This is a genomic window from Terrabacter tumescens (assembly GCF_014646815.1).
Classification (GTDB): domain Bacteria; phylum Actinomycetota; class Actinomycetes; order Actinomycetales; family Dermatophilaceae; genus Terrabacter; species Terrabacter tumescens.
Map to the genome: position 1 here is coordinate 736,477 of NZ_BMNZ01000001.1, position 56,392 is coordinate 792,868.

54 protein-coding genes and 1 tRNA gene (2 of these 55 running past the window's edge) are annotated in these 56,392 nt (G+C 72.0%); 25 read left to right on the forward strand and 30 right to left on the reverse strand.

Features of this window, described 5'->3' with window-relative positions; translation table 11 throughout:
- Window positions 1-494, reverse strand: partial view of a proteasome subunit beta gene (prcB, locus tag IEY30_RS03480; protein ID WP_030146058.1) — the 5' portion only. The gene continues 340 nt to the left of window position 1, outside the view; only the first 494 of its 834 coding nucleotides appear in the window; its start codon is at window positions 492-494; the stop codon falls past the left edge of the window.
- Window positions 491-697 carry a ubiquitin-like protein Pup gene (locus IEY30_RS03485; RefSeq protein WP_030146057.1) on the reverse strand — a complete coding sequence of 69 codons (207 nt, stop codon included), beginning with the start codon at window positions 695-697 and terminating at the stop codon, window positions 491-493. Before IEY30_RS03485 ends, prcB begins: the two co-directional genes overlap by 4 nt.
- A gap of 230 nt (window positions 698-927) precedes the next feature.
- Here IEY30_RS03485 and IEY30_RS03490 point away from each other — a divergent pair, with 230 nt between their 5' ends.
- Window positions 928-1,692, forward strand: a complete 765-nt coding sequence (locus IEY30_RS03490; RefSeq protein ID WP_156035032.1) for a hypothetical protein — start codon at window positions 928-930, stop codon at window positions 1,690-1,692.
- Between the two features lie 5 nt (window positions 1,693-1,697).
- Entirely contained in the window at window positions 1,698-2,861 is a 1,164-nt protein-coding gene (locus IEY30_RS03495) for a hypothetical protein (RefSeq protein ID WP_052358069.1), read from the forward strand.
- Window positions 2,862-2,871: 10 nt separating this feature from the next.
- Here IEY30_RS03495 and dop read toward each other — a convergent pair whose 3' ends face one another.
- Together dop and IEY30_RS03505 are read right to left on the reverse strand one after the other, a co-directional pair.
- Window positions 2,872-4,392: a depupylase/deamidase Dop gene (dop, locus tag IEY30_RS03500; protein WP_030146054.1), complete on the reverse strand. Its 1,521-nt coding sequence runs from the start codon at window positions 4,390-4,392 to the stop codon at window positions 2,872-2,874.
- A 79-nt stretch (window positions 4,393-4,471) separates the two neighbouring features.
- Window positions 4,472-7,141: a lysylphosphatidylglycerol synthase transmembrane domain-containing protein gene (locus tag IEY30_RS03505; RefSeq protein ID WP_030146053.1), complete on the reverse strand. Its 2,670-nt coding sequence runs from the start codon at window positions 7,139-7,141 to the stop codon at window positions 4,472-4,474.
- 173 nt (window positions 7,142-7,314) lie between these two features.
- Between IEY30_RS03505 and IEY30_RS03510 the strand changes: the two genes are divergently transcribed.
- The 3 genes from IEY30_RS03510 to IEY30_RS03520 are packed head-to-tail and all read left to right on the forward strand — an operon-like array spanning window position 7,315 to window position 9,747.
- Window positions 7,315-8,325 (forward strand): alpha/beta hydrolase, encoded by a 1,011-nt coding sequence (locus IEY30_RS03510; RefSeq protein WP_052358068.1) that lies wholly within the window; start codon window positions 7,315-7,317, stop codon window positions 8,323-8,325.
- Between the two features lie 40 nt (window positions 8,326-8,365).
- Window positions 8,366-9,355 (forward strand): ribose-phosphate diphosphokinase, encoded by a 990-nt coding sequence (locus tag IEY30_RS03515; protein WP_030146051.1) that lies wholly within the window; start codon window positions 8,366-8,368, stop codon window positions 9,353-9,355.
- The gene (locus IEY30_RS03520) at window positions 9,352-9,747 is read left to right on the forward strand and encodes a DUF3054 domain-containing protein (protein WP_052358065.1); all 396 of its coding nucleotides are present in this window, start codon (window positions 9,352-9,354) and stop codon (window positions 9,745-9,747) included. The genes IEY30_RS03515 and IEY30_RS03520 overlap by 4 nt, the downstream gene beginning before the upstream one ends.
- Window positions 9,748-9,888: 141 nt before the next feature.
- Here the strand turns inward: IEY30_RS03520 and arc are convergent, their stop codons facing one another.
- From arc to IEY30_RS03540, 4 genes are all read right to left on the reverse strand, one after another.
- Window positions 9,889-11,685, reverse strand: coding sequence for a proteasome ATPase (gene arc, locus IEY30_RS03525; RefSeq protein ID WP_030146049.1), 1,797 nt, complete (start codon window positions 11,683-11,685; stop codon window positions 9,889-9,891).
- A gap of 56 nt (window positions 11,686-11,741) precedes the next feature.
- Window positions 11,742-12,854 carry a tRNA (adenine-N1)-methyltransferase gene (locus IEY30_RS03530; RefSeq protein WP_030146048.1) on the reverse strand — a complete coding sequence of 371 codons (1,113 nt, stop codon included), beginning with the start codon at window positions 12,852-12,854 and terminating at the stop codon, window positions 11,742-11,744.
- A gap of 11 nt (window positions 12,855-12,865) precedes the next feature.
- Entirely contained in the window at window positions 12,866-13,381 is a 516-nt protein-coding gene (locus IEY30_RS03535; RefSeq protein WP_081920233.1) for a single-stranded DNA-binding protein, read from the reverse strand.
- Between the two features lie 237 nt (window positions 13,382-13,618).
- Window positions 13,619-14,764 carry a site-2 protease family protein gene (locus IEY30_RS03540; RefSeq protein WP_030146046.1) on the reverse strand — a complete coding sequence of 382 codons (1,146 nt, stop codon included), beginning with the start codon at window positions 14,762-14,764 and terminating at the stop codon, window positions 13,619-13,621.
- A 105-nt stretch (window positions 14,765-14,869) separates the two neighbouring features.
- On the opposite strand from IEY30_RS03540, the gene IEY30_RS03545 reads away from it, so the two are divergent.
- Complete coding sequence (locus IEY30_RS03545; protein WP_043415523.1) at window positions 14,870-15,709, forward strand: RecB family exonuclease; 840 nt, start codon at window positions 14,870-14,872, stop codon at window positions 15,707-15,709.
- Between the two features lie 92 nt (window positions 15,710-15,801).
- On the opposite strand, the gene IEY30_RS03550 is transcribed toward IEY30_RS03545, so the two are convergent.
- Together IEY30_RS03550 and IEY30_RS03555 are read right to left on the reverse strand one after the other, a co-directional pair.
- Complete coding sequence (locus IEY30_RS03550) at window positions 15,802-17,181, reverse strand: aspartate aminotransferase family protein (RefSeq protein ID WP_229674815.1); 1,380 nt, start codon at window positions 17,179-17,181, stop codon at window positions 15,802-15,804.
- A gap of 12 nt (window positions 17,182-17,193) precedes the next feature.
- Window positions 17,194-18,693, reverse strand: a complete 1,500-nt coding sequence (locus tag IEY30_RS03555) for a CoA-acylating methylmalonate-semialdehyde dehydrogenase (RefSeq protein ID WP_030146043.1) — start codon at window positions 18,691-18,693, stop codon at window positions 17,194-17,196.
- Window positions 18,694-18,753: 60 nt separating this feature from the next.
- On the opposite strand from IEY30_RS03555, the gene IEY30_RS03560 reads away from it, so the two are divergent.
- Window positions 18,754-20,106 carry an aminotransferase-like domain-containing protein gene (locus IEY30_RS03560; protein WP_030146042.1) on the forward strand — a complete coding sequence of 451 codons (1,353 nt, stop codon included), beginning with the start codon at window positions 18,754-18,756 and terminating at the stop codon, window positions 20,104-20,106.
- Between the two features lie 18 nt (window positions 20,107-20,124).
- Here IEY30_RS03560 and IEY30_RS03565 read toward each other — a convergent pair whose 3' ends face one another.
- Window positions 20,125-21,561, reverse strand: a complete 1,437-nt coding sequence (locus IEY30_RS03565) for a carboxylesterase/lipase family protein (RefSeq protein ID WP_043415520.1) — start codon at window positions 21,559-21,561, stop codon at window positions 20,125-20,127.
- A 79-nt stretch (window positions 21,562-21,640) separates the two neighbouring features.
- The gene (locus IEY30_RS03570; RefSeq protein ID WP_030146040.1) at window positions 21,641-22,012 is read right to left on the reverse strand and encodes a DUF5997 family protein; all 372 of its coding nucleotides are present in this window, start codon (window positions 22,010-22,012) and stop codon (window positions 21,641-21,643) included.
- A gap of 124 nt (window positions 22,013-22,136) precedes the next feature.
- Between IEY30_RS03570 and IEY30_RS03575 the strand changes: the two genes are divergently transcribed.
- Together IEY30_RS03575 and IEY30_RS03580 are read left to right on the forward strand one after the other, a co-directional pair.
- Entirely contained in the window at window positions 22,137-22,955 is an 819-nt protein-coding gene (locus IEY30_RS03575; RefSeq protein ID WP_229674816.1) for a LysR family transcriptional regulator substrate-binding protein, read from the forward strand.
- Window positions 22,956-23,029: 74 nt separating this feature from the next.
- Complete coding sequence (locus IEY30_RS03580; protein ID WP_156035031.1) at window positions 23,030-23,545, forward strand: hypothetical protein; 516 nt, start codon at window positions 23,030-23,032, stop codon at window positions 23,543-23,545.
- On the opposite strand, the gene IEY30_RS03585 is transcribed toward IEY30_RS03580, so the two are convergent.
- On the reverse strand, window positions 23,508-24,215 hold the full coding sequence (locus IEY30_RS03585; RefSeq protein WP_081920231.1) for an HAD family hydrolase: 708 nt from the start codon (window positions 24,213-24,215) through the stop codon (window positions 23,508-23,510). The two genes, IEY30_RS03580 and IEY30_RS03585, sit on opposite strands and share 38 nt — an antisense overlap.
- A gap of 4 nt (window positions 24,216-24,219) precedes the next feature.
- Window positions 24,220-28,002, reverse strand: coding sequence for a methionine synthase (metH, locus tag IEY30_RS03590; protein WP_030146036.1), 3,783 nt, complete (start codon window positions 28,000-28,002; stop codon window positions 24,220-24,222).
- Window positions 28,003-28,251: 249 nt separating this feature from the next.
- Here metH and IEY30_RS03595 point away from each other — a divergent pair, with 249 nt between their 5' ends.
- A complete protein-coding gene (locus IEY30_RS03595; RefSeq protein ID WP_043415717.1) occupies window positions 28,252-29,106 on the forward strand; it encodes a PAC2 family protein in 855 nt (284 codons plus the stop codon).
- 123 nt (window positions 29,107-29,229) lie between these two features.
- Here the strand turns inward: IEY30_RS03595 and mshC are convergent, their stop codons facing one another.
- From mshC to IEY30_RS03615, 4 genes are all read right to left on the reverse strand, one after another.
- Window positions 29,230-30,486 (reverse strand): cysteine--1-D-myo-inosityl 2-amino-2-deoxy-alpha-D-glucopyranoside ligase, encoded by a 1,257-nt coding sequence (gene mshC / locus IEY30_RS03600; RefSeq protein WP_030146034.1) that lies wholly within the window; start codon window positions 30,484-30,486, stop codon window positions 29,230-29,232.
- 63 nt (window positions 30,487-30,549) lie between these two features.
- Window positions 30,550-31,359 carry an SCO1664 family protein gene (locus tag IEY30_RS03605; RefSeq protein WP_030146033.1) on the reverse strand — a complete coding sequence of 270 codons (810 nt, stop codon included), beginning with the start codon at window positions 31,357-31,359 and terminating at the stop codon, window positions 30,550-30,552.
- A complete protein-coding gene (locus IEY30_RS03610) occupies window positions 31,343-31,888 on the reverse strand; it encodes a DUF3090 domain-containing protein (protein WP_030146032.1) in 546 nt (181 codons plus the stop codon). The genes IEY30_RS03605 and IEY30_RS03610 overlap by 17 nt, the downstream gene beginning before the upstream one ends.
- Window positions 31,889-31,898: 10 nt before the next feature.
- Entirely contained in the window at window positions 31,899-32,630 is a 732-nt protein-coding gene (locus IEY30_RS03615; RefSeq protein ID WP_043415714.1) for an MSMEG_4193 family putative phosphomutase, read from the reverse strand.
- Window positions 32,631-32,720: 90 nt separating this feature from the next.
- On the opposite strand from IEY30_RS03615, the gene corA reads away from it, so the two are divergent.
- Window positions 32,721-33,722 (forward strand): magnesium/cobalt transporter CorA, encoded by a 1,002-nt coding sequence (gene corA / locus IEY30_RS03620; RefSeq protein ID WP_030146030.1) that lies wholly within the window; start codon window positions 32,721-32,723, stop codon window positions 33,720-33,722.
- A gap of 102 nt (window positions 33,723-33,824) precedes the next feature.
- On the opposite strand, the gene IEY30_RS03625 is transcribed toward corA, so the two are convergent.
- Complete coding sequence (locus tag IEY30_RS03625; RefSeq protein WP_030146029.1) at window positions 33,825-34,685, reverse strand: undecaprenyl-diphosphate phosphatase; 861 nt, start codon at window positions 34,683-34,685, stop codon at window positions 33,825-33,827.
- A gap of 141 nt (window positions 34,686-34,826) precedes the next feature.
- On the reverse strand, window positions 34,827-35,951 hold the full coding sequence (locus tag IEY30_RS03630) for an LLM class F420-dependent oxidoreductase (RefSeq protein ID WP_229674817.1): 1,125 nt from the start codon (window positions 35,949-35,951) through the stop codon (window positions 34,827-34,829).
- 75 nt (window positions 35,952-36,026) lie between these two features.
- Here IEY30_RS03630 and IEY30_RS03635 point away from each other — a divergent pair, with 75 nt between their 5' ends.
- Complete coding sequence (locus tag IEY30_RS03635; RefSeq protein WP_030146027.1) at window positions 36,027-36,962, forward strand: aldo/keto reductase; 936 nt, start codon at window positions 36,027-36,029, stop codon at window positions 36,960-36,962.
- Between the two features lie 55 nt (window positions 36,963-37,017).
- Here IEY30_RS03635 and IEY30_RS03640 read toward each other — a convergent pair whose 3' ends face one another.
- Both IEY30_RS03640 and IEY30_RS03645 read right to left on the reverse strand, forming a co-directional pair.
- Entirely contained in the window at window positions 37,018-37,521 is a 504-nt protein-coding gene (locus IEY30_RS03640; RefSeq protein WP_052358239.1) for a hypothetical protein, read from the reverse strand.
- A gap of 181 nt (window positions 37,522-37,702) precedes the next feature.
- The gene (locus tag IEY30_RS03645; protein ID WP_030146025.1) at window positions 37,703-38,497 is read right to left on the reverse strand and encodes an SCO4651 family lipoprotein; all 795 of its coding nucleotides are present in this window, start codon (window positions 38,495-38,497) and stop codon (window positions 37,703-37,705) included.
- Between the two features lie 189 nt (window positions 38,498-38,686).
- Here IEY30_RS03645 and IEY30_RS03650 point away from each other — a divergent pair, with 189 nt between their 5' ends.
- Window positions 38,687-38,872: a DUF5703 family protein gene (locus tag IEY30_RS03650; protein WP_030146024.1), complete on the forward strand. Its 186-nt coding sequence runs from the start codon at window positions 38,687-38,689 to the stop codon at window positions 38,870-38,872.
- 39 nt (window positions 38,873-38,911) lie between these two features.
- Here the strand turns inward: IEY30_RS03650 and IEY30_RS03655 are convergent, their stop codons facing one another.
- Window positions 38,912-40,294: a M20/M25/M40 family metallo-hydrolase gene (locus IEY30_RS03655; protein ID WP_030146023.1), complete on the reverse strand. Its 1,383-nt coding sequence runs from the start codon at window positions 40,292-40,294 to the stop codon at window positions 38,912-38,914.
- A gap of 121 nt (window positions 40,295-40,415) precedes the next feature.
- On the opposite strand from IEY30_RS03655, the gene IEY30_RS03660 reads away from it, so the two are divergent.
- The 6 genes from IEY30_RS03660 to IEY30_RS03685 all read left to right on the forward strand — a co-directional run bounded on the left by IEY30_RS03660 (window position 40,416) and on the right by IEY30_RS03685 (window position 44,810).
- Window positions 40,416-40,502: transfer RNA gene (locus IEY30_RS03660), tRNA-Leu, on the forward strand.
- Window positions 40,503-40,595: 93 nt separating this feature from the next.
- On the forward strand, window positions 40,596-41,198 hold the full coding sequence (locus IEY30_RS03665) for a MarR family winged helix-turn-helix transcriptional regulator (RefSeq protein WP_229674818.1): 603 nt from the start codon (window positions 40,596-40,598) through the stop codon (window positions 41,196-41,198).
- 54 nt (window positions 41,199-41,252) lie between these two features.
- On the forward strand, window positions 41,253-42,335 hold the full coding sequence (locus IEY30_RS03670; RefSeq protein WP_156035030.1) for an ABC transporter permease: 1,083 nt from the start codon (window positions 41,253-41,255) through the stop codon (window positions 42,333-42,335).
- 48 nt (window positions 42,336-42,383) lie between these two features.
- Entirely contained in the window at window positions 42,384-43,652 is a 1,269-nt protein-coding gene (locus IEY30_RS03675) for an MFS transporter (protein WP_030146020.1), read from the forward strand.
- Between the two features lie 4 nt (window positions 43,653-43,656).
- Entirely contained in the window at window positions 43,657-44,427 is a 771-nt protein-coding gene (locus IEY30_RS03680; protein ID WP_030146019.1) for a HipA family kinase, read from the forward strand.
- Window positions 44,424-44,810, forward strand: coding sequence for a DUF3037 domain-containing protein (locus IEY30_RS03685; protein ID WP_030146018.1), 387 nt, complete (start codon window positions 44,424-44,426; stop codon window positions 44,808-44,810). The genes IEY30_RS03680 and IEY30_RS03685 overlap by 4 nt, the downstream gene beginning before the upstream one ends.
- Before the next feature lie 7 nt (window positions 44,811-44,817).
- Here the strand turns inward: IEY30_RS03685 and IEY30_RS03690 are convergent, their stop codons facing one another.
- From IEY30_RS03690 to IEY30_RS03710, 5 genes are all read right to left on the reverse strand, one after another.
- On the reverse strand, window positions 44,818-45,630 hold the full coding sequence (locus tag IEY30_RS03690) for a TrmH family RNA methyltransferase (RefSeq protein WP_030146017.1): 813 nt from the start codon (window positions 45,628-45,630) through the stop codon (window positions 44,818-44,820).
- 101 nt (window positions 45,631-45,731) lie between these two features.
- Window positions 45,732-46,502, reverse strand: a complete 771-nt coding sequence (locus tag IEY30_RS03695) for a sulfite exporter TauE/SafE family protein (RefSeq protein WP_030146016.1) — start codon at window positions 46,500-46,502, stop codon at window positions 45,732-45,734.
- 45 nt (window positions 46,503-46,547) lie between these two features.
- Window positions 46,548-47,729, reverse strand: a complete 1,182-nt coding sequence (locus IEY30_RS03700) for an SPFH domain-containing protein (protein ID WP_081920227.1) — start codon at window positions 47,727-47,729, stop codon at window positions 46,548-46,550.
- Window positions 47,730-47,886: 157 nt separating this feature from the next.
- The gene (locus IEY30_RS03705) at window positions 47,887-48,336 is read right to left on the reverse strand and encodes an NfeD family protein (RefSeq protein WP_308423747.1); all 450 of its coding nucleotides are present in this window, start codon (window positions 48,334-48,336) and stop codon (window positions 47,887-47,889) included.
- A gap of 131 nt (window positions 48,337-48,467) precedes the next feature.
- Window positions 48,468-49,253: an ABC transporter ATP-binding protein gene (locus IEY30_RS03710; protein ID WP_030146013.1), complete on the reverse strand. Its 786-nt coding sequence runs from the start codon at window positions 49,251-49,253 to the stop codon at window positions 48,468-48,470.
- 60 nt (window positions 49,254-49,313) lie between these two features.
- Here IEY30_RS03710 and IEY30_RS03715 point away from each other — a divergent pair, with 60 nt between their 5' ends.
- Window positions 49,314-50,078, forward strand: coding sequence for an Rv1486c family protein (locus IEY30_RS03715; protein WP_030146012.1), 765 nt, complete (start codon window positions 49,314-49,316; stop codon window positions 50,076-50,078).
- Window position 50,079: 1 nt separating this feature from the next.
- Here the strand turns inward: IEY30_RS03715 and IEY30_RS03720 are convergent, their stop codons facing one another.
- Entirely contained in the window at window positions 50,080-50,508 is a 429-nt protein-coding gene (locus IEY30_RS03720; RefSeq protein ID WP_043415702.1) for a hypothetical protein, read from the reverse strand.
- Between the two features lie 55 nt (window positions 50,509-50,563).
- Here IEY30_RS03720 and IEY30_RS03725 point away from each other — a divergent pair, with 55 nt between their 5' ends.
- Entirely contained in the window at window positions 50,564-51,295 is a 732-nt protein-coding gene (locus IEY30_RS03725; protein WP_030146010.1) for a PIG-L deacetylase family protein, read from the forward strand.
- A gap of 16 nt (window positions 51,296-51,311) precedes the next feature.
- On the opposite strand, the gene glgA is transcribed toward IEY30_RS03725, so the two are convergent.
- Window positions 51,312-52,514 carry a glycogen synthase gene (glgA, locus tag IEY30_RS03730; protein ID WP_030146009.1) on the reverse strand — a complete coding sequence of 401 codons (1,203 nt, stop codon included), beginning with the start codon at window positions 52,512-52,514 and terminating at the stop codon, window positions 51,312-51,314.
- Between the two features lie 102 nt (window positions 52,515-52,616).
- On the opposite strand from glgA, the gene glgC reads away from it, so the two are divergent.
- The 4 genes from glgC to serB all read left to right on the forward strand — a co-directional run.
- The gene (gene glgC, locus IEY30_RS03735) at window positions 52,617-53,873 is read left to right on the forward strand and encodes a glucose-1-phosphate adenylyltransferase (RefSeq protein WP_030146008.1); all 1,257 of its coding nucleotides are present in this window, start codon (window positions 52,617-52,619) and stop codon (window positions 53,871-53,873) included.
- Window positions 53,870-54,754: an LLM class F420-dependent oxidoreductase gene (locus IEY30_RS03740; protein ID WP_229674819.1), complete on the forward strand. Its 885-nt coding sequence runs from the start codon at window positions 53,870-53,872 to the stop codon at window positions 54,752-54,754. Before glgC ends, IEY30_RS03740 begins: the two co-directional genes overlap by 4 nt.
- Window positions 54,755-54,769: 15 nt before the next feature.
- Entirely contained in the window at window positions 54,770-55,501 is a 732-nt protein-coding gene (locus IEY30_RS03745; RefSeq protein ID WP_030146006.1) for a ZIP family metal transporter, read from the forward strand.
- A 92-nt stretch (window positions 55,502-55,593) separates the two neighbouring features.
- Window positions 55,594-56,392, forward strand: the 5' portion of a protein-coding gene (gene serB, locus IEY30_RS03750) for a phosphoserine phosphatase SerB (RefSeq protein ID WP_052358060.1). 449 nt of this gene lie beyond the right edge of the window; only the first 799 of its 1,248 coding nucleotides appear in the window; it begins with the start codon at window positions 55,594-55,596; its stop codon lies off the right edge, out of view.

The window sequence follows — 56,392 nt, forward strand, 5'->3', positions numbered from 1 at the left end:
GCCGAGTCGAGGTCGAACCCGGCATACGTCGGGACGACCGTCAGCCCCTGCATGGCCAGCGCGAGGTTGCCGCGGATCATCGAGGCGAGGCGGTTGGCCTTGCCCTCGAGCGACATGATCGCGCCCTCGATCTTCTCGTAGTGCTCGAGCTCGACCTGGTAGAGCCGGACGAGCTCGATGGCGATGCCCGCGGTGCCGGCGATGCCGACGACGCTGTAGTCGTCGGCCGCGAAGACCTTCTCCATGTCGCGGTTGGCGATGACGTTGCCCATGGTGGCGCGACGGTCACCGGCCATGACGACGCCGCCCTCGAAGAGCAGCGAGACGATGGTGGTGCCGTGCGGTGCCTCGATGGTGGCCCCGGACGGCAGGCGGCGTCCGGCAGGCAGCAGCTCGGGACGGTAGGCCGTCAGGAACTCGGTGAACGACGACGACCCGGCAGTGAGGAAGGCGTCGTCGAGCCGGCGCGGGCGTCCCGTGGACGACTGGGTCACTGGCCGCCCTTCTGCACGAAGCCCCGGACGAACTCCTCGGCGTTGGACTCGAGGACGCCGTCGATCTCGTCGAGGACGCTGTCGATGTCGTCGGACAGGCCCTCCTTGACGGCGGCCCCGGCGGGCGCGGTCGGGGGTGCCTCCGGTGTCTCCGGCGGCTCCTCGTCACGACGCTGCGGCTTGGCGTGCTCCTGACCCGGCATGGCTACCTCCCAGACGTGTTGGACCTCGTGACCCGACCCTAACCCGTTCGGCCCCCGCCGTCCGAGCACCCGCTGCGGACGGACGCCCCGACGACGCGCCGGGACACAGCGGGACAAGCCGGACACCTTGCGTGCCAAGCGTTCCCACGCCTGCGCCTCGCTGTTACGTTGTGCGCGGTCGCCGTCGAGGACGGCGACTCGACAACTGCATCTACTCGGGGGAGTAACCGATGAACGCTGCACAGCAGAAGGCGACCGCGCCTTCTCGCGGTCAGTCACGACGCGCCGTCGTGAAGGGGGCCGCGTGGGCCGTGCCGGTCCTCGCGATGGGGGCACCGGCCGCCCACGCCGGCATCAGCCGGTGCACCGTGAGCGGCTCGATCCAGATGGGTCCCAACGTCTTCACCGACGTCGACGCCGTCTGCCGGGCCAACGCCCAGAGCCCGGACCTCGGCGTGCCCCGCATCCGGACGGGCTACGGGCGCGCCTGGCTGCCCGTCTACATCGAGATCTGCAACTGCACCGTCGACTCGGCGTGGTACCGCTTCCGCGAGGTCGACACCTTGGACAACTTCCAGATCGAGGTCGCGGGGCGCCACAACGACCAGAACGGCTCGGGTGCGGGCTTCCGTCCCGCTTTCAAGCTCAGCCCGGTCGGCGAGTCCGGGGGCTGCCAGCGCTTCCCTCTGACCTACCGGACGTCGCAGAGCCGGCCCTACTCGAGCAGCCTCAGCGGGATCCCGGGCAACGCTGTCGGCGTGACGATGACCGTGACGCTGCAGCGCAACGCGAGCACCAGCGGGAGCGCGCCGTCCCAGAGTGACCCGGGCTGGACCACGGTGTCGACGTTCACGGTGTCCGGCTCGGTGTGGCGCACCGTGCGGGCCGGCACGTCCGGCAGCGCCGACCCGGTCGACTTCGGCTCGTGCGCCGTGCGGTCGGGCGCAGCGGCGGCGGTCGTGAAGACGGAGTCACGCGTGGCCGGGCTCGATTGAGAGCGGTGACCGAGCGGGCCGTCGACCTCCCGTCCGACGGCCTGCTCTGCCTCCGCGTCCTCGGCGAGGTCGTCGGTGTGCGGTTCGCCGGACCTGAGCCACGCGAGCAGGTCCGGGCGGCGTGGTCCCGGTGCGTCGTCCCGACACCTCGGGGCCGTGTGCGCACGATCCGCTCGGAGCAGTCCGACCTGCCCCTGACCCGCCCGCTCTCGCACCGGCTGGCCTACGACCTCACCGACCTCGGCATCGACCTGCTGTCGGGTCGCGCGGTGCTGCTCCACGCCGCCGGGCTGAGCAGGCCCGACGGGTCCGTCGTGGCGCTCGTCGCCGCGTCGGGCACGGGCAAGACGACGGCCGCGGCGAGGCTCGCGCGGGGCGGTTTCGGCTACGTGACCGACGAGACGGTGGCCGTCCTCGAAGACGGCACGGTGCCGCCCTTCCCCAAACCCCTGTCGCTCGTCGTCGATCCCGACGTCGAGGACGACAAGGTGCACGTGGGGCCGGACCAGCTGGGTCTCGCGCCGTGCCCGGAGCGGCTGCACCTCGCTGCGGTGGTCCTCCTCGAGCGCGACCCGGGCCTGTCCGGGCCGCCGTGGCTCGAGCGCCTCCACCCGCTCGAGGCCGTCACGCAGCTCGTCGGGCACACGAGCGCCTTGACCCGTCTGCCTCGCCCGCTCGTGAGCCTCGCGGCGCTCGCCGCGGACGGCGCCGGGGTGCACCGGGCGCACTACTCCGAGGCGGAGGACCTCGAGCCGCTCCTCCACGCGTTGCTCGACGCACCCTCCGCCCCGACTCCCCCGGTGCCCCCCGTCGTCCTCCCCGTCGACCTCCCCGTCGACCTCACGGATCGCTCTCGTATGCCGTCAGGGAGGGACCCGGCCGAACGGCTGGGGTACGTGCGCGCCCCGGTCGCGGACGGCATACGCACTCGGGACGGAGCCGTCCTGCTCGTCGGGACCGACCCGGTCCGGCTCAGCCCGCTGGGACTGACGCTGTGGGACGCCGTCGAGCCCGTGCATGACCCCGCAGCAGGGCCGGTCAGCCTTGCCGACGTCGACGACCTCGTGGAGGCTGCCGAGCGCGAGCACGGTCCGCACCCGCAGGCACGCGAGCTCGTCGGGGCGGCGCTCGATGCGCTCGTCGCGGCGGGAGTGCTCGTGCGGACCTAGCGTGGGTCGCTCACTCGGGCGTGGCCAGCCCGCGGAGCAGCTCTCCGACGTCGGCGCTCTGCTCGAGCAGGGCGCCGACCTGGGCCCGGGTGCCGCGCTCGGGCTCGAGGATGGGCACGCGCTGCAGGCTCGCCCGGCTCGGGACGTCGAAGACGACGGAGTCCCAGCTTGCGGAGAAGACCTGCGAGGTGAACCGGCGCACGCACTCACCGCGGAACCAGGCGCGGGTGTCCTCGGGCGGCGTGGCCTGCGCGGCCTTGACCTCCTCGGGCGAGACGAGGTCGCGCAGCATGCCGCGGTCGCGCAGGCGGTGCACGAGGCCCTTCTCGGGGCGCACGTCGGCCCACTGGATGTCGATGGCGGCGAGGCGGTGGTCGTCCCAGGCGAGACCGTCGCGGGCGCGGTAGCCCTCGAGGAGCTTCAGCTTGGCGACCCAGTCGAGCAACGGCGCGCACGACATGACGTCGCGGCCGAGGCCGGTCAGGACCTCCTCCCAGAGGCCCATGACCTCGGCGGTGGCCTCGGGCTCGGGGTCCTCGCCACGCGCGTCGAGCCACGCCCGGGCCGCCTCGAGGTACATCCACTGCACGTCGAGCGCCGTGACGGTCCGGCCGTCGACGAGCTCGACGGTCGCGGCGAGCGTCGGGTCGTGGGAGATCGTCTGCAGCGCGGCCACCGGACGTCGGATCGACCAGTCCTCGGTGAGGTGACCGTCCTCGATCATGCCGAGGACGAGCGAGGTCGTGCCCGTCTTGAGCAGCGTCGCGACGTCGAGGTGGTTGGCGTCACCGATGATGACGTGCAGGCGCCGGTAGCGGTCGGCAACGGCGTGGGGCTCGTCGCGGGTGTTGATGATCGGGCGCTTGAGCGTGGTCTCGAGCCCGACCTCGGTCTCGAAGAAGTCGGCGCGCTGGCTGAGCTGGTAGCCCGCTCCCCTGCTGTCGACGCCCAGCCCGACGCGCCCGGCGCCGCAGACGACCTGGCGCGTCACGAAGAACGGGATGAGGCCGCGCACGATGTCCGGGAAGGGCGTGCGCCGGGGCATGAGGTAGTTCTCGTGGGTGCCGTAGGACTGGCCCTTGCCGTCGGCGTTGTTCTTGTAGAGGTTGACCGGCGGCTGCCCGGGACGGGCGGCGAGCAGGCGCACCGACTCGAGCGCGATGGCGTCGCCGGCGCGGTCCCAGATGACGGCGTCGCGCGGCAGGGTCACCTCGGGTGAGCTGTACTCCGGGTGGGCGTGGTCGACGTAGTAGCGCGCCCCGTTGGTGAGCACGACGTTGGCGAGGGTGGGGTCCTCGACGTCGGTGAGCTGGCTCGGGTCGGCGGTCTGCCGGTCGAGCTGCCACCCCCGCGCGTCGCGCAGCGGGTCCTCGAAGGCGTAGTCCCAGCTCGACTGGTTGGAGCGGATGCCCTGCGCCGCGGCATACACGCTGACGACCTGGCCCGAGAGGAACATCGGGTTGGCCATGGGGTCGCCGGGCACCGAGATGCCGTACTCGGTCTCGAGACCCATGATCCGCCGCACCGTCATGGCCCGACGATAACCGCCGGCACCGCCCGTGCCGCGGGCGGTCCGTCGACGACCGTGGACGTATGCCGTGTGGCCGGGCTCAGATGGCCCCGACCTTCTGCAGCCGGCCCAGCGAGAACCAGCCGAACGGGATCGGCAGCCAGTAGGTCGCGAGGCGGTAGAGCAGGACCGAGGAGACGGCGGTGCCACTGTCGACGCCGATGGCGATCAGGCCCGCCGACATGGCCGCCTCGATGCCGCCGAGGCCACCAGGCGTCGGCACCGCCGACCCGATGATGGCGCCGGCGAAGTAGACGACCGCGACCGCTGCCACGGGCGCGTCGGCGCCGAAGGCGCGGGTGGCGCACACGAGGGCCGCGACGAACGAGACGTCGAGCAGGAGCGCGCCACCGAGCAGCTGGCTGAGCTTCTTCGGGTGCTGCAGCACGGCGAGGACCTGGGGCACCGCGGACTTGATCTGCGGCAGCACGCGGTCGGTGATGAGCGCGCGGACCCGTGGGATGGCGAGCAGTGCGAGCAGCGCGATGAGGACGGCGAGGATGACCGCGACGAGCACCGGGGACGGGCTGAACGACACGGCGGGGCCGGTGCCGGCGAGCACGCCGGAGATGACGAGCAGCACGAAGTACGAGCAGAACTGGGCGACCTGGGCCACCCCCACGCTGGCACCCGCGACCGTCGGGGACAGCCCCGAGGTCTGGAGGTAGCGGGTGTTGAGCGCGATGTTGCCGACGGCGGCGGGTGCGACGAGCCCACTGAAGGCGACGGCGAGCTGCGTCATGTACGTCCGGACGAAGCGCAGGTGGATCTGCACCGCGCCGGCGAGGGCGATCGAGGCCCCGGCGAAGGTGAGTCCCGCGAAGGCCAGGAGGACCACGGCCCAGCGCCAGTCGGCGGTGCTGATCACCTGGCTGAGGTTCACCTGGGCCAGCTGGCTCAGCACGACGTAGCCGGCGATGCCACCCATGACGAGGGTCGCAACGGCCTTGAGGGAGATGCGCCGCAGCTGCACCGGCTCGACGGCCTCGGCCTGGGGGCGCAGGGCGACGAGACGCTCACGCAGCTCGCCCATGACCGACTTGGACCCCTTGAGCGCGGCGCGGGCGTCGGGGCTGAGGGCGACCGGCTGCAGCACGGGCACCGCCCGCAGCACGGCGTCCTCGCCGAGGACGGCGACGGCCGACTCCACGGTGCGCTCGGGCCCGACGGTGAGCGCCACGGTCGTGAGCAGCTGGGCGAGGTCGATGCGCAGGCTGATGTCGTCGGCGGCGACGTCGCCGCTGCCGAGCCGCGAGAGGGCGACCCCGCCCTGGTCGTCGAGCAGGATCGTCGACGGACCGAGCTGACGGTGCACGAGGCGGCGGCGGTGGAGCGTGGCCGCGAGCCGCCAGATCGCGGCGAGCCGGGCGTCGTCCAGCCGGGAGTCCGGCTCACCGCCTGTCCCGTCCTCTGCTCCGCCGTCGGGCCAGGCGAGGTCGCTGAGGGGCGTGCCATGCGGCTCGTCGTAGGCGATGACGGCCGAGAACGGTCCGACCTCGGAGACCGCGACCGGCTTGGGGGCACGGATGCCGGCGTCGCGCAGCGCCAGCCCCATGAGCGTGCGGTGCTCGACCTCGGACTTCAGCGTCAGGGCGGGCGGCCGGGTGAAACCGCTGCGGAGGCGCAGCACGCGCAGCAGGCGCCGACCGGACGCGAGACCGAAGGTGTCGCGGTCGATGACGTGCACGTCGAGGGGACCGTGGGGCGTGGAGCCGACGTAGCGGCGGTCGCCGGCGTCGTTGGCGTCGATCAGCTCGAGCCTGGTGAGCGGCACGCCCCCCGAGACGAGGACGGCGGCCACCTCGGTGCCCGGGGGGCGGGTGGACGTCACGCCGAACACGAGCCGCGCGGCGAGCCCGACGATCCAGCCGACGAGGAGCGAGCACGCGAGCGCCGCGAGCGTCATGGCGCCGGAGAGCAGGGTGGTCACGAGCGTCGCGATGACGACCGTGGTCGCGATGGGCGAGATCCACTTGCGGCCGGAGATGTCTGCGACCGTGAGGAGGGCGAGCATCGAGACGATGACGATGTCGAGCGGACCGGTCTGTCCCGTGGCCGTCGGACGCGTCAGCACGTCGGTGACGAAGCCCCCGTTGCCGGACTGCACGAGGACCGCCAGGACGATCACGAGGATCCCGGCGACGACCGCCGCACCCAGCGCCTGGATCAGCTGCATGGGACGGCGACGCACGAGCAGGTCGGCGCCGACCCCGATCGGCAGGAGCAGCACGCCGATGCCGCTCATCCAGCCCAGCAGGGTCAGCAGGAGCCGGGGCAGTCCGCTCGTGGCGTCGGTGAGGTCCTGCTCGACCGCGCCGCGGGTACCGGCCGCCAGGTCGGAGACGACCAGCCCGAGCACGAGGAGCACGACGGCAACGGCCAGGCGCGCGCCGTCGACGGGCCGCCGGACCCGTTCGGGGATCGGGGGCTCCACGACCTCGACGTCGGGGGCCGTCCTGGGGGCTCCCTCGGTGGCTCCCTCGGTGGCTCCCGAGGGCGCCTCCTGGGGGACCTCCGCCGGCGCCCCCTGAGGGGCTTCGACGTGGACCCCGTCGGGACCGGTGTCCGGCTGCCCGGCCCCCTCGGGCCGGGTCCCGGCCTCTTCCGCCGTCTGGTGCATGCTCTCCCCCGTGGTGTCGTCAGACTGCTCGGCACGGCTGAGGTCGGCCCCGTCCAGCGGGGCCCGAGTCCTCTCCGAGTCGCCGGGCATGGGTCAATCCTGCCCGAGCCGAGGACCGATTCGCCGCAGCGTCGCCGTGCAGACCCCGTGCAGGCCCCGTGCGGAACCCGTGCTGGACCCGTGCGGAACCCGTGCTGCAATGCGGGTCGACCCCCCGGGCGCCCGGTGCGCGAGACCCCGGCATCCGGTGCGAGACTGACGCGGTGACGGTCAGCGACTCCTGGGACATGCCCCTGCGCACCAAGCTCCTCGCCCGCGCCCTGAGCCGCTCGCGGAGCTCGGAGCGGATGCAGACCGCAGACGAGATCGCCCGCAGCAGAGCGTGGTTCGCCCCGACGAGGCTGCCGTACACCTGGGTCACCGGGGCCGTCCCCGACGGGGTCGCGATCGGTGCGACGAGCTTCCGGGCGCGTGACGGGCACGAGGTCGCGGTCCGCACCTACCGTCCACCAGGCACCGAGGGCGAGGTCCTCCCGGCGATGCTGTGGTTCCACGGTGGCGGGTGGGTGCTGGGCAACACGCGCGGCTACGACCCCCTGTGCGCCTGGGTCGCCGATCGGGCACGGGTGGCCGTGCTCAACGTCGACTACCGTCTGGCGCCCGAGCACCGCGCGCCCCGAGCCGCGCACGACTGCGTCGACGCCGCTCGCTGGGCGGCGTCGGCCGGCACCACGGAGGGGTCCCTCTCCGGCATCTGGCCGACGGGCCTCGGGCTCGCGGGCGACTCGGCCGGCGGCAACCTCGCTGCCGTGACCGCCCAGGTGCTGCGTGCGGAGGGTGGCGCCGACATCGCCTACGAGGCGCTCGTCTACCCCGCCGTCGACGCGACGATGAGCTCGCCGTCCGTGGCCCAGCACGCCCAGGCGCCGATCCTGACCCGCAGCGACATGGACATGTTCCTCGGGCACTACCTCGGCAGCGAGGACGACGCCCTCGACCCGCTCGACCCGCTCGTCTCGCCGCTGCACGCGAAGGACCTGGCCGGTCTGCCGCCGACACTCGTCCAGACGGCCGACCTCGACCCGCTCCGCGACGAGGGGGCCGCCTACGCCGAGGCGCTGCGCGCGGCAGGGGTCGACGTCCGGCACACGAACTACCCCCGGGTCCCGCACGGCTTCATGAGCTTCCCCGGCGCGACGCGCGTCGGTGGCGCCGCCCGCTCCGAGCTCGTCGAATGGGTCGCACGCCACGCGCGACCCGAGGTGGTCGGATAGTCTGCGAACGCACGCGAGTCTCGTGAGGGATGGTCTCGAAGTGAACGACGTCGTCGTCTTCAGCGGCTCGGCGCACCCCGCCCTGGCCGACCGGATCTGCTCCCACCTGGGGGTGACCCGCTCCCCCGTCGACATCAAGCGGTTCAGCAACGACTGCCTCCAGGCGCAGCTGCTCGCGAACTGCCGACAACGCGACGTCTACATCGTGCAGCCGCTCGTGCCGCCCACGCAGGAGCACCTCATGGAGCTGCTCCTCATGATCGACGCGGCCCGCGGCGCCTCGGCGGCCCAGATCACCGCCGTCATGCCGCACTACGCCTATGCCCGGTCCGACAAGAAGGACGCCTCGCGCATCTCCCTCGGCGGGCGCCTCGTGGCCGACATGATCTCGACGGCCGGCTGCCACCGGGTGCTGACGATGGCCCTGCATGCGCCGCAGGTGCACGGCTTCTTCTCGACCCCCGTCGACCACCTCACGGCCATCGGCGTGCTCGCCGACCACTTCCGCGACAACGACCTGTCCGGCTCGATCGTCGTCAGCCCCGACCTCGGCAACGCCAAGGTCGCGACCCAGTTCGCACGCCTGCTCGGCCTGCCCGTGGCAGCCGGCTCCAAGCAGCGGGTGGCCGACGACCGGGTCGTCATCGACTCGATCGTCGGTGACGTGTCGGGCCGGCGGGCCATCATCCTCGACGACGAGATCGCGACCGGCGGCTCGATGCTCGAGCTCATGGACCGGCTCAAGGACGCCGGGGCGACCGAGGCCGCGATCGTCTGCACGCACGGGCTCTTCGCCGGCAAGGCCGTCGAGCGGCTGCGCGACCACCCGTTCGTCACCGAGGTCGTCACGACTGACACGGTGCCGGCACCCGACGGCTGGCCCGAGCTCAAGGTGCGGTCGGTGTCGGCCCTGTTCGCCGAGGCGATCAGCCGCATCCACCACGGCCGCTCGGTGAGCTCGCTCTTCGAGGGCGTCGACCCGACCCACGCGCCGCCGCAGGCCAAGCTGCCCTTCGACACGCCGTCATGACCCGTTCGCCCTGGTGGCGCCGCCCCGCGGTCGCGCTGCTCCTCGACGTCCTGCTCGTCCTGCTCTTCGCAGCGGTGGGACGGGCCAGCCACGACGAGGCGAGCCCCGTTGTCGGCGTGCTGTCCACGGCGTGGCCGTTCCTCGTCGGGACCGGCCTCGGCTGGCTCGTCGTGCGGGTCGTGCGCCGCGCGTGGCCGCTCGACGTCGCGCCGGGCGTCACCGTGTGGTTCGCCACCGTGCTCGTCGGGATGCTGCTGCGCCATGCGGTCGGCTCCGGCACGGCCGTCAGCTTCGTCGTGGTCGCGTCGGTCGTCCTCGCGCTCTTCCTGCTCGGCTGGCGCGCGCTGGGGGCGTATGCCCTCCGCCGCGCCCGCGCGCCCCACCGCACCTAGAGCGACCAGACCGCCCGGCTCAACCGTCGAGAGGCCACGTGTGGCCCCTTCTCGACCGTCGAGAGGCCACAGCCGGCCCACCCCGCCACGTCGAGAGGCCGGGTGGCCCGGGAACCGGGCCACCCGGCATACGCGATCGGCTCAGAGGTACTGACCGGTGTTGGCCGTGGCAATCGAGCGACCCGGCTCGGTGCCGTCCTTGCCCTTGAGCAGCGTGCGGATGTAGACGATGCGCTCGCCCTTCTTGCCGCTGATGCGCGCCCAGTCGTCGGGGTTGGTCGTGTTGGGCAGGTCCTCGTTCTCCTTGAACTCGTCGACGCAGCTCGCGAGGAGGTGCTCGACGCGGATGCCCTTCTGGCCGGTCGTCAGGAAGTCCTTGATCGCGAGCTTCTTGGCGCGGTCGACGATGTTCTGGATCATCGCGCCCGAGTTGAAGTCCTTGAAGTAGAGGATCTCCTTGTCGCCGCCCTGGTAGGTGACCTCGAGGAAGCGGTTCTCCTCCGTCTCGGAGTACATCCGCTCGACCGCGGCAGTGATCATGGCGGCCACCGTCGCGTCTCGGTCGCCACCGTTGACCGACAGGTCGTGCTCGTGGAGTGGCAGGGTGTCGGTGAGGTACTTGCTGAAGATGTCGCGCGCGCTCTCGGCGTCGGGCCGCTCGATCTTGATCTTCGCGTCGAGCCGGCCGGGACGCAGGATGGCCGGGTCGATCATGTCCTCACGGTTGGAGGCGCCGATGACGATGACGTTGTCGAGACGCTCCACGCCGTCGATCTCGGCGAGCAGCTGCGGCACGATGGTCGTCTCGACGTCGCTGCTGACCCCCGAACCGCGGGTGCGGAACAGCGAGTCCATCTCGTCGAAGAAGACGACGACCGGCGTGCCGTCCGAGGCCTTCTCGCGGGCGCGCTGGAAGATCAGCCGGATGTGCCGCTCGGTCTCGCCGACGTACTTGTTGAGCAGCTCCGGGCCCTTGATGTTGAGGAAGTAGCTCTTCTCGAGCGGCTGCCCGGTGCGGGCCGACACCTGGCGCGCGAGCGAGGCCGCGACGGCCTTGGCGATGAGCGTCTTGCCACAGCCGGGCGGGCCGTAGAGCAGCACGCCCTTGGGCGGCTTGAGGGCGTGCTCCTTGTAGAGCTCCGGGTGCAGGAACGGCAGCTCGACGGCGTCGCGGATCTGCTCGATCTGCCCCGAGAGGCCACCGATGTCCTCGTAGTCGACGTCGGGGACCTCCTCGAGGACGAGCTCCTCGACCTCGAGCTTGGGGATGACCTCGTGGACGAAGTTGGACCGCGGGTCGAGGGTCAGCGAGTCACCGACCCGGATGCGCTCGGCGAGCAGCGGCGTCGCGATGCGGCACACCCGCTCCTCGTCACCGTGGGTGACGACGACGACACGCTCGTCGTCGATGCGCTCCTTGACGGTGACGACCTCGCCGACGCGCTCGTAGCCGTGCACCGAGACGACGTTGAGCGCCTCGTTGAGCATGACCTCGCGGCCGAGGCCCAGCTCCTGCTGGTCGACGGAGGGGCTGATCGCGACCCGCATCTTGCGCCCGCCGGTGATGATGTCGACGGCGCCGTCGTCGGGCGGGTCGATGACGAGCCCGTAGGTGCTCGGCGGCTGCGCGAGCCGGTCGACCTCCGTCTTCAGGGTGACGATCTGCTCGCGGGCGTCCTTGAGCGTGCGCACGAGGCGCTCGTTCTGCGACGAGAGCGTCGACAGGCTCGTCTGGACGTGGGCGAGCCGTGCCTCGAGCTCACGGGTGCGCTGCGGCGAGTGCCGCGTCACCTCCCGCAGGGACTCGACCTCGGCACGCAGGGCCGCGAGCTCGCGTTCCCCCGCTGCAGCGTCGCCCGCCCCCGGGGCTCCGGGGGCTCCGGGGGCTCCGGCGCCGGCGGCACGCTCAGGGTCTGGGTTGCGGACGTCATCAGACATCTCGGCCTCCTCAATCCGTCACTCGCACATAGTGACGATTCGACCCTAACCCCGGCTCAGCCGATGTCGTCGGACGTTTCAGCCAGTGATCGTCGTACGCGTCGGATCGTCTTGTCGCTCTTGACGCGTTCGCCGAGCGCCTCGGGCGTCCAGGCCTCGGCCGGGATGTCCGTCGCGGCGGTGGACCCGGGCACCACGGCCGTGCGCTCTGCACCGTCGCCGGGCGTGTCGACCGAGTCCCCGCCGGCGGCTCCGTTGTCGACCGCGTCGCCGTAGGCGCCCTTGGCCGGGCGGCGCTTGCGCTCGGGCGGGACGACCCCGGGAGCGAGGCGGCGCGTGGTGATGAGGAAGCCGGTGTGACCGTGCATGCGGTGCTGCGGGCGCACGGCCAGGCCCTCGAGGTGCCAGCCACGCACGAGGGACTCCCACGCGGACGGCTCGGTGAAGCCGCCGTGGGCGCGGATGCCCTCGGCGACGCGGCTCAGCTGGGTGGTCGTGGCGACGTAGCAGATGAGCACACCGCCGGGGATGAGCGCGTCGGAGACGGCGTCGAGGCACTCCCAGGGCGCGAGCATGTCGAGCACGACCCGGTCGACGGTGCCCGGCTCGGCGACGGTCGGCAGGGACTCGACGAGGTCGCCCACCGTGACGGTCCACGCCGGGTGGTCACCGCCGAAGAAGGCCCGTCCGTTGCCGCGCGCGATGTCGGCGAAGTCCTCGCGGCGCTCGAAGGACAGCAACCGGCCGCGCTCACCGATGGCGCGCAGGAGCGACATGGACAGGGCGCCGCTGCCGACGCCGGCCTCGACGACGGTCGCACCGGGGAAGATGTCGGCCATCTGGACGATCTGACCGGAGTCCTTGGGATAGACGACCGCGGCGCCGCGCGGCATCGACATGACGTAGTCGCTGAGCAGCGGGCGCAGCGCGAGGTACTCCACACCGGCGGTGTTGGTGACGACCGAGCCGTCAGGAGAGCCGATGAGGTCGTCGTGGCGCAGGAACCCACGGTGCGTGTGGAACTCGCGGCCGGGCTCGAGCGTGATCGTGTGCAGGCGCCCCTTGGGGTCGGTCAGCTGGATGCGCTCGCCGACCTCGAAGACGCCGCGGCGGTCGTGCGCTCCCGGGACGTGGGACTGCGCTGCGGAGGACTGCTCGGCGTCGGTCATGGGAGCACAGTCTAGGTGCCGGCGGGCCCTGCCCCGGACACCCTCCGCAACGCCGACGCCTCGACCTCGTAGCGGCTCTGCCGACCACCCGGTCCGCCGAAGAACCGGCGGCGCAGGGCGCCCTCGAGCTCGACGAGGTCACCGGCCCGCAGTCGCATCGCGGAGCGTCGCGTGGCTGCCGTCCAGCACACGACGTCGATGGTGTCGACCGTCGCCCGCCTCGGGCCGTCGACGGCCGGGCGGCGCCGGCCGGCCGGGGCGTCGCGAGGGACCACGACACGCAGCACCGCGATGTGGTCGCCGCTCGGCAGCTCGCGCTCCTCGGCCTCGGCCGCGAGCCGGCCTCGGATGGCCACCTCGTTGCGCCCGGGGACGGTGTCGTCCTGGCTCGCGCCCGTCGTGCTCTTCGTCCCGCTGGCCGCGCCCGTCGCGCCCGTCGTGCTCTTCCTCGCGCCCGTCAAGATCGTCGCGCTCAAAGTGCTCTTCCTCGCGCTCGTCGTGCTCGTCGCTGTCCGGCTCGTGGCCATGGTGCCTCCTCCGGCCCGCGTGTCGGGCCACGGACCCACCGTGTCGGGCAGACGCGGCGGGCGCTGCCCCCTCCCGCGCGGCTGTGGACAGCGTCGCCCGCCCCGAGGGAGGTGTGGACAGCGTTCCCACCGCACCCACGGCGGCCGCATGCCTTGGCAGATGGGCGGCTGCACACGGCATACGACCCCGTCGAGGGACGACCCCACCACACCGCGGTGGCAGAGGGCCGAGGTGCGTCAGCGGCGGCCGCGGCGGGAGAGCTCGGCCCCGACGACGGCGTTGATGTGCTCGGCGCTCGCCAGGCCGCGGACGTCGCGCGTCACCTCGTCGACGACGACGGCGAGGGAGAGCTCACGCTCGCTCATGACGCGGATGAGCTCGGTCAGGACGGCGTCGCCGGGCAGCGCGATGACCCAGGAGGCCGGCTGCGCGACAGTGACCGACGCGATGGTCGTGCGCTCACGGCTCTCGGGCGGCACCGCTGCGGCGGAGTCGGCGTCGACGACACCGAGGGGCCAACCGGCGGGGTCCGCCGCAGCGACCCAGGCGCCACTGGCCACCGCAGCCTCGACCTGGGCGACCGAGGCCGTGCCGGCCACGAGCGACAGCGGCTCGAGCACGTCGGTCGCAAGACCCGCGGTCGCCTCGTGGATGTGCCCGGCACGGACCGCGCCCGACGCTCCTTGCCAGAGGAAGAAGGCGATCGCGACCGGCCACACGAGGTCGAACAGCTGGGGCGGTCGTCCCTCGGCCAGCGGCCGCACGGCGAACCACACGACGGTGAGCACCGCGACGACCCGGCCGAGCCAGCCGGCCGCGACGAGGCCGCGGCCCTTGCTGCCCGTGGCACGCCACACGAGCGCGCTGACGATCTGGCCGCCGTCGAGCGGGAGCCCCGGCAGCAGGTTGAACAGGCCCACGAGCAGGTTGGCGACGGCGACGATGCCGAGCAGCGTCAGCGCCGTCTCGTTGGTCGTCAGGGAGCGGAGGCCCCACACCACCGCCGCGAGGACGAGGTTGGACAGCGGACCGACGACGGCGACGACCGCGGTCGTGGTGGGCGAGCTGCGGGTCGAGTCGTAGACCGTGTGCCCACCCCACACGTCAGCCACGATGCGGCTGACCGGGTGACCGCGCCAGCGCGCGGCCAGGGCGTGGGCCGCCTCGTGCACGAGGACGGAGACGAGCAGCAGGACGGCGTAGCCGGCCGCGAGCAGGTAGCCGTACGAGGCTCCGCGGTCGGCGCGGGCGAGGTTGGGCCCGAAGACGACGACGATGAGCACGGCGATGACTGGCCAGGACCGACCGAGGTATACCGGTGTCCCGGCGAGGCTGCCGATCCGCCACCCGTAGGCCGCGGAGGGGCGGACGGGAGTGCTCATGCACCCGAGCCTAAGCCCTGCGCGACGCCTCACCCTGTGCCGGTCCCGTGCGTGGCCTGTGGGCGTCGCGGGGGCGGTGTCGCCGCAGCGGCATACAGTCGCCCCATGGTTGCAGCGCTGTCCCCCAGTCGGGCCTCGGACTTCATGTCGTGCCCGCTGCTCTACCGCTTCCGCGTCATCGACAAGCTCCCCTCCCCTCCGACCCAGGCCACGGCGCGGGGCACGCTCGTGCACGCCGTCCTCGAGCGGCTCTTCGACCTGCCGGCCCACGAGCGCACCCTCGAGGCCGCGGTGGGGCTCGTGCCCCAGGAGTGGGAGCGCCTCGCCGACGAGGAGCCGGCGATGCTCGACCTGCTCACGGAGCACGACGGACGCACCGACGAGTGGTTCGCCGGCGCGGCGACCCTGCTGCAGACGTGGTTCGGCCTCGAGGACCCCACCCGGCTCGAGCCGGCCGAGCGAGAGCTCTACGTCGAGACCGAGATCGACGGCCTGGTCCTGCGCGGCTACGTCGACCGCCTCGACGTGGCGCCGGGCGGCGCGATGCGCGTCGTCGACTACAAGACCGGGCGCTCGCCCTCGGAGCACTTCGAGGCCAAGGCGCTCTTCCAGATGAAGTTCTACGCGCTCGTGCTGTGGCGCCAGCGGGGCGTCATGCCCAAGCGCCTGCAGCTGGTCTACCTCGGCAACAGCGAGATCGTCGCCTACGAGCCGGACGAGCAGGACCTGCTCGGCACCGAGCGCAAGGTCAAGGCCCTGTGGCAGGCCATCGAGCGCGCGGCGACCACGGGCGACTGGCGGCCCAGCCCGAGCCGGCTCTGCGACTGGTGCGACCACCGGGCGCTCTGCCCGGCCTGGGGCGGCACTCCCCCGCCGCTGCCCGTCGACGCCGCCGAGCGCGCCGTCGACCCCAACGTCACGGGCGTCGTCGAGCTCGATGCCTGAGCCTCGACCACGTACGACCTGCGGACGACCGAGGACGTATGCCGTGTGGCTGGGCCACACGGCATACGTCCTCGATGTCGTTCGGTCGGCTCTCAGACGGTGAACTCGTCCGCGACCGAGAGCGCCTCGTCGAGCACCGCGAGACCGTCCTCGACCTCGGCGGGCGTCGTCGTGCACGGGGGCACGACGTGCGTCCGGTTGAAGTGCGTGAACGGCCACAGCCCGCGCTGCTTGCACGCCGCGGCGAAGGCCGCCATCGGGCGGGCCGCCTCCCCTGCCGCGTTGTAGGGCACCAGCGGCTCGCGGGTCTCGCGGTCCCGGACCAGCTCGACCGCCCAGAAGACGCCCAGGCCGCGCACGTCGCCGACGCTCGGGTGCTTCGCCGCGATCTCGCGCAGCCGCGGCCCGATGACGTCGGTGCCGAGCATGCGGGCGTTGCCGATGATGCCCTCCTCGTGGAAGGCGTTGATCGAGGCGACCGCTGACGCGCAGGCGAGCGGGTGGCCCGAGTAGGTCAGGCCGCCGGGGAAGGCGCGCTGGTCGAACGTCGCCCGGATCTCGTCTGAGATGACGACACCGCCGAGCGGCACATAGCCGGAGTTGACGCCCTTGGCGAAGGTGATGAGGTCGGGTCGGACGCCCCAGTGGTCGACGGCGAACCACTCGCCGCACCGGCCGAAGCCGGCCATGACCTCGTCGGCGATGAGCATGATGCCGTGCTCGTCGCACAGGTCGCGCACGCCCTGCAGGTAGCCGTCCGGCGGGACGAGGATGCCGTTGGTGCCGACGACGGTCTCGAGGATGATCGCCGCGATCGTGTGGGCGCCCTCGACCATGATCGTGTCGCGCAGGTGCTGGAGCGCCCGGTCGCGCTCCTGCTCCTCGGTCTCGGAGTGGAACGCCGACCGGTAGGTGTAGGGGCCCCAGAAGTGCACCACGCCGGCGATGCCCGGCTCGGACGGCCAGCGCCGCGGGTCGCCGGTCAGGGTGATCGAGCCGGCCGTGGCGCCGTGGTAGCTGCGGTAGGTCGCGAGGACCTTGTGCCGGCCGGTGTGCAGACGCGCCATCCGGATCGCGTTCTCGTTGGCCTCGGCCCCGCCGTTGGTGAAGAACACCGCCGACAGGCCCTCGGGCGCGACCTCCGTGATGAGGCGCGCCGCCTCGCTGCGGGCGTCGTTGGCGAAGGCGGGCTGGATCGTCGCGAGCCGGGCGGCCTGCTCCTGGATGGCGGCCACGACCTTGGGGTGGCCGTAGCCGATGTTGACGTTGACGAGCTGGCTGCTGAAGTCGAGGTAGCGCTTGCCGTCGTAGTCCCAGAAGTAGGAGCCCTCCGCCCGGGCGATGGGCAGCGGGTCGATGAGGCCCTGAGCGGACCACGAGTGGAAGACGTGGGCGCGGTCGAGCGCGCGGACCTCGTCGCCGGTCATGGCCTCGAGGCGGGCGGCGACGACGGTGTGGTCGATGTCGGTCATGCGTGGGTCCTCTCAGCGGGTGCGCGGGAAGCCGAGGTCGACGCTCGAGGTGGCGGGGTCGGGCCAGCGCTGCGTCACGACCTTGCCGCGCGTGTAGAAGTTGATCCCCTCGGGCCCGTACATGTGGGTGTCGCCGAAGAGCGAGTCCTTCCAGCCGCCGAACGAGTAGTACGCGACGGGGACGGGGATGGGGACGTTGATGCCGACCATGCCCACCTCGACCTCGTTCTGGAACCTCCGGGCGGCGCCGCCGTCGCGGGTGAAGATCGCGGTGCCGTTGGCGTACTGGTTGCTGTTGATGAGCGCGAGGCCCTCGTCGTAGGTGTCGACACGGACCACGGACAGGACCGGTCCGAAGATCTCGTCGCGGTAGACCGTCATGTCGGGCGTCACGTCGTCGAGCAGCGTCATGCCGAGGAAGAAGCCGTCCTGCGGGACCTCCTGCTGACGTCCGTCGACGACGACGGTCGCCCCGGCCTCGGCGCCGGCGGCGACGTAGCCGGCGACCTTGTCGCGGTGCTCGGCCGTGATGAGCGGCCCCATGTCGGTGCCCTCGTCGGCGCCCGGGCCGACGGTCAGCTTGGGCAGCCGGGACGAGATCGCCGCGACGAGCTCGTCGCCGACCCCACCGACGGCCACGGCGACCGACAGCGCCATGCAGCGCTCGCCGGCCGCGCCGTAGGCGGCCGACACGATGGCGTCGGCGGCCATGTCGACGTCGGCGTCGGGCAGCACGAGAGCGTGGTTCTTCGCCCCGCCGAGCGCCTGCACGCGCTTGCCGTTGGCAGTCCCGCGCTCGTAGATGTACTTCGCGATCGCGGTCGAGCCGACGAAGCTGACCGCGGCGACGTCGTCGTGGTCGAGCAGCGCGTCGACGGCCTCCTTGTCGCCGTGCACCACGGTGAAGACGCCGTCGGGCAGGCCGGCCTCCTTCCAGAGCTCGGCGAGGAAGAGCGAGGCGGACGGGTCCTTCTCGCTGGGCTTGAGGACGAACGCGTTGCCGCAGGCGATGGCGTTGGCACACATCCAGAGCGGCACCATGACGGGGAAGTTGAACGGCGTGATGCCGGCGACGACGCCGAGCGGCTGGCGGATGCTGTAGACGTCGACGCCGCTCGCGGCCTGCTCGGAGAAGCCGCCCTGGAGCAGCTGCGGCACGCCCGTGGCGAACTCGACGTTCTCGAGGCCGCGGGCGATCTCCCCGACGGCGTCCGAGAGGACCTTGCCGTGCTCTGCCGTCACGATCGCGGCGAGCTCGTCGGTGCGGGTGTGGAGCAGCTCCCGGAAGGCGAAGAGCACGGCCGCCCGCTTCGACAGCGAGCTCGTGCGCCAGTCGCGGGCCGCTGCGGCCGCCGTCTTGACAACGGCGTCGACCTCGGTGGCCGACGCGAGCGACACCTCCCCCGTCACGCGCCCCGTCGCGGGGTCGTGCACCGGAGCGGTCCGGCCTGAGGTGCCGGGCACGCGCGCGCCCGAGATCCAGTGGTCGATGGTCACAGCCTGGGTCGTCATGCCGCCCACGCTACGTGCCACCACTACCCCACACAAAGCGTTGATTGCTATGTTACGAAGATGCGCGCCGTCATCTCAGCTCTCGAGGAGCGTCTCGACGCCCCGACCGCCAAGGGCTTGGCCCAGGCGGTGTCGCGGGCCATCCGCGACGCGGCGCTGCAGCCCGGTGACCAGCTGCCCCCGATCCGGCGGGTGGCCGAGGAGCTGATGATGTCGCCCACCACGGTGAGCGCGGCGTGGCAGCTGCTCGCGCGGTCGGGGACGATCCGCTCGGACGGTCGGCGCGGCACGACGGTCGCCCCCACCGCGCGCGGCGGGGAGCGCTACACCCGGGCGCTGCGCCACGACTCCCCCGTGAGCCTCGACCTCTCGACCGGCATCCCCGACGGCGCCCTGCTGCCGCCCCTCGTGCCTGTGCTCTCGGGCCTGTCCGAGCCCGCGACCCCGAGCAGCTACCTCGACGACCCCGTGCTCGACGAGCTGCGCGGCGTGCTGGTCGAGGACTGGCCGTATGCCGCCGAGGAGCTCCTCGTCGTCGACGGCGCCATGGACGCGCTGGACCTGGTCTCCCGCACCCTGTTGCGCCCCGGCGACCTCGTGCTCGTCGAGAACCCCGGCTTCCCACCGCTGCTCGACCTGCTCGAGGACCGGGGGGTCGATGTCGTCGGGGTGCCGCTCGACGAGACCGGCCTCGAGCTCGACCGGGTCGAGGAGCTGCTTCCGAGGCGACCCGCAGCGGTCGTCCTCCAGCCTCGTGGCCAGAACCCCACCGGGGTGTCGATGTCGCCCACCCGCGCGCGCCGCCTGGCCGCGCTGCTGCGCGGTCACGACTGCATCGTCGTCGAGGACGACTCGAGCGGGCCCATCTCGACGTCCGCGGCGATCAGCCTCGGAGCCTGGATCCCGGACCAGGTGCTCCACATCCGCAGCTTCAGCAAGTCGCACGGTCCCGACCTGCGCATCGCCGCGATGAGTGGGCCGGCGGCGCTGCTCGCGCCCGTGCGCCACGCCCGGGCGATCGGGCAGGGCTGGACGAGCCGACTGCTGCAACGGGTGCTTGCCGGCCTCCTGCGTGACGACGAGTGCGCCAGGCGCACTGCTGCGGCGCGCGGCGAGTACGCCCGGCGGCGCGAGCTCGTCGTGGATCGCCTCGTGACGCACGGCATCGACGTGCCGGGCACCGACGGCCTCAACATCTGGGTGCCCGTGCGTGACGAGGCCGCAGCGGTGCTCCGTCTTGCCAGCCAGGGGATCGCCGTGACGCCCGGTTCGCCGTTCTCGGTCGAGCACCCGGCTGGCCCCGCCGGCCACGTCCGGGTCACCACCGGCCTCGTCCGCGAGAACCACGCCGAGGTGGCCGACCTCATCGCCGAGGCCGCGACCGCAGGGGCGTGGACCGCGCAGCACCGCTGACACCCCGGGTGGCGGCCCTCAGGGCGCTTGGGGCAGGTCCAGCACCTCGGGCGCTCGGGTCCAGATCTCCCGCGACACCTTCTCGGGGTACTCACCGACCGCGGGCTCGCCACCGAACAGACGAGTCGTGCCGGTCCCGAAGCCCGGCCAGCCGGGGTCCCCGTCGCGCGCGAACGAGGTCCAGGCCTCGCGCATCTGCCGCGAGAGCTCCTCGGCCTCCGGGCCGGGCTCGCCGATCAGCAGGGCGGGCTGTCCGGCGGTGAGGTTGCCGAACACCAGGGGCACGTCGAGACCGTGGCAGGCGCCGAGCACCCCGCCCATGCCGGGCGCCGGCCAGGTCAGCTCGTAGAGGTGCACCCGCCCGCCCGCCGCGAGCTGCGCCTCGGCGAGCTTGAGCGACGGCATCCGGAAGAGCCAGTCCGAGCGCACCACCTCGTACAGCTCCTCGGGGTCCGGGAAGGCGCGGCGGTAGCGCTCCGGGTCGGGCCCGAAGACCTCGGCGGTCTCCACGGCCTGCGCCGGCGAGACCTCGCCGAGCATCCCGGTGAGGGCCGTGAGCAGCCGCTGCTCCTCGCGCGTGTGCCCCACCATGAGCTCCACCCGACCCGTGAGGCCCTGCCACGGCGTCGTGGGCAGCACGTCCCCGTCGACGACCGGGGCGAAGAGCACCTGGGCGTGTGCCGTCGGGCCCCACCGACGGGTCAGCTGCCCCAGCCGTGCCGAGACGGCGTCACCGGCCGCGGGAAGCAGCCGGGGGTCCACCGAGGGCAGGTCGGCGGGCTCGACGCCCAGCTCCGCGGCGCACTCCCTCGCGATGTCGGCCGCGAGCGCCGGGGTGAAGAAGGTGCCGGGCACGCTCTGCGCGACGGCCCGCTGGAACAGACCTGCGGCCCGGGGCATGGCGAGGAGCGCCGCCACCGACCCACCACCGGCGGACTGGCCGAAGAGGGTGACCCTTCCCGGGTCACCGCCGAACGCGCTGATGCTGTCGCGGACCCACTCGAGGACGGCGACCTGGTCGAGCAGGCCACGGTTGGCGGGCGCCCCCTCGACGTGGCCGAAGCCCTCGAGACCGACACGATAGTTGAAGGTCACGAGGACGACGCCTGCGCGGGCCAGCGTGCTGCCGTCGTACTCGGGGAGGCCGGACATGCCGAACGCGTAGGCACCGCCCTGCACCCACACCATCACCGGGAGCCTGCCGGCCAGGTCAGGTGACCACACGTTGACGGTCAGCCACTCGTCGCCCGCGTCACCGAGGGTGTCCATCCCGAACGACCCGGACTGCGGCGGCGGCGGCCCGAAGGCCGTGGCGTCCCGCACGCCCTCCCAGGCACGGACGGGACGGGGCGCCGAGAACGGGACGGGCGGCGCGGCATACGGGATCCCCCGGAAGACGGCGAGCCCGCCCTCGCTCCTGCCGCGCACGACCCCACCGCTGACCTCGACGTCCACCCGAGCAGTGTCGTCGCCGCGGACGCGGGCGTGCCAGCCGATTATCAGCAGCCCTCAGCAGATGCGAGGGCGGCGTGGCTCAGGCGCGCTCGGCGTCGCGCGCCTTGACACGCGCCTCCTCGGCGCGGACCTGCGCGAGGATGTCGCGCTCGGCCACGAGCCAGTCGGGCATCTCGTCGAGCACTGCCTTGATCTCGTCCGTCGTCAGGTGCTCGCCGATGCCGCTGCGGGTCAGGCCCGAGTTGGAGATGCCGAGGCGGCGTGCCGTCTCCTGGCGGGTGTGCGGGCCGTTGCGGCGCAGGTTCGCGAGCCACTCCGGCGGCTCGGCCTGCAGGGCGTTGAGCTCGTCGCGGCTCACGACGCCCTCCTGGAACTCGGCGGGAGTCTCGGCCAGCAGGACGCCGAGCTTCTTCGCGGCCGTCTGGGGCTTCATGGTCTGCGGCTTCGGCATGGGGCAAGCCTAGGGCGCCCTCGCACCGCTGCGCGCCACCCCGTCGTCGTGCAGGGCGCGAGGCCCGGCCCCGCGTCGCGGTCGCGTCGCCGTCGGCCCCTGCGACGTCCTCTACGCTCGGACGGTGACGGACGACGCAGCGGTGGACGGCCAGACCGACGGGGTCGCCCACGACGGCACCGCCTTCCGGGTCGAGTTCGTGCCCGGGGTGACGCCGGACAAGTGGCGTCGCACCTGGCTGCAGCGGCTGCCGGACACCGTCCTCGACCTGGCCCCCGTCGACGAGGCCGAGGCGGTGGCCCACCTGCGGGACGGCAGCGCCTCGATGGCGCTCGTGCGTCTGCCCGTCGACCGTGAGGGCCTGCACGTCATCCCCCTCTACGAGGAGGTCCCGGTGGTCGTCGTGTCCAAGGAGCACCTCGTCTCGGCCGTCGACGAGGTCGACGTCGCCGACCTCGCGGACGAGGTCCTCATGCAGGACCCCGCCTCGGTGCCGGAGTGGCTCGCCGTGGCCACCGCGGGGGCTCGCGAGCGGTCGTCGGCGATGCCGCCCATGACGACGAAGCAGGCAGTGTCGGTCGTGGCGACCGGATCCGGCATCGTCGTCGTGCCGATGTCGGTGGCCCGGCTGCACCACCGCAAGGACGTCGTGCACCGTCCCGTGAACGGGGTTGCGCCGTCGCGCGTCGGCCTCGCGTGGCGCACCGACGACGAGGACCCGCGCATCGAGGACTTCATCGGCATCGTCCGGGGCCGCACCGAGCGCAGCACGCGAGGTGCCGGCGGCGCGGACGTGTCCTCCAAGGCTGATCCGGCCGCCAAGGCGGTCCGGCGTGAGACGTCACCGGGGCGCTCGCAGCACCCCTCTCCCCGCCGCGGCCAGCCGGCCGGTCGCAAGGGCGCGCCGCGCGGGGGTGCCTCCCGACGCAAGGGTCGCCGGTGACCGACCACCCTCCCGGCGCCCTGGGATCGCGAGCCGAGCTGCCTTGGCGTTGGGGTGAGTTCGGACAATCACGTATGCCGGCACGCCTGGTCGGCCACGACGGCCCGGTCGTGAGCCGGGCCGTCACCGTGCAGGCCGAGCCGCACGTCGTCTTCCGGTGGCTGTGCCAGCTGAGGGTGGCGCCGTACAGCTACGACCTGCTGGACAACCTCGGCCGCCGCAGCCCGCGCTCCCTGACGCCGGGCCTGGAGAGGCTCGAGCACGGACAGCGTTTCGCGTCGATCTTCACCCTCGTCGACTGGGTGCCCGACGAGATGGTCGCCCTCGAGATCACCGAGCCGGCCGGCACACGACTCTTCGGACCGCTGCCGCTGGTCTACCAGACGGTGCCGCTGGCCAACGGTCCCACCGAGGGCGCGGCTGCGCGCACGACGCTCCGCGGCGACATCGCGCTCCCCCGGCCGCAGTCTGCCCGGGCCCGTGCCCGCTCCGCCGCCCTTGCCTGGGGCGACCTCGTGATGATGCGTCGCCAGCTGCTGACGCTGGCCCGCCTCAGCGAGCAGACCGCACGCTCGACACGATCCTCGTGAGGTCGGCGGCGCCGACTCCTGCGAGCGTGTCGATGTGCACCGCGCCGTCGATGGGCGGCACGGGGACGACGTGCGGGATCGCGATCGTCGGGACCCCCGCGGCCGTCGCGGAGCGCACGCCCGCCGGCGAGTCCTCGATGGCGATGCAGTCGGCCGGGTCGACCCCGACGAGGCGCGCAGCTGCGAGGTAGGGCTCCGGGTGGGGCTTGCCGTGGCTCACCTCGTCACCCGTCACGAGGTGGTCGAAGGCCCCCTCCGGGAGGCGCTGCACGACCATGTCGGCGAGGGCGCGCCACGACATGGTCACGAGCAACGACGGCACCCCGAGCGTGCCCAGCTCGAGCAGCAGCTCGCGCGCCCCTGGACGCCACGGCACGCGCCGCTCGACCTGGGCGATGACGCGCTGGAGCAGGGCGTCGATGATCTCGGGGACCGTCAGGGAGATCCCGGACTTGTCGATGATCAGCTGCGCCGAGACCTCGAGGGCGTTGCCGACGAGCTGGTGGGCGTACTCGTCGTTCCACTCGCCGCCGTGGGCCGCGACGAGCTCGTGCTCCGCCTGGATCCAGTAGGGCTCGGTGTCGACGAGCGTGCCGTCCATGTCCCACAGCACGGCTGCGGGCAGGGCCGGGACCACGACGTCGGTCTCGGAGGTGTGCGGGAGGGTCACCGGGTCAGTCCTCCGGGTCGTAGGCGAGGTTCGAGGACAGCCAGCGCTCGGCCTCGGCGAGCGTCCAGCCCTTGCGGTCGGCGTAGTCCTGCACCTGGTCGCGGCCGAGCCTGCCGACGACGAAGTACTGCGCCTGCGGGTGTGACAGGTACCAGCCGCTGACGGACGCGCCGGGGGCCATCGCCATGCTCTCCGTGAGCGTGATGCCGGTGTTGGCCTCGACGTCGAGCAGGCGCCAGAGCGTCTCCTTCTCGGTGTGCTCGGGGCACGCCGGGTAGCCCGGGGCCGGGCGGATGCCGGCGTACTGCTCCTTGATGAGCGCCACGTTGTCGAGGTGCTCGTCGGGCGCGTAGCCCCAGAACTCCCTGCGGACCCGCTCGTGCATCCGCTCGGCGAAGGCCTCGGCCAGACGGTCGGCGAGCGACTCGAGCAGGATCGCGTTGTAGTCGTCGAGCTCCGCCCTGAACGCGGCGACGCGTTCCCCGGAGCCGAGCCCGGCCGTGACCGCGAAGCCACCGACCCAGTCCTTGGTCCCCTTGGGGGCGACGTAGTCGGCGAGCGACCGGTTCGGCACGCCGGCGCGGTGCTCACCCTGCTGGCGCAGGTGGTGCAGGACGGTGAGCGGCTCGGTGCGGGCGTCGTCGAGGTAGACCTCGACGTCGTCGCCGACGGAGTTCGCGGGGAAGAAGCCGATGACACCGTTGGCGGTGAGCCAGCGCTCCTCGACGATGCGGTCGAGCATGGCCTGCGCGTCGTCGTAGAGCTTGCGCGCGGCCTGACCGCTCGCCGGGTTGTTGAGGATGTCGGGGAAGCTGCCCTTCATCTCCCACGCGTTGAAGAAGGGCTGCCAGTCGATGTAGCGGCGCAGCTCGCCCAGCGGGTAGTTGCGGAACACCTTGACGTGCTGGGAGATCCGGTGCGAACGCGTGATCGACGAGACGTCGTGGTCCTGCTGGAGCAGGAAGTGCGGGTGTGGCGGCCGGTAGCCGGACCAGTCGACGGCGGTGCGGCGCTCGCGGGCCTGCTCGAGGGTGAGCAGCGGCCGGTCCGCCTTGCCGGCGTGACGGGCCCGGAGCGAGTCGTAGTCCTCCTTGACCTGCGCCAGCAGCTTGGGCCGCAGCTCGTCGCTGAGGAGCGCGGCGGCCGTCGGTACGGAACGCGAGGCGTCCTTGACCCAGACGACCGGCCCGTCGTAGCGCTGGTCCACCTTGACCGCCGTGTGGGCGCGCGAGGTCGTGGCTCCCCCGATGAGCAGCGGGATGGTGAGGCCCTGGCGCTGCATCTCGGCGGCGAAGCCGACCATCTCGTCGAGCGAGGGCGTGATGAGGCCGGACAGGCCGATGATGTCGGCGTCGTGCTCCTTGGCCGCGTCGAGGATCTTCTGGGCCGGCACCATGACGCCGAGGTCGATGACCTCGTAGTTGTTGCACTGGAGGACCACGCCGACGATGTTCTTGCCGATGTCGTGCACGTCGCCCTTGACCGTCGCCATGACGATGGTGCCGTTGGTGTCCTTGGCGGTCGCCAGCTCGGGGTTCTCCGCCTTCTCCTTCTCGATGAACGGGATGAGGTAGGCGACGGCCTTCTTCATGACGCGGGCGCTCTTGACCACCTGCGGGAGGAACATCTTGCCGGCGCCGAAGAGGTCACCGACGACGTTCATGCCGTCCATGAGCGGACCCTCGATGACCTCGATGGGTCGTCCACCGCGCTCGGCGATCTCGGCGCGGAGCAGCTCGGTGTCGGCCTCGACGTGCGCGTCGATGCCCTTGACGAGCGAGTGGGTGATGCGTTCGCCGACGGGCAGGGCGCGCCACTCCTCCTCGCTGACCTCGGCGGCCTGGCCGACCTTGTTGTACTCCTCGGCGATCTCGAGCAGCCGCTCGGCCGCGTCGGGCCGACGGTTGAGGATGACGTCCTCGATGCGCTCGCGCAGCTCGGGGTCGACCTCGTCGTAGACGGCGAGGGCGCCGGCGTTGACGATTCCCATGTCGAGGCCTGCGGAGATCGCGTGGTATAGGAAGACGGCGTGGATCGCCTCGCGCACCGGGTTGTTGCCACGGAAGCTGAACGAGACGTTGGAGATGCCTCCGGACACCTTGGCGCCCGGGAGGTTCTCCTTGATCCAGCGCGTGGCCTCGATGAAGTCCAGGCCGTAGGAGGCGTGCTCCTCGATGCCGGTCGCGACGGCGAAGACGTTGGGGTCGAAGATGATGTCATCGGCCGGGAAGCCGACCTCCTCGGTGAGGAGGCGGTAGGCCCGTGAGCAGATCTGCTTGCGGCGCTCGAGCGAGTCGGCCTGGCCGTCCTCGTCGAAGGCCATGACGACCGCGGCTGCGCCGTACTTGCGCACGAGCCGGGCCTGTCGCAGGAACGGTTCCTCACCCTCCTTGAGGGAGATCGAGTTGACGATGGCCTTGCCCTGCACGCACTTGAGGCCGGCCTCGATGACCTCCCACTTGGAGGAGTCGACCATGACCGGCACCCGGCTGATGTCGGGCTCGCTCGCGACGAGCTTGAGGAAGCGGTCCATGGCCGCGACCCCGTCGATCATGCCCTCGTCCATGTTGACGTCGATGACCTGGGCGCCGCTCTCGACCTGCTGCGCAGCGACCGACAGGGCGGTGTCGTAGTCGCCGTCCTTGATGAGCTTGCGGAAGCGCGCGGAGCCGGTGATGTTGGTGCGCTCGCCGACATTGACGAAGAGGCTGTCCTCGGTGATGGTGAACGGCTCGAGCCCGGACAGGCGCATGGCCGGGGCCACCGTGGACGGCTCGCGGGCCGGCTTGCCGTCGACCGCCCGCGCGATCGCCGCGATGTGCTCCGGCGTCGTGCCGCAGCAGCCGCCCACGAGGTTGACCAGGCCCGCCTCGGCGAACTCGCCGACGATGCCGGCCGTCTCGTCGGGGGCCTCGTCGTACTCGCCGAAGGCGTTCGGCAGACCGGCGTTCGGGTAGCAGGAGACGAACGAGTCCGCGAGGCGCGACATCTCGGCGATGTAGGGCCGCATGTCCTTGGCGCCCAGCGCGCAGTTGAGGCCGACGGCGAGCGGCGAGACGTGGCGGACCGAGTCCCAGAACGCCTCGGTCACCTGTCCCGAGAGGGTGCGCCCGGAGGCGTCGGTGATGGTGCCGGACACGACGACGGGCCAGCGCCGGCCCTGCTCCTCGAAGAGGGTCTCGACGGCGAAGATGGCGGCCTTGGCGTTGAGCGTGTCGAAGATCGTCTCGATGAAGATGAGGTCGCTGCCGCCGTCGACGAGGCCGCGCGCGGCCTCGAGGTAGGCCGCGACCAGCTCGTCGTAGGAGACGTTGCGCGCGCCGGGGTCGTTGACGTCCGGTGAGATCGAGGCCGTACGCGTCGTCGGCCCGAGCGCGCCCGCGACGTAGCGGGGCCGGTCGGGGGTGCGCGCCGTCATCGCGTCGGCCTCGCGCCGGGCCAGTGCCGCGGCCTCGAAGTTGAGCTCGTAGGCGAGCTTCTCCATGCCGTAGTCGGACAGCGAGATCGCGTTGGCGTTGAAGGTGTTGGTCTCGATGATGTCGGCGCCGGCCTCGAGGTACTCACGGTGGATGCCGGCGATGATCTCGGGCGCGGTCAACGTCAGCAGGTCGTTGTTCCCCTGGACGTCGCTCGGCCAGTCGGCGAAGCGCTCGCCGCGGTAGCCGGCCTCGTCGGGCCGGTCGCGCTGGATGGCCGTGCCCATGGCGCCGTCGAGGATCATGATGCGCTGGCCGAGCGTGGCGGTCAGACTCTCGGTGGCGTCGGGTCGCTGCAGCGACTGGGACAACGTGGCTCCTCTCGGCGGCACGGGTCTCGTGCCGAGTGACGGGACCGGCCTGATTCTACGGACCCGCCACCGGCGCCGCGTCGCCGCCCGCACTGCGGGCACGTGCCGTGGATCCAGGTCCGGTCGCGGGCCCGCCCACGACCTGTGCCGACGCGTCCGGGACGCGCGCCCGGGAGTTCGGTGCATCCGCTCCGGCAGGTCCTAGGCTGAAGGGGTGGACGCGACCGCGGTCACGGTGAAGGAGACATGGTGCTGGAGTTCGAGGACGTGCCGGAGCTGAACGACCCGGTGCTCATCGCGGCCTTCGAGGGCTGGAACGACGCGGGTGAGGCCGCCACGAGCGCGGTCCGTCACCTCGCGGAGGTCTGGGACGCCGAGGTCGTGGCAGCCTTCGACCCCGAGGAGTACTACGACTTCCAGGTCAACCGTCCGCGCGTCTCGCTCGAGGACGGTCGCCGCACCCTGACCTGGCCCACGACTCGCATCCTCGTCGCCACCGAGACCGGGCTCGACCGCGACGTCGTGCTCGTGCAGGGCATCGAGCCGTCGATGCGGTGGCGCGCCTTCTCCATCGAGCTGCTCGAGCTCGCCGAGCGGTTCGGCGTCACGACGATCGTCACGGTCGGGGCGCTCCTCGCGGACGTGCCGCACACCCGCCCGATCCCGGTGACCGCGACCGCGGAGGACGAGGCGGCCATCCACCGGTTCGACGTCGAGGCGTCACGCTACGAGGGGCCGACGGGCATCGTCGGGGTGCTGAGCCACGCCGCCACCGAGTCCGGGATCCCGACGGTCTCGGCGTGGGCCGCCGTCCCGCACTACGCGGGTGGCGCGCCGTCGCCCAAGGCGACCCTCAGCCTGCTGCGCCGCATCGAGTCGCTGCTCGGTGTCACGGTGCCGCACGGCGAGCTCGAGGAGAACGCCCGCGCCTGGGAGCGCGGTGTCGACGAGCTCGCGCAGTCCGACGAGGAGGTCGCCGAGTACGTCCAGTCCCTCGAGGAGGCGCAGGACACCGCCGAGCTCCCCGAGGCGAGCGGTGACGCGATCGCGCGCGAGTTCGAGCGCTACCTGCGCGGACGCGACGACGACCAGACCGGCCGCTGACCCACTCCGCTCCCCAACCGAACGCAGCGTTCGGTCGCGAACTCACTGTTCTGACAGCGCTTTCGAGACCGAACGCTGCGTTGGGTTGCAGGCGGGTGGGCGGCGCGCGGCCGTGGGTGGTGGCTAGATCCGGATGCCCAGGAGGGCGTCGAGGGCGCGGCCGAGCACTCCCGGGGCGCCCGGGTCGTCCCCGCCGCGGCTCAGCGACTGGCTGGCCCAGCGGTCGACCGCCTCGAGGGCCCGCGGGCTGTCGAGGTCGTCGGCAAGAGCCGCCCTGATGTCGTCGACGGTCTGGTCGGCGACGGGTCCGCCGTTGCCCGACAGGGCCTCGCGCCACGTCTCGAGACGCTGCTGGGCCTCGAGGAGCTGGTCGTGGGTCCACATCCAGTCGTGGGCGTGGTGACGCGCGAGCAGGGCCAGCCGGATGGCCATCGGGTCGACGCCGTCGCGCCTCAGCTGTGAGACGAGCACGAGGTTGCCCTTGCTCTTGCTCATCTTCTCGCCGTCGAGGCCGACCATGCCCTGGTGCACGAAGGACCCGGCGAACGACTCGGAGCCGCTGAGGGCGCGGCCGTGGGCCGAGCTCATCTCGTGGTGCGGGAAGACGAGGTCGGTGCCGCCGCCCTGGACGTCGACGGGCAGGCCGAGGTGGTCGAGGGCGATGCACGCGCACTCGATGTGCCAGCCGGGGCGGCCGGAGCCGAGTTCACCGCCGTCCCACTCGGGCTCGCCCTCGCGGTGCGCCCGCCACAGCAGGGCGTCGAGACGGTTGCGCTTGCCCTCGCGGTCGGGGTCCCCGCCCCGCTCCGCGAAGACCTCGAGCATGCCGGCCTCGTCGAGGTGGCTCACGGAGCCGAAACGCGGGTCCCGGTTGACGTCGAAGTAGAAGTCCTGCGCACCCGGCCGCGACGCGTCGGGTGCCGGCACGGCATACGCCCAACCGTCGGCGACGAGCTTCTCGATCGGACTCACGAAGGTGGGGATGCTCTCGACGGCCCCGAGGTACTCGTCGGGCGGGATGACGGCGAGCGCCGTCATGTCCTCGCGGAACAGCGCGATCTCCCGCGTGGCGAGGTCGCGCCAGTCGACGCCGTCGCGCTCCGCACGCTCGAGCAGCGGGTCGTCGATGTCGGTGATGTTCTGGACGTAGCGCACCTCGTGGCCGCTGTCGCGCAGCACACGGCCGAGCAGGTCGAAGGTCACGTAGGTCGCGGCGTGGCCCATGTGCGTCGCGTCGTAGGGTGTGATGCCGCAGACGTAGAGGGTCACGAGATCACCGCGGGCGGCGGGGACCAGCTCGCCGGATGCCGTGTCGCGGACCCGCACCTCGGGTGCGCGGCCGGGGACCTTGGGGATGAACGGCATCGGCCAACTTCTCACGCGCAGACTCTATCCCGGCTCAGGCGGCCCCTCCGGACGGGTCCGAACCGCAGCGACAACGGGTCAGAGCGGCGGCCACGGCACGGACGGCCAGTCGGGGCTCGGGAAGGGGTGGAGGCCCCGCTCGAGGAGCGCCACCACGCGCAGCGCGAGCGCCTCGACGTCGTCCTCGGGCAGCAGCGCGAGGAGGCGGTCGAGAGCCGTGTCGTCCTCGAGCGCCCGCCGCAGCCGGGTCAGCCGCTCGACGTCCGGCTCGGCGAGCGGCTCACCCGCCCAGCCCCAGAGCACGGTGCGCAGCTTGGGCGTGGGCGAGAACGTCACGCCGTGGTCGATGGCCCAGAGGCGGCCCTCGCTGTCGCGCAGGCAGTGCGAGCCCTTGCGGTCGGAGTTGTTGAGGGCGGCGTCGAGCACCGCGAGCGAGCGCACGTCGTCGGCGCCCGAGTGCACGACGGTGACGGCCGACCCGCCCGGCGTCTCCCCGTCGAACACGGCGCGCCAGCCGGACGGGGTGCGCCCCTCGGGCACGAGGTCGACGACGACGTCGTCGGCCACGGGGTCGAACGGGTCGCCGATCCACAGCTGCACCGACCCCGGGCCGAGCGGCCCGTCACGCATGACGGTCGGCGGCACGACCTCCCAGCCACCGAGCTCGGACACGACGTGCGCCGCCACCTCACGGCCGGCGAGCGTCCCCTCGGGGAAGTCCCAGAGCGGGCGCTCGCCGCGGACCGGCTTGTAGATGACGTGCCCGCCGGGCAGCGTCGAGACCTGCGCGACGACAGCGAGGTTCGAGGAGTCGGTGATACGCCCGAGGACCTCGATCTCGCCGGTCAGGTCGACCGACGACGGAGTCCCGTCAGCGCTTGTAGCCATTGGCCCGCGGGCAGATGTGGCCCGTGGGGTCGAGCGGGTTGCCGCAGAACGGGCACGGGGGCCGCCCAGCGGCGACGAGCGCGCTGCTGCGTCGGGCGAAGGCACGGGCCTCCGCCGGGGTCAGGGCCACCCGCAGGGAGTTGCGCCCGAGCGGTCCCACCTCGTCGTCGGCGTCCTCGTCGACCTCGTCGGGGTCGTGGTCGTGGCACTCGATGACGAGCTTCTGTGCGTCCTCGTCCCACGCGAGCGACAGGGTCTGCACCTTCCAGTCCTCGTCGAAGGGCGTCTGCAGCGGGTCGGTGTCCTCGGGGGCGCCCCCGGGCTCGCCGGGCTCGGCCGCCGCGACGGGTGCGAGCTGGTCGAGCACGTCGTTGACGCGGTCAGCGAGGATCGAGACCTGCTGCTTCTCGACCCCCACGGTCACGACCAGTGGGCCGGTGCTCGCCTGGAGGTAGAAGGCCCGCTGGCCGGCGGGGCCGACCGTCCCGGCGACGAACCGGTCAGCGGGATCGAAGTCCTGGACCGTCATGCGTTCGACCCTATCCGACGGGGTCCGGCGTCCCGGCGCCCCCGCCGACGACGGCGTCGCCGTCGTCGGCCGCCGGCTTCTCCGGCGGACGCAGGCCGGTCAGGTCTCCCCCGACGTCGTTGAGCCGCAGCACGAACGGCTTGCGGCTGGTGTAGCGCACGACGCTGACCGACGCCGGGTCGACGTTGATCCGCTGGAAGTCGTCGAGGTGGGCGCCGGTGGCGTGCGACAGGATCGACTTGATGACGTCGCCGTGCGACACGGCGACCCAGACCGCGTCCTTGCCGTGCGTCTCGAGGATCCGCGCGTCGATCTCGCGGACGGCGCGCAGCGCCCGGTCCTGCATCTCGACCATCGACTCGGCGGGGTATGCCGCGGAGTCCGGGAAGCGCGCTTCGCTGGGCCGGTCCTGCACGACCTTCCAGAGCTCCTCCTTGGCGAGCTCCGCGATGGGCCGCCCGGTCCAGGCGCCGTAGCGGCACTCCCCCAGCCCGGCGTGGACGCTGCGGGCGAGGTGGGACGGCAGCGGCGCCGCCAGCAGGTCGGCCGTCTGCACGCAGCGGTCGAGCGGCGAGCTGACCACCTCGACGACGGGCAGCACCGCTGCGGCGATCCGCTGCCCGACGGCGGCGGCCTGCGCCTCGCCGGTCTCGTCGAGGAAGACCCCGGGCATGCAGCCGGCCAGGGTGCCGGCGGTGTTGGACGTGGAGCGCCCGTGGCGCACGAACAGGACGGTGGGCACGAGCGCCACCCTAGCCCGCGGACGCGACGCCACCTCCGGCGTACGCCCGTGGTGCACGACGCCGGACGGCGGACGTGGTGAAGTAGTGGCGTGATCGTGGACAAGGCCATCTACCGCAACGGCCGGCGGCAGGGCTGCGGCGACCTCAGCGACGAGCTCGACGTGCTGCGCCTGACCCAGGACGGGTTCCTCTGGATCGGGCTCAAGGACCCGACGGACGCGGAGTTCGAGCTCGTCAACGAGGAGCTGCACCTGCACCCCCTCGCCGTCGAGGACGCCGTCAACGGTCACCAGCGCGCCAAGATCGAGAAGTACGAGTCGTCGGTGTTCGTCGTGCTGAAGACGCTGCGCTACATCGAGGCGACGAGCGACATCGAGACCGGCGAGGTCATGCTCTTCATCGGCGACCGCTTCGTCGTCACCGTCCGGCACGGCGAGGGCAACCCGCTCGCGGGCGTCCGCCAGCGTCTCGAGACCGAGCCCGAGCGCCTGGGCCACGGCGCCATGACGGTGCTGCACGCGGTCATGGACTCGGTCGTCGACAACTACCTCGTCGTCGACCGCGAGGTGCGCAAGGACCTCGAGCAGATCGAGGAGCAGGTCTTCGCCTCCAACGAGGGCGGCGACGCCAACACCATCTACCGGCTCAAGCGCGAGGTCCTCGAGTTCCGCCGCGCCAGCCAGCCGCTCGCCGACACCCTGACGCAGTTCATGGAGCGGGCCCGCGGCCGGGGCCTGACCGAGGAGATGCTGCCCTTCTTCCGTGACGTCGCCGACCACCTGCGTCTCGTCAACGACCACGTCGAGTCCTACGACCGGCTGCTGACCGACGTCCTGTCGGCCCACCTGGCGAGCGTCTCGGTCAAGCAGAACGAGGACATGCGCCGGATCTCCGCGTGGGTCGCCATCGCGGCGGTGCCGACGATGATCGCGGGCATCTACGGCATGAACTTCGAGCACATGCCGGAGCTGACGGCGAGCATCCACCTCGGGAGCGGCGAGTTCCAGTACGGCTACTTCCTCGTGCTCGCGGTCATGGCCACCGCGTGCGTCGGCCTCTACCGGGCGTTCAAGCGGTCGGGCTGGCTGTAGCGGCCTGGCTTCCACGACGAGACGGCCGGCCCCCGCGTCGGGGGCCGGCCGTCCGGTCCGTGTCGCTGCCGCGCCGCCGGGCAGCGGCGGTGCGAGCGTCGGTCAGGTCGCGCTGATGAGCCCGGCCCCGAGGACCCCGGCCAACAGGATGCCGAGGCCGACGCGGTACCAGACGAACGGCAGCAGGGTGTTGCTCGCGACGAAGCGCAGCAGCCACGCGATCGAGGCGTAGGCCACGACGAAGGCCACGACGAGTCCGACGAGGACCGGGCCGATGCCGAGGGCCGAGAGCCCGTCCTTCTCCTCGACGGCCTGGAACAGTCCGGCGGCCGTCAGGGCCGGGATCGCGAGGAAGAAGCTGAGGCGCGTGGCCGTGACGCGGTCGATGCCGCGGGCGATGCCGGCCGAGATCGTGGCGCCCGAGCGCGAGACGCCGGGGATGAGCGAGAAGCACTGCACGAGGCCGATGACCAGACCGTCGATCGGGCGGACCGAGTGCTCACCACGCAGCACACCGCGTGCGTCGTAGCGGGCGTAGACGCGCTCCGCGACGACCATGACGATGCTCCACAGGAGCAGGGCGACCGCGACGACCCACAGGCTGCGCAGCGCACCGGAGATGACGTCGCGGGCGAGGAAGCCGACGATGCCGACCGGGATCGAGCCGATGACGACGGCCCACGCGAGCCCGTAGTCGGGGTCGTGGCGCGCCTCGGCGGAGCCCAGGCCACGGAACCACGCCACGGCGAACCGCACGATGTCGCGGAAGAAGTAGAGCAGCGTCGCCGCGATGGCCCCGAGCTGGATGACGGCGGTGTAGGCCGTGACGGCCGGGTCGTCGACCGCGAGGCCGAGCAGCTTCTCGGTGATGGTCAGGTGGCCGGTCGAGGAGACCGGGAGGTACTCGGTGAGGCCTTCGACGACGCCGAGGATGACGGCGTCGAGGTAGCTGAGGTCAGCCATGGGTCAGGGTGGGCCTTCTGCGCAGGAGGGACGGGACGAGACCACCGACCCTGTCGGGTCCGCGGCCGCTGGGCACAATGTCGCACCCTATCCACAACGCCGACTGGGAGCCGCCCGGGACGGGGACGGGCAGGAGAAGTCTCAGGAAACGTCCGGGCCGCCCCGTCCGGGCGCGTCGGCAGGCGCGTCGGCAGGCGCGTCGGCGGGTGCCTCGAGCCCGGCGATGCTGGCCACGACATGCAGGGTCGCCAGGGCCTGGTCGCGCGACATGCCGCCGCCGACGGCGACGGCGAGCGTCGTCACCCCGGCCTCCTCGTAGCGCCCGAGCCGCCGGGCCACGCGCTGCGGCGAGCCGAGCAGGGCGGTCTCGTCGATGAACTCCAGCGGCACGGCGGCCGCGGCCTCGCGGTGGCGGCCGGCGAGGTAGAGGTCCTGGATGCGGGCCGCGTCCTCCTCGAACCCCATCCGGCAGGCGAGCTGGTTGTAGAAGTTCTGCTCACGCGATCCCATCCCACCGATGTAGAGCGCGCAGTAGTCCCGCACGTGGTCGGCTGCCGCCTCGACGTCGTCGACGAGCACGACAGGCGTGGTCGCCACGACGTCGAAACCCGTCATCGGCGCGTCGACGGGGCCCCGGCCTCCCTTGCGCCGACCGGTCTCGAGCGTCGCGAGCAGGTCGCCGGCGTGCTCGGGGCTGAAGAAGATGGCGAGCCACCCGTCGGCGATCTCGCCGGTCAGCTCGAGGTTCTTCGGCCCCACCGCGGCGAGGTAGACCGGCACGTCGGGGCGCACCGGACGCGCGGAGAGCTTGAGCGGCTTGCCCGGGCCGTCAGGCAGCGGCAGCGGGTAGTGCGGGCCGGCATGCGTCACGGTGTCGCGCCGCAGCGCCGCGCGGACGATCTCGACGTAGTCGCGGGTGCGGCCGAGGGGGCTGCGGAACGGCACGCCGTGCCAGCCCTCGCTGACCTGCGGACCCGACACGCCGAGCCCCAGCCGGAACCGCCCACCCGACATCGTGTCGATCGTCGCGGCGGTCATCGCCGTCATGGCCGGCGTGCGCCCGGGGATCTGCATCACCGCGGACCCGAGTCCGACGTGCTCGGTCAGCGCCCCGATCCACGCGAGCATCGACGGGCTGTCGGAGCCGTACGCCTCCGCGACCCACACGCTGTCGTAGCCGAGACGGTCGGCCGCCTGCGCGACCGCCACCTGGTCCGCTCCGGTCGTGCCGCGTCCCCAGTAGCCGAGATTCACACCGATCCTCATGCGGGGCAGGCTATCGGCGTCACCCTCGTCGTGCCGGTCGCTCGCGGTGCGGTGTCGCCCACTACCGTTCGTGACATGCGCAGGCGTCTCGGCTCGTCCGGTCTCTCGGTTACCCCACTGGCACTCGGAACCATGCTGTGGGGCAACTCCGTCGACCGCCACGAGGCCGGTGACCACCTGCGCGCGTTCGTCGAGGCGGGCGGCAACCTCGTCGACACGGCATACGGCTACGGCGGCGGCGACGCCGAGACGATCCTCGGCGGTCTGCTGGCCGGGACGGTGCCGCGCGACGACCTCGTCATCTGCACCAAGGCGGGCATCTCGCGGGCGGGCGGCGAGCGACGGGTCGACGTGTCGCGCCGAGGGCTGATGTCGCAGCTCGAGACGTCGCTGCGCCGGCTGGGCACCGACCACGTCGACCTCTGGCTCGTGCACACGTGGTCCGACGACGTCCCGCTGTCCGAGACGCTGTCCGCGTTGGAGTGGGCCGCCGCCTCGGGTCGTGCGCGCTACGTCGGCGTCTCCAACTACTCCGGCTGGCAGTCGGCGCGCGCCTTCAGTCTGCTCGAGTCCGCCCGGATCCCCTTGGTGGCCAACGAGATCGAGTACTCGTTGGTATGCCGTGTGCCTGAGCAGGAGGTCACGCAGGCCGCGACGTCGCTGGGTTTCGGGCTGATGCCCTGGTCGCCGCTGGGACGAGGCGTGCTCACCGGCAAGTACCGCAACGGCATCCCGTCGGGGTCGCGCGCGGCGTCGGCGGACTTCCCCGGTTTCGCCGAGCGTTTCCTCGACGAGCAGACGACCCGTGTGGCCGACGCGGTGGCGATGGCAGCCCGCGGTCTGGCCGCCAAACCGTCCGAGGTGGCGCTGGCCTGGGTGCGGGACCGCCCCGGCGTCGCGGCCCCCATCGTCGGCGCCCGCACGTCGGCCCAGCTGCGGTCGGCGCTCGCGAGCCTCGAGCTGACGTTGCCGTCGGAGATCGTCGCCGCCCTGGACGACGTCTCGGCCTGACGCGGGGACAGCCTCCCGCTCGGACCCAGGGCCGGGGGGCCCCGGGCCCACAACCTCAGGAGCGCGGCGCGCCGGCCCCGTTGCTCGCCGGCGGTGTGGCGACGGTGCGGGTCGCGCCCGTCACGCCGTCGTCGAGGTCGTCGTCAGCCTCGTAGTCGTCGTCTTCGTCGTCATCGTCGTCGTCGTCGTCGTCTTCGTCGTCGTCGTCTTCGTCGTCGTCTTCGTCGTCGTCGTCTTCGTCATCGTCGTCTTCGTCGTCGTCGTCGTCGTCGTCGTCTTCGTCGTCGTAGTCCTCCGAGTCGAGGCCCGCGTAGACCCGACCCTCGGTGCCGTCCTCGTCCTCGTGGCCGTCGAAGTCGTCGCCGTAGATCGCGAGCGGCGTGGCCACCTCGGTCGCCTCGTAGAGCGCCTCGTCGTAGTCGTCGAAGGCCTCGGCGAGGTCCTGGGCGGCAGCCATGACCATGGGGTGGTCGGGGTCTCGGCTCGCGTTCGCGGCCTCGAGGTGGCGTTCGAGGGCGGCGATCAGCTGCTCGAGGGCGGCGCGGGGGTCGGCGGTCATGCTTCGACCGTAGTCGACCCGTGCGCGGCGGAGCACCGATTCGGGGGCGGTTTCGGGCCCGACATGCGACGATCCCGCAGCGCCACGTGCTCGCTGCGGGATCGTTCATGCGTGGTCGGCAGGCCGTTCACCCACCTCGACGCGGAAGGTCACGTGCTCGTCACGTGACACCCACCGGCTGTCACATGGGCGCCTTGACGGTCTCGCCGGCGGGCGGGGCGGTGATGTCGACGGGCTCGCCGTATTTGCTCATCGTCATCTCGGCCTTGACGCCGGACAGGTCGAAGGTGACCTTGCGCAGCTGGTCCTTCTCGTCGAGCCACGCGGTGTAGTCGATGGTGCTCGGCATCTGCGTCTTGGAGTCGGCGGGGAGCTGGGCCTGCATCGCCTTCGTGTCGAGGGTCAGGTCGTACTTCCACGTCTTGTCGCCGTCGACGGTGTCCTCACCGACGAACTTGACGTCCGTGACCGCAGCGCCGAACTGGTCGTACATCTTCGTCGGGTCGGCCTGGTCCAGCGACTGCGAGAGCTGCTTGCCCAGGGTCGAGCTGCTGTCGATGACGGCCCACTTCCCGGCGGCGAGGCCGGGGAAGCCCTTCATGTAGACCTTCTTGTCGACGAGGATCATGTCGAGCTTCATGCTCGAGCCCATGTCCATCGACATCTTCATGGCGGGGTTGCTCGCGTCGACCTTGGTGTCACCGGTGATGGCGATCTTCTGCCCGGCGGCGTCCATGGCCATGGTCACGTGGGCGGTGGTGGCGTTCTTGCCGGCTGCCTTCATGGCGGCGACGAAGGATGCCTTGTCCTTGTACGGCTGGCCGGCGGCCGGCGCCTCGGTGGTCGCGGCGGCCGAGCTGGCCTGGGTCTGACCCGCCGCGGGGGCCGGGCTCTCGCTCTTGCCACAGGCGGCGACGCCGAGGACCGCGGGAAGGACGATGACTGCTGCCGCGATGCGGCGGGTGTTCCATTTCATGTGTGTTTGACCTCCTGGGCCCTTGACGCCGGGCTGTGCCGAGCGGTTCCCCTGTTCGCCGCGCCGCACGGGCTCACGAGGAGGTCCGGGCTGCGGTCGGATGACCCAGCGACGGTACCGCGGGCACCTGTCCGCCACACCACGCATACGGTCTCGGTGGGGTCACGGTTGGTGTCAGAATGGTGGACGATGACGGATTACGAGTACCGGGTCCTCACGTTCGACCGCCACACGTCGAAGGCCCAGGCGCGGCAGGCGGTGCGCGAGCACGCGGAGTACGGCCGCTGGGAGCTCTCGCGCACGGTGATCTACGAAGGCGGCGTGCGCCGGATGTGGCTGCGGCGCAAGATCATGCGCGTGCAGCGCACGGCCTGACGCGCCCACCCGCTGGGCCACAGCGGGCCTTGGCAGGCTTCAGCAGGTCCGCAGGAAGTCACCGAGGACGCGCGCCCCGAAGCGGAGCGAGTCGACGGGCACCCGCTCGTCGATGCCGTGGAACATCGGGGCGAAGTCGAGGTCGGCCGGCAGTCGGAGCGGGGCGAAGCCGTAGCCGCTGATGCCGAGCCGTCCGAGCGCCTTGTTGTCGGTGCCGCCGGAGAGGCAGTAGGGCAGGACGGCGGCCTCGGGGTCCTCCCGCAGCAGCGCCTGCTTCATCGACTCGACGAGGTCGCCGGAGAAGGGCGCCTCGATCGCGACGTCGCGGTGCACGACCTCGACCTCGACGTGCTGGCCGGCGAGCTCGCGGATCGTGGCCATCAGGGCGTCCTCGTGGCCGGGCAGGAAGCGGCAGTCGACCGCTGCCGACGCGGTCTGCGGGATGACGTTGTGCTTGTAGCCCGACTCGAGCATCGTGACGTTGGCGGTGTCGCGCAGGGTGCCGCGCACGAAGCCCTGGGCGCCTCCGAGGGTGGCGAGCAGTGGCTCGAGGTCGTCGTCGGTCGACGAGAGGCCGGTCATGGTGCTGAGGGTGTCGAGCAGCTCGCGGACCGACGCGATGTACTCGCGCGGCCACTCGTGCGCGGCGATCCGACCGATGGCGGCGGCGAGCCGGACGATGGCGTTCTCGTCGTTGGGCACGGAGCCGTGGCCGGCGCGACCGTGCGCCCGCAGGCGCAGCCAGGCGATGCCCTTCTCCGCGGTCTGAAGCAGGTACGCGCGCTGCGGGCCCTGCGGCGTCGGCACGGTGACGCTGTAGCCGCCGACCTCGCTGATCGCCTCGGTGACGCCGTCGAACCACTGCGGGTGGTGGTCGACGAGCCAGTGGCTGCCGTAGGTGCCGCCCGCCTCCTCGTCGGCGAAGAAGACGAACGTCGTGTCGCGCGCCGGCTTCGTGCCGGTGCGGGCGAAGTGACGGATGTTCGCGAGGATCATCGCGTCCATGTCCTTCATGTCGACGGCGCCGCGCCCCCAGATGCACCCGTCGCGCTCCTCGGCGGCGAACGGGTCGACCTGCCAGTCGGCGGCGTTGGCCGGCACGACGTCGAGATGGCCGTGCACGGCGAGGCCGGGGCGGGAGGAGTCCTCCCCCTCGAGGCGCACGACGACGGTCGCGCGGCCGGGCTCGCTCTCGAGCAGGGTGCCCTCGAGGCCCACCTCGGCGAGCTCGCCCATGACGTACTCGGCGGCCTTGCGCTCCCCCGGTCCCGAGCCGTCGCCGTAGTTGGACGAGTCGATGCGGATGAGCTCGGCGCACAGGCGCGCGACCTCGTCCTCGGGCGCCGAGGCGGCGCGGGAGGCCGGGGTCGTGACGTCGGCTGGGGCGGTCGTCACGGTGCGGTCGGCGTCGGCGTGGCTCATGCCGATCAGCGTATGCCGCGGGCTCCGGCCCCCTGCAGCCGCCCGTTTGGTCTTTTGGTCGGGCCACGTGTAACGTTTCGCCTCGCCGCAAGGGAATCCCACGAGCCCCTTGCATCACCTTGTCGGGGTGGCGGAATGGCAGACGCGCTAGCTTGAGGTGCTAGTGCCCTTAACGGGCGTGGGGGTTCAAGTCCCCCCCTCGACACCATGAGACCCCCGGTTCCTGCAGGTCAGGAGCCGGGGGTCTTCTCGTCCCCGCCACTTCTCTGGCGACGCTTCTGCCAAGACGTAACCTTTCATCGTGAGCGACGAGAACGTGGCCGCCGACGAGACGGCGGACCTGACGGGCGACGTGGCCGGTCTGGCGGACGACCTCTACGACGTCATCGGACTGCTGCGACGACGGTCGCGGCGCCTCGTGGGCGCGCCCCTGCCCGAGCTGGCGCTCTCCGGCGCGCAGCTCGAGCTCGTGCGGGTCGTACGGCGCAACCCCGGCATCACCGTGGCCGAGTCCGCGCGGGTGCTCGGGCTGGCCGCCAACACCGTCTCGACGCTCGTCGGGCAGCTGCTCGCCGTCGGCGTCCTCGTGAGGGTGCGCGACACCAGCGACCGCCGGGTCGCCCGGCTCGACCTGACGGCGTCCGCACGCAGCGCGCTCGAGCAGTGGCGCGACCGTCGGGCCCAGACGACGGCGACGGCCCTGGCCGGGCTGCCGGCCGAGGAGCGCGCCCGCCTGGCCGACGCGCTCGTCACGATCGCGCGGATCGCCGCCGACCTGCCGGAGTCCACCGAGCCCTCGCAGCCCCCGCACACGTCGGCGTCCGGGACGTCAGCCACCTCCCCGGCCGTCCCGACCGTCGCGCTCGCGAATGGGCACCAGCCCTCGGGAGGCGACGGGTCGTGACGCCGGCCATCGACATCCGGGCCCTGAGCTACCGCTTCCGCACCCATCTGGTCGGTGAGGACCGACGCGATGCTCGTGCGCCGCCTGCTCGGCTACGTCCCCCAACAGCTGTCCATCGAGGGCGCGCTGACCGGCCGTGAGAACGTCGAGTGGTTCGCCCGACTGTTCGACGTCCCGCGCCGCGAGCGGTCGGCGCGCGTGGACGAGGTCCTCGACATGGTGGACCTGCGCGCCGACGAGTCGCGCCTGGCCTCCACCTACTCCGGCGGCATGGTGCGCCGCCTCGAGCTGGCCCAGGCCCTCGTCAACCGTCCGGTGTCCGAGCGACTCGTCGAACCGCCCGCCGTCTGGGCTGACCGGCAGTCGCGGACCGGTCCGGGCCTGCTCGTCTCGCGCATCGGCACGTTCTGCCTCGTCGAGCTGCAGAAGCTGCGGCACGACCGCAGCGAGCTCGTGACGCGAGCGATCCAGCCGATCCTGTGGCTCGTCATCTTCGGCACGACCTTCACCCAGATCCGGGCGATCCCCACGGGCGGGATCCCCTACCACGACTTCCTCGCGCCCGGCGTCATCGCGCAGTCAGCGCTGTTCATCGCGATCTTCTACGGCATCCAGATCATCTGGGAGCGCGACGCCGGCGTGCTGACCAAGCTGGTCGTGACACGCACCCCGAGATCGGCCCTCGTGGCGGGCAAGGCGTTCGCCGCCGGGGTGCGGTCGGTCGCCCAGGCCGTCATCGTCGTCGTCGTGGCGGCCCTCATGGGCGTGGCGATGACGTGGAACCCGATCCGCCTGCTCGGCGTGGTCGTCGTCGTCATGCTCGGCGCGGCGTTCTTCTCGTGCCTGTCGCTCAGCATCGCCGGCGTGGCCCTCAAGCGCGACCGACTCATGGGCATCGGGCAGGCCATCACGATGCCGCTCTTCTTCGCCTCGAACGCCCTCTACCCGATCGAGATGATGCCGGGCTGGCTCCAGGTCGTCAGCCACGTCAACCCGCTGACCTACGAGGTCTCCGCGCTGCGCGGCCTGCTGCTCGGGACACCGACGAGCTACTGGGTCGACTTCGGCGTCCTCGTCGGCAGCGCCGTGGCCGGCATCGTCTGCGCCGCCTCGCTCATCGGACGTCTGGCGCGCTGACACCGTCCCGACACCGCCCGTTGTCGCCGTGACCGTACGCTGTGCCGCGTGACCTTCCTGCGTGCCCTGTTCACCCTGTTGCGGGGACGCGGATTCCGACGGCTCTTCGTCAGCCGCGTGACGTCGTCGTTCAGCGACGGCGTGTTCCAGGTCGCCCTCGCGAGCCACGTCCTCTTCAACCCGGAGCAGGCCGCCGACGCCCAGGGCATCGCCATCGCCTTCGCGATCGTGCTGCTCCCCTACAGCGCACTCGGCCCGTTCGTCGGCGTGCTGCTCGACCGGTGGCCACGGCGTCGGGTCATCGTCATCAGCCAGCTCGTGCGAGCAGCCGCGATCCTCGGCGTGGCCGGTCTGGTCTCGGGGGTCGGCACCGGGCCGGCCTTCTTCGGGCTCGTCCTGCTCGTCTTCTCCGTCAACCGCTTCATCCTCGCCGGACTCTCGTCGGCCATGCCGCACGTCGTGCCCCGGGAGTCGCTCGTCAGTGCCAACTCCGTTGCGCCGACGTGCGGTTCGCTCGCCTACCTGCTCGGCGGCGCGGTGGGCACCGGCCTGCGTGCGCTGGGCGGCAGCGACGTCCTCGACGTGCTCCTCGCCGCGGCCGGCGTGGTGGCCGCGACGTGGGCCGCGACCCGGCTGCCGTTCATCGGACCGGACGACACGAGCGGCGCACCGTCGGTCGGCCAGATCACCCGGTCGGTGGTGACGGGCCTGGCCGAGGCCGTGCGCACGCTCCCTCGCCGAGCCCGGCTGCTGCTCGTGCTCGTCTTCCTCACCCGCATCCCCTTCGGCTTCCTCCTGCTCCAGACGCTGCTGCTCTTCCGGGGCCCCTTCGAGTCCGGCCACGGCGCGCGCGGCTTCGGCATCGCCGCGGCCGCCTCCGCCGTCGGGTTCGCCTCGGCCGCGTTCGTCACGCCGTGGCTCGCCCCCCGGCTGACCGCCGTGCCGTATGCCGCCCGCATGCTCGCGCTCGGGGCCTTCGTCTGTGCCGTGCTGGGGCCGTTCCTCACGCCGTGGAGCATCGTCGTCGTCGGCTTCTTCGTGTCCTTCACCTCGCAGTGCGTCAAGATCACCGTCGACTCCCTCCTGCAGGCCCACGTCGACGACCACCTCCTCGGCCGCGCGTTCTCGGCCTACGACGTGGTCTACAACGCAGGCATGGTCGCGGCTGCGGCGCTCGGTGCGCTCGTGCTGCCCGCGACCGGGCTCGCCTGGTGGCCCCTCGCGTCGTTCGCCGTCATCTATGCCGGCGCCGCGATGCTGCTGGGCCGGCTGTGGTCACGCGCCACGGTGCTCGACCATGAGCGGCCACTAGGCTGACCGCGTGCTTCCCGAGCTGACCGCCACCCGCTACGTGACGCCGCTCAAGGAAGGCGGTTCGCTGCCCGGCATCGTCGAGGCCGACGACGACGGCACCTACGTCCTGAAGTTCCGTTGCGCCGGGCAGGGGCTCAAGGTCCTCGTGGCCGAGGTGCTCGTCGCCGGCATCGCCCGGCTGCTCGAGGTGCCGGTTCCCGACCTGGCTGTCATCCGCCTGGATCCGCGGATCGCGAAGTACGAGGCGGACGAGGAGGTCCAGGACCTGCTCACCGCGTCGGTCGGGACCAACCTCGGCGTCGACTTCCTGCCCGGCTCCCTCGGCTACGACGGGTCGCGCCCGCCGGACGCGGACCTCGCCGAGCGGATCATCTGGCTCGACGCCCTGACCGCGAACGTCGACCGCACGTGGTCCAACCCCAACCTGCTCGTCTGGCACGGCCGCACGTGGGCCATCGACCACGGCGCCGCGCTCTACTTCCACCACTCCTGGCCGAGCCGGGCGCCGTCCCCCGAACGCTTCGCCGCGCAGCCCTTCGACGCGAGCCGGCACGTCCTGCGCGACGTCGCCGGCGACGTCGGTCGTCGCCACGACGAGCTCGCCGCAGCCCTGACGCCGGCGGCCCTCGAGGCCGTCGTCGCGGAGGTGCCCGACGAGTGGATCGAGCCGACCCCCGACCTCGCCGACGCGCCCGCGGTGCGCGCGGCATACGCCCGGATGCTCCGCGCACGTCTCGACGGGCCGCTCACGTGGGTGCCGAGGGGGGTCGCGGCGTGAACGCGTACCAGTACGTGCTGCTCCGGCTCGTGCCGCGCGTCGACCGCGAGGAGTTCATCAACGTCGGCGTCGTGCTCTACTCCCAGGACGCCGGCTTCCTCGACGCCGCCTGGGAGCTCGACGAGCATCGCGCCGCGGCGCTGTCCCCCACGTGCGACCTCGACGGCGTGCGCTCGATGCTCGAGCGGGTGCGGGCGGTATGCCGGGGCGAGACCGGACGCGGGCTGCCGACGCTCGACAAGCCGGGTCAGCGCTTCGGCTGGATCATCGCCCCGCGCTCGACCGTCGTGCAGCCGGGGCCGGTCCACGGCGGCCTCTGCGAGGACCCGGCCGTCGAGCTCGAACGCCTCCTCACCCGGCTCGTACGGCCCGCGAACGCCTGACCGGACGTCAGCCGCGCGGCCGCAGCGCCCACATGGCGACCGCGCTCGCGGCCGCGACGTTGAGCGAGTCGACACCCCCGGCCATGGGGATGCGCAGCGTGAGGTCGGCGTCGGCGACGGTCCGGTGCGACAGGCCGTCGCCCTCGGTGCCGACGACGAGCGCGAGCCGCTCCGGTGGCTCCGACTCCAGGTCGTCCAGCGAGACCGAGTCGTCGGACAGGGCCATCGCCGCGACCGTCAGGCCGGCGTCGTGGAGCAGGCCGATGCCCTCGGGCCACGGATCGATCCGGGTCCACGGCACCTGGAAGACGGTGCCCATCGAGACCCGGATCGAGCGGCGGTAGAGCGGGTCGGCGCACCGCGGCGTGATGAGCACGGCGTCGACCCCGAGGGCCGCGGCGGACCGGAAGATCGCGCCGACGTTGGTGTGGTCGACGACGTCCTCGAGGACGATGACCCGGCGTGCGTCGGCGATGAGCGACTCGACGCTCGGCAGGGCGGGGCGCTGCATGGCGGCCAGAGCACCCCGGTGGAGGTGGAAGCCGGTCAGCTGCTCGATGACCTCGTGCTCACCGAAGTAGACGGGGATGCCGTCCGCCTCGGCGTCGGCCACGATGTCCGCGAGGTCGTCGAGCCAGCGCCGCGCCATGAGGTAGGACCGTGGCCGGTGCCCGGCCCTCAGCGCCCGCCGGATGACCTTCTGGCTCTCGGCGATGTAGAGCCCCTTCTCGGGCTCGTGGCGCCTGCGCAGCACGACGTCGGTGAGGGACACGTAGTCGGCCACGCGGGGGTCGGTGGGGTCGGAGATCTCGATCGGCACGCCCGTCAGGCTAGTGGCGGCCGTGCGTCGTCCCGACATCGCCTGAGGCCGCAGCCGCCCTCGCCCGGGCCACGTGGCCCGGGGCCGGGGCCGGGGCCGGGTCAGGGGAACCAGACGAGCTTGACGATGGCGACGAGGCCGATGGCGATGATGAGACCGCGCAGCACGTTCGGCGGGATGCGCCGACCCACCCGCGCTCCGATGATGCCGCCGACGAAGGCGCCGACGCCGATGAGCAGCACGACCAGCCAGTCGATGTGCTCGCGCGCGAAGAGCACGAAAACGGCGGCGGCGACGAGGTTCACGACGAGCGACAGCACGTTCTTGTAGCCGTTGAGGCGCTGGAGCGGCTCGAGGCTCAGGGCGCTGAGCAGCCCCATGAGCAGCACGCCCTGGGCGGCCCCGAAGTAGCCCCCGTAGACCCCCGCGAGGAAGACGCCCGCCGCCATGGCAGGCGTGTGCCACCGGGGCGTCGGCTCGCCCTCACCCCGGGAGTGCACGTGGCTCTGGATGCGGGGGCCGGCGAGCACGAGGACCAGCGCGATGAGGATGAGCACCGGGACGATGGCCCTGAAGGCCGACGCAGGCAGGACGAGCAGCAGGCCCGCCCCGACCACCGAACCGACGAACGACATCGGCATGAGGCGGCGCAGCGTGGGCGCCTGTCCCCCGAGCTCGTGTCGGTAGCCCCAGGCTCCGGTCACGCCCCCCGCGACGAGCCCGATGTTGTTGGACACGTTGGCGACGAGCGGGTTGACGCCGAAGAAGAGCAGCGTCGGGAAGGTGATCAGCGTGCCCGAGCCGACGATGGTGTTGATGATCCCGGCTCCGGTCCCGGCCAGCGCGACGGCAACGGCGGACCAGAACGACACCCGGTCACCCTACAGAGGGTGACCGGGTGTCGTCGGAAGGGTCCGTCAGCGCTGCGCGGGCGGGACGTCGGGCAGGTCGCCCGGCTGGGCCGGTGCGGCGATGTCGGGTGCGGCCGGCAGGACCGGCGGCGCCGCGGCGGGCGGCGGCGGCACGTCGATGCCCTCCGAGCCGTAGCCCGGCTGCTGGCGACCGATGGGCGCCGCGTGCTCGGTGGACTCGGCGCTGGCCTGGGCGGCCTGGCCCCGGGCCTCGGCGAGGGCCTTGGCCGGGTCCTCGAGCACCGTCTCGGCGAAGGCGTTCTCGACGCTGTCGCCGGTGTCGACCCACTGCTCGTCGTCGTGGTCGCTCGGCGCCTGCTCGCTGCCACCGAGCGCGTTGCCGATGCCCTTGAGGGCGTCGGTCAGCTCCGACGGGATGATCCACATCTTGTTCGAGTCGCCGCGCGCGATCTGCGGAAGCACCTGGAGGTACTGGTAGGCGAGCAGCTTCTGGGTCGGCTTGCCCCGGTGGATGGCGTCGAACACCTGCTGGATGGCACGTGCCTGGCCCTGGGCCTCGAGGATGCGGGCCTGGGCCGAGCCCTCGGCACGCAGGATCTGGCTCTGCTTCTCACCCTCGGCCGTGAGGATGGCCGACTGCTTGAAGCCCTCCGCGGTGAGGATCGCGGCACGACGGTCGCGCTCGGCGCGCATCTGCTTCTCCATCGTCTCCTGCACCGAGTGGGGCGGGTCGATGGCCTTGAGCTCGACGCGGTTGACGCGGATGCCCCACTTGCCGGTGGCCTCGTCGAGGACGCCACGGAGCTGGCCGTTGATCTGGTCGCGGCTCGTCAGGGCCTGCTCGAGGTCGAGCGAGCCGATGACGTTGCGCAGCGTGGTGACGGTCAGCTGCTCGATGCCCTGGATGAAGTTCGCGATCTCGTAGACCGCGGCCTTCGCGTCGGTCACCGAGTAGTAGATGACGGTGTCGATGTTGACGACGAGGTTGTCACTGGTGATGACGGGCTGCGGCGGGAAGGTCACGACCTGCTCGCGCAGGTCGATGTTGGCGCGCACCTTGTCGACGAACGGGATCAGGAAGTGGATGCCTGCCGTCAGCGTCTTGTTGTAGCCGCCGAGCCGCTCGACGATCTGTGCCGTCTGCTGCGGCACGATGCGCACGGTGCGCAGCACGACGACGAGCGCCACGATGACGATGAGAATTGGAATGATGAGTACCGGGTCCACGACCTTCTCGACCTTCTCCCTGCTGGGTCCGTGCTCCCCCGAGGAAGCACGGCTGGTGCGGGCGGGCCGGTCGACCCGCTCGTTCGTTCGGTGGTGACGGTTGGTGACGGTTGCTGACGTCCCTCTGGCTCGTGCCGTGGTGCCGTGGCCGTTCGGCTCAGCTCCCCACGACGCGTGCCCGGCTCACGATGGCGGTCGCCCCGTCGATGGAGTCGACGATGACCTCCTCGCCGGGTTCGATGTCGTCGCCCAGGGTGCGGGCCGACCACGTCTCGCCGGCGAGCTTGACCTGCCCGCCGGCGGGGTTGACCCGGTCGATGGCGACGGCCGAGCGCCCCACGTGGGCGGCGGTGCCCATGATCTGCTGGGGAGTGCTGGCCTGGAGCCGGTTCTTCAGCCACGGGCGCACGATCGCCAGCAGCGCGACGGCGACGAGCGCCGCGACGACCGCCTGCACGACGGGGGGCGCTCCGAAGGCCGCCGCCACTGAGCCGCCGACGGCACCGCCGGCGAGCATGAGGAAGGTGAAGTCGACGGTCACCGTCTCGATGGCCACCAGCACGAGGGCCACCCCCAGCCAGACCATCCATGCGTGCCCCTCGAACACGTGCCCCCACCCTGCCTTCGATCGAGCCGGCGACGGACGCCGACGTCCCGTGCGTCACTCCAGTGACGTTCTCGATTCTGCCTCAGTTCCCTCCACCGACCTACGGATCGGGGCGGCGGGGCAGGTTGCGATCAGGACTCGGCGCGCGCCGACCAGCGCTCACCGTGCTGCTCGAGCACCAGCGGCAGCCCGAAGGTGGCGCTGAGGTTCTCGGCGGTGAGGGTGATCGGGATGGGCCCGGCGGCGACGACCTTGCCGTCGCGGATCATGAGGACGTCGGTGAACGACGGCGGGATCTCCTCGACGTGGTGGGTCACGAGGACCATCGCCGGGGCCTCGGTGTCGGCCGCCAGGTCGCCGAGCCGGCGCACCAGGTCCTCGCGGCCACCGAGGTCGAGGCCGGCGGCGGGCTCGTCGAGCAGCATCAGCTCGGGGTCGGTCATCAGGGCACGGGCGATCTGGACGCGCTTGCGCTCACCCTCGCTCAGCGTGCCGTAGGCGCGGTCGGCGAGGTGGTCGGCGCCGAGCGCCTTGAGCAGCTCCATGGCGCGGACGTAGTCGACGTGGTCGTAGCTCTCGCGCCAGCGGCCGATGATGCCGTAGGACGCGGTGACGACGACGTTGCCGACGAGCTCGTCGCCGGGGATCCGCTCGGCCATGGAAGAGCTGGCCAGACCGATCCGGGGCCGCAGCTCGAAGACGTCGACCGCGCCGAGGACCTCGCCGAGGATGCCGGCGACGCCGGACGTCGGGTGCATGCGGGCGGCGGCGATCTGGAGCAGTGTCGTCTTGCCGGCACCGTTGGCGCCCAGCACGACCCAGCGCTCGCCCTCCTCCACCTCCCACGTGACGTCGTCGAGCAGCGTCGAGGCACCGCGACGAACGGTGACTCCGGCGAAGGCGAGGACGTCGCTCATGGCTCGACCCTATGGCAAGGCCCTCCGGGGTGCCGACGCGGAGCCCCCTAGGATGACGAGGTGTCCGAGCTGCCCGCGTCCGTGCGCCTCGCGCTCTGGGTGACGGCCTCGTGGCGCGGTGACCTCGGCAGCACCGATGCCCTCGCCCGCGCCTTCCCGGACCTCGACCACGTCGCCGGCGACCTCGCCCGCCTGGACGTGTGGCGCGACCTCGGGGAGCGCGCGCTCTTCGTGGCGCTGCCCCGTCCGGGCGACATCAGTCGTATGCCGCGTGGCTCGGCCGAGGCGACCGCCCACGCCGCCGACGCCGGCGAGTGCGTCTTCGTCGCAGGCATCGGCGGGGTCCTCGTGCCGACCCTGTCGGAGTTCGGCCCCGAGGGGGACGTCGGGGTTCGCGCGGACTGGACCGCCTACGAGGCGGACCCGGTGCCCCGCCACCGGATGGAGATGCTCGACCTGCGCGAGATCGAGCGCGAGCTCATGACCCGCCTGCGCGAGCACACGGCACGGTTCGAGGAGGTCGGCGGGCACCCGTGGGGTGACGAGGCGCGCGCCGAGGCTCGCGCCGACCTCGACACCGCGCTCTGGGGCATCCCGCCGGAGACGTCCGGCCGTGCGTTGCGCCTCATGTCGCTCGCGGCCAACCTGTCCCGGGTCGCGCACCGCAACGCCACCCGGACCTCCCTCGGGTCGGGCGGGCTCGACGCGGCCACGACGGCCAACCGGACGCGGCTGCTGCGCGACCTCGCGGCGGACGCCGACTCGGCCCTGGCCGACGCGACCAACGTCGCCGTCATGTCCATCGCGGGCTGGCGACCGGCCTGACTCAGGCGCTCTGCTCCCCCTCGGCCGAGGCGGCCTCGAGACGGGCGATCAGCGCTCGGGCATAGGCGCGCTCGGCGTCGATGTCGGCGTGGCGCTCGACCGCGCCGTGACGACCACGGGCCGACACGGCATACCCGCCCTCGAGCGGCTCGAGCGCGACGAACGAGTCCCCGAGCAGCTCGCGCAGCTGGTCCTCGCGCGGCAGCCACACGACCTTGTCCTGCTCGACGCTGTCGAGCGCCCACTCGGTCGTGCCGTTGAAGCCGATGACGTCGCCGGTCGTGAAGTGGTGGACGTCGACGGTGATCTCGCTGATGACGAACACGTCGTCCTCCATGCCGCTCACGGGCACGACGAACCGGTCACCGGAGACGGGCTCCCAGCGCAGTCCGGCGTCGGAGAGACGGCGGGCGAGCTCGATGGTCAGCATGCCCTCCATCGTCACATTCCCCCGTGTGATCGCCAAGCAACCCTAGATTTGGTCCATGACCGAGCGACCGGAGCTGGAACCGCTGGACGAGGACACCTTCGAGACCGTCCTGTGCGTCGTCGCCCATCCCGACGACCTCGAGTACGGCACGGCTGCGGCGGTCGACAAGTGGGTGCGGGCGGGCAAGACCGTGACGTACCTGCTGGCGACGCGCGGCGAGGCCGGCATCGACACGATGCCGCCCGAGCAGGCGGGACCGGCACGCGAGCAGGAGGAGCGCGACGGCGCCGCACGGGTCGGCGTCCACGTCGTGGAGTTCCTCGACGGGTTCACCGACGGCGTCGTGGAGTACGGCCTGCCACTGCGCCGGGCGATCGCGCGCGAGATCCGGATCCGCAAGCCCGACCTGCTCGTCACCACGACGTATGCCGACCGCTTCCCCGGCGGCTTCGTCAACCAGGCCGACCACCGCGCCGTGGGCCTCGCCGTCGTCGACGCCAAGGCCGACGCCGGCAACCGCTGGATCTTCCGGGACCTGCTCGACGAGGGACACGAGCCGTGGCAGGTCGCGCGCCTGCTCGTCGTCGCGGACAGCGACCCGACGCACTTCGTCGACGTCTCGGACCACTTCGACGCCGCGGTGGCGTCGCTGTCGGCCCACGACGCGTACCTCACCGCCCTCGGCCCCGACTACCCGACGCCGCCGGACCTGCTCGGCACGATCCTGGGCGGCGCCGCCGAGGTCGTCGGCGTGCCCTACTCGCTGACGGGACGGCTCGTCGGCTGACTGGGGCCAGCCAGGGCTAGCCGCCGAGGACCGACCGGTAGACCTCGAGCGTGCGGTCGCCGATCGAGGCCCACGAGAAGGAGTCGACGGCGCGCTGCCGGCCGGCCCGGCCGAACGCGTGCGCCCGGTCGACGTCGGACACGGCCTCGGTGAGGGCGGCGGCCAGGTCGGCGACGAACCGGTCCGGGTCAACGGGCGTGCCGGTGCCGTCCTGGACCTGCTCGATGGGCACGAGCCACCCGGTCTCGCCGTCGACTACGACCTCCGGGATGCCGCCCGTGGCGGTGGCGACGACGGCGAGCTCGCACGCCATCGCCTCGAGGTTGACGATGCCGAGGGGCTCGTAGACCGACGGGCACGCGAAGACGGTGCCGTGGCTGAGGAGCGCGACGACCTCGTTGCGGGGAAGCATGTCGGGGATCCACACGACGCCCTCGCGCTGGGCGCGGAGGTCGTTCATGAGCCCTTCGACCTCGGCGAGGATCTCCGGGGTGTCGGGGGCGCCGGCGCACAGCACGAGCTGGACGTCGGGCGGCAGCTGGGCGCAGGCCCGCAGCAGGTACGGCAGGCCCTTCTGGCGGGTGATGCGACCGACGAAGACGACCGAGCGCTTGTCGGGGTCGACGCCGTGCTTGCGCACGATCGCGTCGGCCTCGGGTGAGCGGTCGGCCTGCCACAGCTGCGAGTCGATCCCGTTGTGCACCACGTGAACCCGCGCCGGGTCGAGCGTCGGGTAGCTCTTGAGGATGTCCTCGCGCATGCCCGCGCTGACCGCCACGACGGCGGCCGCCGACTCGTAGGCGGTGCGCTCGGCCCACGACGACACGCGGTAGCCGCCGCCGAGCTGCTCGGCCTTCCACGGCCGCATCGGCTCGAGCGAGTGAGCCGTGACGACGTGGGGCATGCCGCCGAGGAGCGACGCGAGGTGGCCCGCCATGTTGGCGTACCACGTGTGCGAGTGAACGAGGTCGGCGCCGACGCAGTCGCCGGCCATGCTGACGTCGACACCCAGGGTCTGCATCGCCGCGTTGCCATCGGCGAGCTCGGTCAGGTCGGCGTACGCCGTCGTGCCCTCCTCGTCGCGCGGGGCGCCGAAGCAGCGCACCTGCACGTCGATGTCGCCGCGCGAGCGCAACGCCCGGACGAGCTCCGCCACGTGAACACCCGCGCCTCCGTAGATGGCCGGCGGGTACTCCTTGCTGAGGATGTCGACGCGCACGTTCCGACCCTAGTGCCGGTCCGATCCCGAGGAGCGGAAAGCTCTGTCCATCTTGCGTGCTGAACCTGCCGAGCGACGGATCGCTGCCCTAGGGTGGCGTGCATGGCCCGACGAAGCCCAGCAGCTGGTCCGAAAGTCCTCGCGATCGTGCTCGCTGGCGGTGAGGGCAAGCGCTTGATGCCGCTCACCGCCGACCGGGCCAAACCCGCCGTACCGTTCGCCGGCATCTACCGGCTCATCGACCTGGCCCTGTCCAACGTCGTCAACTCCGGCTACCTCAAGGTCGTCGTGCTGACGCAGTACAAGTCGCACAGCCTCGACGCGCACGTCACGAAGACGTGGCGCATGTCGACGCTCCTCGGCAACTACGTCACGACGGTGCCGGCGCAGCAGCGCGTCGACAAGAACTGGTACCTCGGCAGCGCGGACGCGATCTACCAGAGCCTCAACCTGATTCACGACGAGCGGCCCGACATCGTCGTCGTCGTCGGGGCCGACCACGTCTACCGCATGGACTTCAGCGCCATGGTCGACCAGCACATCGAGTCGGGCGCCGCGTGCACCGTCGCCGCCATCCGCCAGCCGATCTCGCTCGCCAACCAGTTCGGCGTCATCGAGGTCGACGACACCGACCCGTCCAAGATCGCCGCGTTCCTCGAGAAGCCGAGCGACCCCAAGGGGCTGCCCGACAACCCCGAGGAGGTGCTCGCGTCGATGGGCAACTACGTCTTCACCGCAGCGGCCCTCGAGGAGGCCGTGACGTCCGACCGCGAGACCGACTCGAGCCACGACATGGGCGGCGACATCGTGCCGTACTTCGTCGGTCGCGGTGAGGCCGGCGTCTACGACTTCAAGGACAACGACGTCCCCGGGGCGACCGAGCGCGACCGCGGCTACTGGCGCGACGTCGGCACGATCGAGTCCTACTACGACGCGCACATGGACCTCATCTCGATCCACCCGGTCTTCAACCTCTACAACTACGAGTGGCCGATCTACACCCAGCACAGCCCCTACCCGCCGGCGAAGTTCGTGCACGGCAGCGGTGACCGCATCGGTGAGGCACTCAACTCGGCCGTCTCCCCCGGCGTCGTCGTCTCGGGCGCGCACATCTACGCGTCGGTGCTCTCGCCGCTCGTGCACGTCCACTCCTACGCGAGCATCCAGGGCTCGGTGCTGCTCGACGGGGTCGAGGTCGGCCGGCACGCACAGATCCGCCGCGCGATCATCGACAAGAACGTCGTGATCCCCGAGGGCTGCCAGATCGGCATCGACCACGAGCACGACCGGGCCCGCGGCTTCCACGTGACCGAGACGGGCATCGTCGTGGTCGGCAAGGGCCAGGTCGTCACCCGGTGAGCTCGGGCATCACCGAGGAGCTGGCGTCGCCGGCGAGCGCTGCCGACCCACGGCCCGCGCGGGTCGGCATCCAGATCCCGCCGCAGCACGCGACGTGGGCGCAGATCCGCCGCACCGCAAGCACGCTCGAGGAGATGGGGGTCGATCTGCTGCTGACGTGGGATCACTTCTTCCCTCTGAGCGGCGACAGCGGCGGGATGCACTTCGAGTGCTGGACGATGCTCGGTGCCTGGGCCGAGTCGACCGAGGCCGTCGAGATCGGCGCGCTCGTCACGTGCAACAGCTACCGCAACCCGAACCTGCTCGCCGACATGGCCCGCACCGTCGACCACATGAGCGGTGGGCGACTGGTCCTCGGCATCGGCTCGGGCTGGAAGCAGCTCGACTACGACGAGTACGGCTACGACTTCGGCACCGCCGGGGGTCGCCTCGACGACCTCGCCCGCGACCTGCCGGTCATCCGTGACCGCTGGACGCGCCTCAACCCGCCACCGACCCGCGACATCCCGATCCTCATCGGCGGTGGCGGCGAGAAGAAGACGCTGCGCATCGTGGCCGAGCACGCCGACATCTGGCACGGCTTCGGGGGCCCCGCGGAGATCGCGCACAAGCACCGGGTCCTCGACGACTGGTGCGGCCGCCGCGGCCGCGACCCGCTCGATATCGAGCGGTCGGCGGGTGTCGCCTTCGTGCCCGGCCGCAACCCCGACCAGTCCGGCGACTACGCCGGCAACGCCCAGCAGCTCCACGACATCGGCACGCGCCTCTTCACGGCGAGCGTCGCCGCGGCCGACCCGGACCTGGCGCGGGTGCGGGACCTGCTCCAGTGGCGCGACGACGTGAACTCCTCACGTGGGAACCGCAACCCCGGACCTGCCTGAGGGTACGAACCGGGCATGTTGACCGCGACCTTCTGGGGACTCGTCGGTGGAGCGGCCTTGCTGATTGGGGCCCTGCTCGGCCTCTTCGCGCGTGCCTCGTACCGCACCATCGGGCTCGTCATGGCGTTCGGCGCGGGCGTGCTCATCAGCGCCGTGGCGTTCGAGCTGACCGAGGACGCCTTCCGCTCGGGCGGCACCGCCCCGGTCGTCATCGGGCTCGTCAGCGGCTCGCTCCTCTTCTTCGTCGGCGACTGGCTCATCGACCGCCGTGGCGGGCACCGGCGCAAGAGCCCCACCGGCGGACCGCAGCAGGGGGCGGGCGCCATGGCCCTCGTCCTGGGTGCCCTCCTCGACGGCATACCGGAGTCGGCGGCGATCGGGGTGAGCCTGCTCGGCGGCGGGGAGGTCGGCATCGCGATGGTCGCGGCGGTCTTCCTGTCCAACGTGCCCGAGTCGATGTCGGCCAGCGCCGGCCTCAAGCGGGCCGGGCGCTCAACCGGGCAGATCCTGCGGCTGTGGCTCATCGTCATGGTCGCCTCGGGGCTCGCGGCCGGGGCCGGCTTCGTCCTGCTACAAGGCGCCTCCCCCGCTCTCGTGGCAGGCATCCAGACGTTCGCAGCCGGCGCGATCATCACCATGCTCGCCGACACGATGATGCCCGAGGCGACCGAGCACGCGGGACGGCTCGTCGGCCTCGTGACGATGCTCGGTTTCGCCCTCGCGTTCCTGCTGAGCGCGCTGGGCTGACGAACGGCGCCACCCGGCATACGCCCTCGGACGACCGGCCGCATCCCGGAAGGCAGCGCGGCGAGGCGCGCGGCGTCACTACCCTGACGCGGGTGACCGAAGCGAGCAGCACGGACGGAACGGACATCCACACCCTCAGCGTGACCGTGACGGGGGACGACCGTCCCGGCGTCACCGGAACGCTCCTGGGCGCGCTGTCCGGTGTCGACGCGGAGGTCCTCGACATCCAGCAGGTCGTCGTCAACGGCCATCTGACGCTGACCGTCCTGCTGCGCCCCGGCGCCCACGTCGAGCAGCTGCGCGACGCCGCCGCGGTGGCCGCGCACCGTCTCGGCCTCACGCTGACCGTCGAGGAGGGCACGGGCGTCAACGCGCGGTCCCGTCAGGGTCGAGCGGCCGTCGTCGTGCTCGGCGCCCCGCTGCGCGCGGACGCGGTCTCGCTCGTGACCAGCCGCATCGCCGACCACGGCGCCAACATCGACCGCATCCGCCGGCTGTCGCGCTACCCCGTGACGACCGTCGAGTTCGACATCTCCGGCGCCGACGTGCCCTCGCTGCGCACCGAGCTCGCCCTCGTGGCGACCTCGGAGGGGATCGACATCGCCGTGGCGCCGGGTGGTCTCGCCCGCCGCGGTCGGCGCCTCGTCGTGCTCGACGTCGACTCGACGCTGATCCAGCAGGAGGTCATCGAGCTGCTCGCCGCCCACTGCGGCCGCGAGGCCGAGGTGGCCGAGGTGACGGCCCGCGCCATGGCGGGCGAGCTCGACTTCGAGGAGTCCCTGCGGGCGCGCGTCGCGGCCCTCGCGGGCCTGCCGGCATCGGTGCTCGACGAGGTGCGCGAGGCCGTGGAGCTGACGCCGGGAGCCCGGACGCTGGTGCGCACCCTCAAGC

What these genes read in the sequence shown, in the direction of transcription:
- IEY30_RS03570 (WP_030146040.1), bottom strand. Translation starts at nt 22,012, where the DNA reads ATGCCGAAGCCGCAGACCATGAAGCCCCAGACGGCCGCGAAGAAGCTC.
- IEY30_RS03520 (WP_052358065.1), top strand. Translation starts at nt 9,352, where the DNA reads ATGACCCGTTCGCCCTGGTGGCGCCGCCCCGCGGTCGCGCTGCTCCTC.
- IEY30_RS03535 (WP_081920233.1), bottom strand. Translation starts at nt 13,381, where the DNA reads ATGGCCACGAGCCGGACAGCGACGAGCACGACGAGCGCGAGGAAGAGC.
- IEY30_RS03505 (WP_030146053.1), bottom strand. Translation starts at nt 7,141, where the DNA reads ATGCCCGGCGACTCGGAGAGGACTCGGGCCCCGCTGGACGGGGCCGAC.
- glgC (WP_030146008.1), top strand. Translation starts at nt 52,617, where the DNA reads ATGGCCCGACGAAGCCCAGCAGCTGGTCCGAAAGTCCTCGCGATCGTG.
- IEY30_RS03625 (WP_030146029.1), bottom strand. Translation starts at nt 34,685, where the DNA reads ATGGCTGACCTCAGCTACCTCGACGCCGTCATCCTCGGCGTCGTCGAA.
- IEY30_RS03640 (WP_052358239.1), bottom strand. Translation starts at nt 37,521, where the DNA reads ATGACCGCCGACCCCCGCGCCGCCCTCGAGCAGCTGATCGCCGCCCTC.
- IEY30_RS03630 (WP_229674817.1), bottom strand. Translation starts at nt 35,951, where the DNA reads ATGAGGATCGGTGTGAATCTCGGCTACTGGGGACGCGGCACGACCGGA.
- IEY30_RS03555 (WP_030146043.1), bottom strand. Translation starts at nt 18,693, where the DNA reads ATGACGACCCAGGCTGTGACCATCGACCACTGGATCTCGGGCGCGCGC.
- arc (WP_030146049.1), bottom strand. Translation starts at nt 11,685, where the DNA reads ATGTCTGATGACGTCCGCAACCCAGACCCTGAGCGTGCCGCCGGCGCC.
- IEY30_RS03560 (WP_030146042.1), top strand. Translation starts at nt 18,754, where the DNA reads ATGCGCGCCGTCATCTCAGCTCTCGAGGAGCGTCTCGACGCCCCGACC.
- IEY30_RS03580 (WP_156035031.1), top strand. Translation starts at nt 23,030, where the DNA reads ATGCCGGCACGCCTGGTCGGCCACGACGGCCCGGTCGTGAGCCGGGCC.
- dop (WP_030146054.1), bottom strand. Translation starts at nt 4,392, where the DNA reads ATGACGGTGCGGCGGATCATGGGTCTCGAGACCGAGTACGGCATCTCG.
- IEY30_RS03635 (WP_030146027.1), top strand. Translation starts at nt 36,027, where the DNA reads ATGCGCAGGCGTCTCGGCTCGTCCGGTCTCTCGGTTACCCCACTGGCA.
- IEY30_RS03550 (WP_229674815.1), bottom strand. Translation starts at nt 17,181, where the DNA reads ATGACCGACATCGACCACACCGTCGTCGCCGCCCGCCTCGAGGCCATG.
- IEY30_RS03545 (WP_043415523.1), top strand. Translation starts at nt 14,870, where the DNA reads ATGGTTGCAGCGCTGTCCCCCAGTCGGGCCTCGGACTTCATGTCGTGC.
- IEY30_RS03710 (WP_030146013.1), bottom strand. Translation starts at nt 49,253, where the DNA reads ATGAGCGACGTCCTCGCCTTCGCCGGAGTCACCGTTCGTCGCGGTGCC.
- IEY30_RS03540 (WP_030146046.1), bottom strand. Translation starts at nt 14,764, where the DNA reads ATGAGCACTCCCGTCCGCCCCTCCGCGGCCTACGGGTGGCGGATCGGC.
- IEY30_RS03530 (WP_030146048.1), bottom strand. Translation starts at nt 12,854, where the DNA reads ATGACCGACGCCGAGCAGTCCTCCGCAGCGCAGTCCCACGTCCCGGGA.
- IEY30_RS03610 (WP_030146032.1), bottom strand. Translation starts at nt 31,888, where the DNA reads ATGACGGTCCAGGACTTCGATCCCGCTGACCGGTTCGTCGCCGGGACG.
- IEY30_RS03745 (WP_030146006.1), top strand. Translation starts at nt 54,770, where the DNA reads ATGTTGACCGCGACCTTCTGGGGACTCGTCGGTGGAGCGGCCTTGCTG.
- IEY30_RS03605 (WP_030146033.1), bottom strand. Translation starts at nt 31,359, where the DNA reads ATGGCTACAAGCGCTGACGGGACTCCGTCGTCGGTCGACCTGACCGGC.
- IEY30_RS03645 (WP_030146025.1), bottom strand. Translation starts at nt 38,497, where the DNA reads ATGAAATGGAACACCCGCCGCATCGCGGCAGCAGTCATCGTCCTTCCC.
- IEY30_RS03490 (WP_156035032.1), top strand. Translation starts at nt 928, where the DNA reads ATGAACGCTGCACAGCAGAAGGCGACCGCGCCTTCTCGCGGTCAGTCA.
- IEY30_RS03720 (WP_043415702.1), bottom strand. Translation starts at nt 50,508, where the DNA reads ATGCTGACCATCGAGCTCGCCCGCCGTCTCTCCGACGCCGGACTGCGC.
- IEY30_RS03650 (WP_030146024.1), top strand. Translation starts at nt 38,687, where the DNA reads ATGACGGATTACGAGTACCGGGTCCTCACGTTCGACCGCCACACGTCG.
- IEY30_RS03485 (WP_030146057.1), bottom strand. Translation starts at nt 697, where the DNA reads ATGCCGGGTCAGGAGCACGCCAAGCCGCAGCGTCGTGACGAGGAGCCG.
- IEY30_RS03655 (WP_030146023.1), bottom strand. Translation starts at nt 40,294, where the DNA reads ATGAGCCACGCCGACGCCGACCGCACCGTGACGACCGCCCCAGCCGAC.
- IEY30_RS03725 (WP_030146010.1), top strand. Translation starts at nt 50,564, where the DNA reads ATGACCGAGCGACCGGAGCTGGAACCGCTGGACGAGGACACCTTCGAG.